At 70.1% G+C, this 52,420-nt stretch carries 30 protein-coding genes and 3 pseudogenes; 15 read left to right on the top strand and 18 right to left on the bottom strand.

Translation table 11 applies throughout. The annotated features are described in order from the left end of the window. Window positions 1-369, top strand: a 369-nt coding sequence (locus Vqi01_RS21920; RefSeq protein WP_204036709.1) for an EamA family transporter, incomplete at its 5' end; no start/stop codon positions are given. Window positions 370-2,098: 1,729 nt separating this feature from the next. Here Vqi01_RS21920 and Vqi01_RS21915 read toward each other — a convergent pair. Continuing rightward, window positions 2,099-2,272: a hypothetical protein gene (locus Vqi01_RS21915; RefSeq protein ID WP_204036714.1), complete on the bottom strand. Its 174-nt coding sequence runs from the start codon at window positions 2,270-2,272 to the stop codon at window positions 2,099-2,101. A 266-nt stretch (window positions 2,273-2,538) separates the two neighbouring features. On the opposite strand from Vqi01_RS21915, the gene Vqi01_RS21910 reads away from it, so the two are divergent. The 4 genes and pseudogenes from Vqi01_RS21910 to Vqi01_RS21895 all read left to right on the top strand — a co-directional run bounded on the left by Vqi01_RS21910 (window position 2,539) and on the right by Vqi01_RS21895 (window position 8,671). Then, window positions 2,539-4,419: a threonine--tRNA ligase gene (locus tag Vqi01_RS21910; RefSeq protein ID WP_204036708.1), complete on the top strand. Its 1,881-nt coding sequence runs from the start codon at window positions 2,539-2,541 to the stop codon at window positions 4,417-4,419. 882 nt (window positions 4,420-5,301) lie between these two features. Further along, window positions 5,302-5,702 (top strand): annotated as a pseudogene (locus tag Vqi01_RS30940) (transposase family protein); the annotation flags it as partial. Between the two features lie 654 nt (window positions 5,703-6,356). Beyond that, window positions 6,357-7,850, top strand: a complete 1,494-nt coding sequence (locus Vqi01_RS21900; protein ID WP_204036706.1) for an AfsR/SARP family transcriptional regulator — start codon at window positions 6,357-6,359, stop codon at window positions 7,848-7,850. A 47-nt stretch (window positions 7,851-7,897) separates the two neighbouring features. Further along, window positions 7,898-8,671, top strand: coding sequence for a thioesterase II family protein (locus Vqi01_RS21895; protein ID WP_275408836.1), 774 nt, complete (start codon window positions 7,898-7,900; stop codon window positions 8,669-8,671). 166 nt (window positions 8,672-8,837) lie between these two features. Here the strand turns inward: Vqi01_RS21895 and Vqi01_RS21890 are convergent, their stop codons facing one another. The 16 genes from Vqi01_RS21890 to Vqi01_RS21815 form a co-directional block, all read right to left on the bottom strand. After that, on the bottom strand, window positions 8,838-9,956 hold the full coding sequence (locus Vqi01_RS21890) for a branched-chain amino acid aminotransferase (RefSeq protein WP_204036704.1): 1,119 nt from the start codon (window positions 9,954-9,956) through the stop codon (window positions 8,838-8,840). Then, complete coding sequence (locus tag Vqi01_RS21885) at window positions 9,946-11,205, bottom strand: cytochrome P450 (protein ID WP_204036703.1); 1,260 nt, start codon at window positions 11,203-11,205, stop codon at window positions 9,946-9,948. Before Vqi01_RS21885 ends, Vqi01_RS21890 begins: the two co-directional genes overlap by 11 nt. Next, window positions 11,202-12,986 (bottom strand): non-ribosomal peptide synthetase, encoded by a 1,785-nt coding sequence (locus Vqi01_RS21880; RefSeq protein ID WP_204036702.1) that lies wholly within the window; start codon window positions 12,984-12,986, stop codon window positions 11,202-11,204. The genes Vqi01_RS21885 and Vqi01_RS21880 overlap by 4 nt, the downstream gene beginning before the upstream one ends. Further along, on the bottom strand, window positions 12,983-13,240 hold the full coding sequence (locus tag Vqi01_RS21875; protein WP_204036701.1) for an MbtH family protein: 258 nt from the start codon (window positions 13,238-13,240) through the stop codon (window positions 12,983-12,985). Before Vqi01_RS21875 ends, Vqi01_RS21880 begins: the two co-directional genes overlap by 4 nt. A gap of 43 nt (window positions 13,241-13,283) precedes the next feature. Continuing rightward, complete coding sequence (locus tag Vqi01_RS21870) at window positions 13,284-14,324, bottom strand: class I SAM-dependent methyltransferase (RefSeq protein WP_204036700.1); 1,041 nt, start codon at window positions 14,322-14,324, stop codon at window positions 13,284-13,286. Between the two features lie 5 nt (window positions 14,325-14,329). Then, a complete protein-coding gene (locus tag Vqi01_RS21865; RefSeq protein WP_204036699.1) occupies window positions 14,330-15,280 on the bottom strand; it encodes a fatty acid desaturase family protein in 951 nt (316 codons plus the stop codon). Between the two features lie 14 nt (window positions 15,281-15,294). Next, a complete protein-coding gene (locus tag Vqi01_RS21860; protein WP_204036698.1) occupies window positions 15,295-16,593 on the bottom strand; it encodes a preATP grasp domain-containing protein in 1,299 nt (432 codons plus the stop codon). Between the two features lie 33 nt (window positions 16,594-16,626). After that, window positions 16,627-18,420, bottom strand: a complete 1,794-nt coding sequence (locus Vqi01_RS21855; RefSeq protein ID WP_239098573.1) for a gamma-glutamyltransferase family protein — start codon at window positions 18,418-18,420, stop codon at window positions 16,627-16,629. A gap of 26 nt (window positions 18,421-18,446) precedes the next feature. After that, the gene (locus Vqi01_RS21850) at window positions 18,447-19,349 is read right to left on the bottom strand and encodes an LLM class flavin-dependent oxidoreductase (protein WP_204036697.1); all 903 of its coding nucleotides are present in this window, start codon (window positions 19,347-19,349) and stop codon (window positions 18,447-18,449) included. 13 nt (window positions 19,350-19,362) lie between these two features. Next, the gene (locus Vqi01_RS21845) at window positions 19,363-20,307 is read right to left on the bottom strand and encodes a 3-methyl-L-tyrosine peroxygenase-related protein (RefSeq protein ID WP_204036696.1); all 945 of its coding nucleotides are present in this window, start codon (window positions 20,305-20,307) and stop codon (window positions 19,363-19,365) included. Beyond that, window positions 20,307-20,771, bottom strand: coding sequence for a VOC family protein (locus Vqi01_RS21840; RefSeq protein ID WP_204036695.1), 465 nt, complete (start codon window positions 20,769-20,771; stop codon window positions 20,307-20,309). Before Vqi01_RS21840 ends, Vqi01_RS21845 begins: the two co-directional genes overlap by 1 nt. After that, window positions 20,768-34,282, bottom strand: coding sequence for a non-ribosomal peptide synthetase (locus Vqi01_RS21835; protein WP_204036694.1), 13,515 nt, complete (start codon window positions 34,280-34,282; stop codon window positions 20,768-20,770). Before Vqi01_RS21835 ends, Vqi01_RS21840 begins: the two co-directional genes overlap by 4 nt. Window positions 34,283-34,287: 5 nt before the next feature. Continuing rightward, window positions 34,288-35,292 (bottom strand): class I SAM-dependent methyltransferase, encoded by a 1,005-nt coding sequence (locus tag Vqi01_RS21830; RefSeq protein ID WP_239098572.1) that lies wholly within the window; start codon window positions 35,290-35,292, stop codon window positions 34,288-34,290. 61 nt (window positions 35,293-35,353) lie between these two features. Beyond that, window positions 35,354-36,649 (bottom strand): lysine N(6)-hydroxylase/L-ornithine N(5)-oxygenase family protein, encoded by a 1,296-nt coding sequence (locus Vqi01_RS21825; protein WP_204036693.1) that lies wholly within the window; start codon window positions 36,647-36,649, stop codon window positions 35,354-35,356. 6 nt (window positions 36,650-36,655) lie between these two features. Beyond that, window positions 36,656-37,657 (bottom strand): OsmC family protein, encoded by a 1,002-nt coding sequence (locus Vqi01_RS21820; RefSeq protein WP_204036692.1) that lies wholly within the window; start codon window positions 37,655-37,657, stop codon window positions 36,656-36,658. A gap of 5 nt (window positions 37,658-37,662) precedes the next feature. Beyond that, complete coding sequence (locus tag Vqi01_RS21815; RefSeq protein ID WP_204036691.1) at window positions 37,663-38,961, bottom strand: trans-sulfuration enzyme family protein; 1,299 nt, start codon at window positions 38,959-38,961, stop codon at window positions 37,663-37,665. 203 nt (window positions 38,962-39,164) lie between these two features. On the opposite strand from Vqi01_RS21815, the gene Vqi01_RS21810 reads away from it, so the two are divergent. The 10 genes and pseudogenes from Vqi01_RS21810 (at window position 39,165) to Vqi01_RS21765 (ending at window position 51,678) form a co-directional block, all read left to right on the top strand. Continuing rightward, on the top strand, window positions 39,165-39,593 hold the full coding sequence (locus Vqi01_RS21810) for a GFA family protein (RefSeq protein WP_204036690.1): 429 nt from the start codon (window positions 39,165-39,167) through the stop codon (window positions 39,591-39,593). Between the two features lie 16 nt (window positions 39,594-39,609). Further along, window positions 39,610-40,524 carry a phytanoyl-CoA dioxygenase family protein gene (locus Vqi01_RS21805; protein WP_204036689.1) on the top strand — a complete coding sequence of 305 codons (915 nt, stop codon included), beginning with the start codon at window positions 39,610-39,612 and terminating at the stop codon, window positions 40,522-40,524. A 46-nt stretch (window positions 40,525-40,570) separates the two neighbouring features. Then, complete coding sequence (locus Vqi01_RS21800) at window positions 40,571-41,473, top strand: 2OG-Fe dioxygenase family protein (protein WP_239098571.1); 903 nt, start codon at window positions 40,571-40,573, stop codon at window positions 41,471-41,473. A gap of 6 nt (window positions 41,474-41,479) precedes the next feature. Beyond that, window positions 41,480-42,607 (top strand): annotated as a pseudogene (locus tag Vqi01_RS31675) (MalY/PatB family protein); the annotation flags it as partial. 90 nt (window positions 42,608-42,697) lie between these two features. After that, entirely contained in the window at window positions 42,698-44,395 is a 1,698-nt protein-coding gene (locus Vqi01_RS31670) for an aminoacyl--tRNA ligase-related protein (RefSeq protein ID WP_372444399.1), read from the top strand. 77 nt (window positions 44,396-44,472) lie between these two features. Then, on the top strand, window positions 44,473-45,780 hold the full coding sequence (locus Vqi01_RS21785) for an aminotransferase class V-fold PLP-dependent enzyme (RefSeq protein WP_204036688.1): 1,308 nt from the start codon (window positions 44,473-44,475) through the stop codon (window positions 45,778-45,780). Between the two features lie 160 nt (window positions 45,781-45,940). Continuing rightward, window positions 45,941-46,684, top strand: a complete 744-nt coding sequence (locus Vqi01_RS21780) for a thioesterase II family protein (protein ID WP_204036687.1) — start codon at window positions 45,941-45,943, stop codon at window positions 46,682-46,684. An 829-nt stretch (window positions 46,685-47,513) separates the two neighbouring features. Further along, on the top strand, window positions 47,514-49,571 hold the full coding sequence (gene thrS / locus Vqi01_RS21775; protein ID WP_204036686.1) for a threonine--tRNA ligase: 2,058 nt from the start codon (window positions 47,514-47,516) through the stop codon (window positions 49,569-49,571). Between the two features lie 72 nt (window positions 49,572-49,643). Further along, the gene (locus Vqi01_RS21770; RefSeq protein ID WP_204036685.1) at window positions 49,644-50,015 is read left to right on the top strand and encodes a hypothetical protein; all 372 of its coding nucleotides are present in this window, start codon (window positions 49,644-49,646) and stop codon (window positions 50,013-50,015) included. 160 nt (window positions 50,016-50,175) lie between these two features. Continuing rightward, a complete protein-coding gene (locus tag Vqi01_RS21765; protein WP_239098569.1) occupies window positions 50,176-51,678 on the top strand; it encodes an MFS transporter in 1,503 nt (500 codons plus the stop codon). A gap of 85 nt (window positions 51,679-51,763) precedes the next feature. Here Vqi01_RS21765 and Vqi01_RS31665 read toward each other — a convergent pair. Then, window positions 51,764-51,949, bottom strand: a pseudogene (locus Vqi01_RS31665) (His/Gly/Thr/Pro-type tRNA ligase C-terminal domain-containing protein); the annotation flags it as partial. Window positions 51,950-52,420 lie beyond the last annotated feature (471 nt).

Genomic DNA, 52,420 nt, shown 5'->3' with positions numbered 1-52,420 from the left:
GTCACGCTTGCTGGCTTCGCCGTGGCGACACGCACGCCGGTCGCCGTACCGCCAGCGTTGCTGCCCCGGCTAGTGGTGCTCGCGGCCGTACCGGGCCTCCTCGCCCTGCTGCTGTACTACCACGCCCTGCAAAACACCCCCGCCTCCCGCGCGACCCTGGCCGAGCTCGCCTTCCCGCTGTCAGCCGCGCTCGTCGGACTCACCCTGCTCAACGGCCGGCTCGTCCCCAGTCAATGGGTTGGCCTCGTCCTGGTCCTGGGCTCGGTCGTCCTGCTCTCGCTACACGAACACCGCAGCACCCGTCCCGCCGTGACACTGCCGCAACCAGGCTCCGAGCAGCGAACACCCAGCACGGCGTCACAGCGGTGACGCCACCGACACCGGCGCGGCCGCACGCCCGCCACGGGCACATCCTCGCCCCGTCCCCGGCCTGCCCACCGTACGCCGGGCCGACCGGGCCTGTCCTGCCGATCATGAGGGCCAGATGGCGGCGGCGATGAGGACGAGTGGCTCGATAGAGGGAGGCGCACTTGGCGTAGGTGCGCCGCAGGCCCGACCATCGCCTGGGCACCAGCTGCAGTGCATCCATTGATGTCGGCTGGTGGACTTGAGGTTGCCATCGTCCCTCCGACACGAACTCCCACGAGCCGGCCGGAGTCACGCGCTACTCGATTTAGGGTGACGGCAGGGAAGTGATGGTGGCGGGGGAGTGGCACGCCGACTCCTTTACTCGGCCGGTTTATGCTTCAGGCGACCTGGGCAAACGTGCGTGAGCATGTCGCTGGGCCACCGGACTACTGGGGGTCAAGGGGTCGTCGGTTCAAATCCGGCCGTCCCGACCAGAAGTTGCAGGTCAGAGCCGGTTTCCTGGAGATCAGGGGACCGGCTCTTGATCGTTTGCTGCTCATTTGTTGCTCGTCCTGAGCCTCAGTTGCTGACACGTACCGGCACGGCGGATGCCCAGGCGGATCAACCGATCTGGGTTGATCGGGCGTGCTGCGGCCGGTTGTGTTCAAACGGGTGTGGCGCGAGACGCGCCACGAAGCCGGGTGGTCCTGGTGCCTGGCCGGCAGCGGTCGGGCGCTGCGTGTGCTGCGGCCGTGCCAGATCACCGCGCAAGGAGCAGGTTGGCCTCCCCGCGAGAAGGCACCGGTGCCCGAAGCCGGTTCGTCACGTACACCAAGCGGGCTTCCGGCGAAGAGACGCCGAGATCGAGAGCTCTGGCCAGAGCTGCAACACCCTTGAGACCCGGAGCCGACGCAGGTTTGCCTGCTGAGTGGTCATGGCGTCCCTGGTAGGGGCGATGAGGACTGGCGGGCACCGAGACGTGGGGCGGCTACAGCACGTTGCGATCCCTGGTCGGGGCGATGAGGACGCGACACAGTACCCATTGCTCGGGTACGGGCGAGCGCGCGCCACGTGCGCGAACGTCCGGTCGGACAAGAATTGTCCCAGGTGCTACGCAGCAACAGGGAGCGTCGACCCGATCGCGTAGGTGATGTCCGGTTCCTCGAGCGTGAATACAGCTCACCGCGGGTGTGCGCGGGTGGGCTGGCCCGCTGATCTGACCCCCTGATTGACCGTTGGGCGCCGGGAATCTATTGTCCGACGCATGAACACCTGTTTCCGGCAGGTGTGCAGGGTGCGTGTGGCCGAATCCCCCTCGGACACCAGTTTGCAGCATCCATGCTGTGTATCGCGTACTGGTGGTCAAGCGCGCTTGACCACGCAAATCTCAGCGCAGCGACGCTCTTGATCGGCCCTGTTTCGATCGGGGGCGATAGTCGTGGTTGATCGTTCTGTAGCTCCGGTCGTTCCGCCGGTGATGTTGGCGGATCAGGAGAAGGGCCACCGTCGGCAGCCCGGGGGAGCACGTCGCCGCCCGCCGTTGCCGCTGCCGGTCCTGCCGACGCCGCCTGCACATCCGCGAGAGCTCCGGACTGATCGTGATCCGGGTGGATCGGCAGGGTGTCTCCACCGTGATCGGTCAAGGTCGTCTGCATCTGCCGGTGGCGGTGCGGCAGTTCGGGTTCTGCTTGGTCGCTGAACCAGATACCGGAGACCTCGCTACGTCTCGAACACCGACACGCGAAGATCCTCAAGCCGGCAGCTCAAGCCCTGCCACCGACTTCGACACAGGCCTTAGTAGTTGGTAGACGATGAGCAGGGCGTGGATCCCCTGGTCGATGCCGTCGGGGGTGTGGGCGCGTAGGACCCGGCCGCTGAGGATGGTGGATTTGAGTTCAAGGTAGGCGGTTTCGATCTCCGCCATTAACCCATCCCATCAGTACAACGAGGCGGCGTTGCAACCATCGGTTGACTCCGAGCCGGAGACCCGCACTCTAATGATCACCGACACACCGCACCCGACTGCGAGCCACTGCCGAGGCTGGATAGGATCGGTGTTCGGCGCGGCCGGGAACGGCGGCGAGAGGGATCTGAAACAACCTGTTGCTGGTTATAGCTTTGCGTGCCTGTCTGGTGCGTCGCGCGGCCATGCGGTCGACACTTAGAATTCAGGGGGCTTCCTTGCGGTTGATGTTGATTCACGCCGACCGGTTTTCCTTCCAGGTTACCGACAGGACGAACGTCGCGGGGTTTGTCGGTGACCTCGCGCCGGGCGAGGAGCGCGCCAGCCTCGAGGACGTGCTCGTGGCGTTCGTGTCGGTCGAGAAGGCCGACGAGTCTGGCCCGCACGACGTAGCCGAACAGGCCGCCATGCAGATCCGTGCCACCGCCGACAAGCTCGGTGCCACCCGCGTAATGGTTTACCCGTACGCTCACCTGTCCAGCGACCTCGCTAAGCCGCGGATTGCAATCGGCGTGCTCGGCCAAGTCGCTGACCTGATCTGCGACGAGAGCGGCCTCGAAGTCCATCGGGCACCGTTTGGCTACTACAAGTCATACGACATCGCGTGCAAGGGACACCCGCTATCCGAGCTGGCAATGACGGTCCTACCAGGAGTGAGCTCCGATCGGGCCGAGGGGCAGGCGACGCGGCCGGCCGTCGAGTCGAAGGCGATCGCAGCGGAAAAGACGCTGCGGTCAGAGTGGCGCATCTACCAGCCAGACGGCGCGTACGTGCTCGCCGACGACTTCGACTTCACGTCGCACCCAGGGCTGAAGGATCTGTTCACCTACGAGCGGTCGGGCACCCGAGTCGCCGAGGAGGCGCCGCCACACATCAAGCTCATGCGCGAGCACGAGCTGGTCGACTACGAACCGGCCTCCGACACCGGCAACCTGCGCTGGTACCCGCAGGGTCTGCAGATCAAGCGCCTGCTGGAGCAACGGGTGACCGGCATGGTCGTCGACTACGGCGCCATGGAGGTTGAGACGCCGATCATGTATGACTACGGGCATCCGGCGCTGTCGAAGTACCTGCACCGTTTTCCGGCTCGCCAGTACGTCGTGCGCAGCGAAAACAAGGAGTTCTTTCTTCGCTTCGCGGCCTGCTTCGGGCAATACATGATCATGAACGACATGGTCGCTTCGCACCGCGACCTGCCGGTGCGCCTCTACGAGTTGACCCACTTCTCGTTCCGTCGGGAACAGGGTGGCGAGGTCGCGGGCCTGCGGCGGCTGCGCTCGTTCACGATGCCCGACATGCACAGCCTCGTTCGCGACATGGAGATGGCAAAGCAGGAGTTTCTCGACCAGGTCAGCCTGTGCCTCGACTGGCTGGACGACACCGGACTGAACTGTGTGCCCGCGATCCGATTCGTACGCTCGTTCCTTGACGAGCACCCGGATTTCATCGAGCAACTCATGCGTCGACTCCGCCAGCCGGCGCTCATCGAGGTGTGGGATGAGCGGTTCTTTTATTTCGTAGCTAAGTTCGAGATGAACTTCATCGACAGCGGCAAGAAGGCCGCATGCTTGTCGACGGTCCAGATCGACGTCGAGAACGCCGAGCGTTTCGACATCACGTACATGGCCGAGGACGGCACCAAGCAGCGCCCGCTACTCTTGCACACTTCGGTCTCCGGGTCGCTCGACCGCAACGTCTACGCGATCCTCGAGACCCAGGCTATGCGCATGGCGCGAGGCGAGAAGGCGCAATGGCCAGTGTGGTTGGCCCCGATTCAGGCTCGGTTGGTCCCTGTGACCGGCGCCCACGTTGAGGGCGCGATGCGGTTGGCCGAGCGGTTACCGTACCGGGTCGACGTCGATGACCGCGACATCAAGCTCGGCAAGAAAATCCGCGAGGCCGAGAAGGAGTGGATTCCGTACGTGCTGGTCGTCGGCGAGCGTGAGTTGGCCGGTGGAGACCTCACCATCCGGACGCGGCAGGGCAGCCAACTTGAGATGTCATTCGACGCGTTTCTGGAGCAGTTAGCGACGGAGACCGCCGGCAAACCGCAGCGCCCTGCCAACACGCCACGGGCGGTGTCGAAGCGGCCCATCTTCGTCGGCTGATTTCTATCGGGATCGGCGCCCCCTCCGAGCAGCCGATCTGATTGACCAGCTGGCGTTGCGTGGGCTATGGCGGACCCACGGTTGGAGAAGCGTCCCCCCCCCCCGACCTCTTCGGGTCCTACCAAGTGATGCCCTCGCACCGATCACCGGGTTGCAGCCTGCCCGGTTCCGCAAGCCGGTTGGGTAGTCCGGGTGGTTGACCGGGTCTTGGCCGGGCGGGTTTCGGTGCGCGGCCGCGGGGTTGCCGGATGCTGTCGCGCGGCTTTCGATCTTCAGCTGCAAGAGCTGCTGCGATTCGGCCACGTCGTCACCGCGAAGGCATCAAGGCCCTGTTCGTGCAGGTCCTGGCGCTATGCGCCCAGCGTGGGCTGGTGGATCTGGCCGCGGTGGCGGTGGACGGCGACGGTCGCCGCCCGCTCCACCAACCGCAGCCTCACGCCCTAGCGACCATGATCGCCGATGGCGAAGCCGAGATTGACCAGTTGACGGGTGACATGAGCGACCCAGCAGCCGCCGCAGGCAGCACCCGGCACAGCGCCGCCGGCAGTTGCCTGCGGCGGCTGTCCGGGCTCGGCGACCGCTTGGCGCGCGCCCGGATGGTCCGGGACAAGCTGCATGAACGCGCGCTGCCCTCAGCCGGCGAAATCCGGATCAAGGTCGAGGCCGCGGAGCGAATGATGGCCAGGGCCGCCCAGCGGCTGGCCGAGGTCACCGCCGCCCAGCAGCAATGGCTGGCCGACTACGCCCGCCGGAGCCTGCTCTCGCCAGGACGATCCGCCCGTCCGGGGCCCGCGGTAGCGGCACCGCCGCCACCGCGGTCCGCAGCCGCTCGATGTCGATCCCGGCTGCGCGTCGGCCAGTTTGAACAAGGCGTCCCGGCGAGCAGTCAGCAAGAACTACCGGTACTCGACCGACCTGCAGGTCGCCATCGACGCCATCACCCACCCGGTCATCGCCGTCGACGACCCGCCGCCCGGCAACCGCAACGGCACCATCGTCTACCGCAGGTCTGGCATCCGGCAGGAGGCTGGACGGGGCGGCCGGTGATGGCCGACGGCGGCTACCGCGGCGATCCTTCCGTACGGCGAGCCCACCGACGGGAGCGACCTGCCCAACGGGAAGGACGCCCTCAACGCCGAGCACCGCACCGTTCGAGCCGGGTCGAACACACCTTGGTCAGGCGCTTCAAGATCCTGCGCAACTTACGCCGCGCTGCCCACACATTGGCTCATCGCCGCCTCCGGACTTCCCAACCTCGGGTTGTCAAGAGTTTAAGGCATTGATCGCATCTTCACTTCTTGCTACGGTCTCCTCACTCGCGGAGCCAGCATACGGGGGCAGCTTGCGAACACTCTCTGTTATCCCGTCCGCCTACAGGCGGGAGCACGAAAGTTCATCGGCCGGCCATGACAAGTTCGTCGAAGCAATGCCAGGGCCACCTATCCTGACGAGTCGCTTCGCTCTTGCGGTTTTGCGCCAATGTCCGACGACCGGGAACCATCATTTCGAGTCGTCAGCGGTTATTGCGCGAACCAAGCCCTGCCTGAAAAACACAGTCGCAACGGCAGACATCGCATCTACTGGTAGCCATCTCTCTGATGAGTCGATGACGAAGGCGGGAAGCCGCTCCTGCGCCATCTGCGGAAGGGGGGTGAAATAGGGGCTCCCGTTGTTTATGGCCGCCGTATTCGAGGTCCGGTCGGCACCCGCCCCTAACCGACAAGGAGCCGCAGCATGCGCTTGTCCGCGGAAGTATGCGAGCCCTCTCCGGTAACTCGGCGCTCGCCTCGGTCAAGCGAATGGCGCACGACATAATAGGAGATCAAAGACGCATGACACAAAAACGGGTAGGCCTGTTACGCCCGTACCCCGGCCCGACCATGGCAGCGACAACCCCAGCGGCGACGGCTTCCACAGCAACAGGCGACGCTGGCTCAGTGCATCTGCGGTTCTCCCTACTGGGCCTGGTGCGCGCCTGGGCAGGCGGCAGGGAGATCGACCTCGGCCCCCCGCTGCAACGGGCACTGCTGGCGGTACTCTTGTTCCAACTGAACAGACCGGTCAGCAATGAGCACGTGGTCCGGGCGCTCTGGGGAAACGCCGCACCCCGGTCCGCGTACGGCGCGGTCCGCACCTACATTTACCGGCTCCGTCGCAAGATGACCGAGGTCGTTGATTCGCAGCATTTCGCCCTTCACTCGCACTGTGGTGGTTACCTGCTGACGGCGGACGGCGCAACGATCGACACCGAGGTGTTCCAGCACCGGCTGGCCAGCGCCCGGCAAGCAAAGGAACAGGGCGACCTCGGCCGGTCCATCGCCCAATTCCGCGCCGCACTGGCGCTGTGGCAGGGCGTGCCCATCGCTGGAATGGACACCGCCTTCTTCAACACGGAGCGGGAACGGTTGGAGCGGCTGCGCGGGGCGGCGGTCGAGGAACTGACCACTGCGGAGATCAGGATCGGTGACCATGCGAGCGCCCTGACCACAGTGCAGGAGGCGCTAGCCAGTCAGCCGCTGCGGGAACGGCTGTGGGAGCTGCTGATGGAGGCGCTGTTTGGGCTGGGAAGACGGGCCGACGCGCTGGCCGCATACCAGGATGCTCGGCGCGTCCTACAGGCCGAATTGGGTTTGGAACCCAGCACTCGGCTACGCGAGCTGCACTGCCGGATCCTCACCCCGGAACCGGCCGGCTACGAGCCGGCGGTGGAGCCGATCATCCCGCTGGCCACCACTGCCGCGCTGGACATCCTCACCCCCACAGCCGACGGCTTCGTCGGGCGCACCACCGAGCTGTCCGAGCTCATCAGCCGGGTAGTCGGCTCTCCACAACCGGTCCTCGTCGGTCTGACCGGAGCGCCTCGTGTGGGTAAGAGCGCCCTCGCGATCCGTGCCGCGCACTTCCTCCAGCCGCACTTTCCCGACGGGCACTTCTTCGCCCGGCCGGACGGCCACGACGGCGAGCCGAGACCCGACGGGGTGCTGGTGAGGTTCCTGCGCCAGTGTGACGTGCCGCTGGCCCAGATTCCATGCACACTGCCGGAGTTGACCGCGCTCTGGCGCGCGACCGTGAACGGCAAGCGGGTCGTTGTCATCCTCGACGACGTGCAGGAGGCGAGCTGGGTGCTGCCTCTGCTGCCGAATTCCGCAGGATCGGCGGTGCTCATCACCTGTCGGCAGCCGCTGACCGGCCTGCCGGCCCTGCACACGATCACCCTGGGCGGCCTCAGCCTGCCTGACGCCCTGCAACTGCTCGGGTCGAGCATCGGGCCAAACCGGCTCCACGAGGACGTCGAGGCGGCCGCCCGGTTGGTCGCGGCCTGCGGCTACCAGCCGCACCTAGTCCGCGCCGCCGCCCGCCGGCTGCTGGAGGTCCCGAGCCGGAGCATGACCGATGTGGAGCGCGAACTGGCCGCCCACGCCAAACTCTGAACAACGCCCACCACCGCTGCTCATCCGACTTGCGAAGGACTGCGACCATGCCAGTTCCACCCCGCCGTCGCTCCGCCAAGCCACCCTGGCTGACCAGGAAACCAGATCACACTGCTGAGGCACGACTTTTCTGCTTCCCGTACTCCGGATGCGGCGCCTCGATGTATGGCCAGTGGCCGCAGCGAATAGGAGAAATCGAGGTGTGCTTCATTCAGCCGCCGGCCCGCCAGAACCGTCTCCACGAACCGCACTACGAGACCTACGCGGCACTGGCCCACTCGCTGATCGAACCGATGCTGCCGTACTTGGACAAGCCGTTCGGCTTCTTTGGGCACTGCGGCGGCGCGCTGCCCGGCGTGGAATTGACCCGCCAGTTGGCCTCCGGTGGACATCCGGTGCCCCGGCGGGTCTTTGTGTCCTCGCAGGTCGCCCCGCACGACGGTCCGTACGGTCGGTTCCTCGAATTGAACAACAACGAGCTGGTCAACGAGTTGCAGACGATGATCGTCCGGCTCGGCGGGCGGCCGACACCCGAGCTGATGGAGATGAGCCTGCAGCTGCTCTTGCAGGACTTGGAGGCGAACAAGCGCTACCTTGAGCCGGACGTCTTCGAACTGCCTTGCGGCATCACGGCGATCGGCTGGTCGGAGGATCCGGAGATCCCGATGGAACTTATGGGCGGATGGAAGGATATGTCCAAGGACTGTCGATCCGTCCTCCTTCACGGCGGTCACTTCGAATTCCTCGGGGCACCGCGAACGCTGCTGGCGGAATTCGAGCGGGACCTGTTGGACGTGAGTGCACACCGGACCGCCTCCTGACCGGCCCCTGAACCGGGTAGCGGGATCCGTCGGGCCAGTGACCGACCGGGCCTCGGCGGCGCTGCCGGTGACGGCGACAACCGCAGGGCTGGTTCTGGTAGCGCCGGTCAGGACGCGGTACTCGCCGGGATTCACTCCGGCCGTCCGCCGTCGGCCGGAGTGAACCTCAAACCAGTCGGTACATCCAGCCATACGGGTCGCCGCTGATCCCGTGGTGAATCTCCGTCAATGCGTTTCGGAGTGCCACCGTGACCGGTCCTGTCCGACTGTCGCCGACGGCGAAGCCGCCGGTGGCATGACGGACCGTGCCCACCGGCGTGATAACTGCGGCGGTGCCACAGGCGAACACCTCGGCCAGCTCGCCGGTGAGGGCGGCCTTCTGCCATTCCTCGACGGACACGCGCCGCTCCTCCACGGGGTGGCCGAGGTCGTGGGCGAGCCGCAGGATCGAGTCCCGGGTCACTCCCGGCAGGAGGGATCCGCTCAGCTGCGGGGTCACCAGACGGGCACCCGGACCCGTGCCGAACACGAAGAACAGGTTCATCGCACCCATCTCCTCGACCCAGCGGCGTTCCACCGCGTCGAGCCAGACGACCTGGTCGCACCCCTGCTCCGCGGCCCGGGCCTGGGCCGCCATGGTGCCGGCGTAGTTGCCGGCGCACTTGGCCGCGCCCGTGCCGCCGGGTGCGGCGCGGATGTGCTCCTCGGACAGCCACACCGTGACCGGCGCCGCACCGCCCGTGAAGTAGGCGCCGGAGGGCAGCGCGACGAGCACGTAGAGGTAATCGCGCGCCGCCCCCACCACCAGGTCGGTAGACGTGGCAATCATGAGGGGCCGCAGGTACAGCGAGCGGCCCCTCCCCTCCGGCACCCATCCTTCGTCGTACCCCGCCAACTCGCGCAGCGAGGCCAGGAAGAGGTCTTCGGGCAGCTCCGGCATGGCCAGCCGGCGGGCAGAGTCGCGGAACCGCCGGGCGTTGGCCTCGGGACGGAAGCAGGCGATCGTCCCGTCCGGCTGCCGGTACGCCTTCAACCCCTCGAAGATCGCCTGTCCGTAGTGCAGCGCCTTTGTGCAAGGGGACAACGACAACGGCTCGTGCGGCCGGACCCACGCGTCGTGCCAGCCCCGCTCGGGCGTGTAGTCGATGGTCACCATGTGGTCGGTGGCGTACCTGCCGAACCCCGGGTCGGCGAGGATCTCGGCGACCCGCTGCGGCGGCGCCGGAGCCGGACTCCGTCGTCGCCGGAAGGCCGAGGTCACCGGCGGGTCGACATCAGCCGTCATGGCGGGGCTTCGCGCGGCGGGTGGCGACGAGCGGCAGGTGCTTGAGCCCGGCGATGAAGTTGGAGTGCAGGTGTTCCTGCTCGCCCGCCGACTCGAAGCCCTCGAACTGCTCGAAGAGCTCCTCGAAGAACTCCTGAAGGGTGATCCGGGCCACCGCGTGACCGACGCAGTAGTGCGGGCCGACACCGAAGGCCAGGTGCCGAGTCGGGTTGCGCCGCACGTCGAACTTGTACGGGTCGGGGAAGACGCTGCTGTCCCGGTTCGCCGAGCCCAGCCACGCCACGACCGGGTCGCCCTTCCGAATCGTCACCCCGCTGAGCTGTACGTCGCATTTGGCGTACCGCATGAAGTGGCTCGCCGGGGAACTCCAGCGCAGCGCCTCGTTGATGCCGCTGAGCAACAGCTCCGGCTTGCTCGCCCAGTCGGCGTACCTACCGTCCTCCATCAGTTCGATGATCGCGGCGTTGGGGACGTGCGGCGTGGTGACGTTGGCGCCGAGCAGCAGGCTGTAACAGTTGGAGACGATCTCACCCGGACGCAGCTTGCGGCCGTCCTCGAAGTCCATGGTGCGCAGCACGTCGATGAGGTCGCCGGTCCCGTCGGATCGACGCCGGGCCACCGAGTCCTCAAAGGTGGCGAAGAGCTCCCGGTGGGCCCGTTGCAGGGTGTGCCGGCCGCCCTCGGGCATCACGTACTCGGGGTCGTCGGGGGCGATCGCCTGGCTGGTCAGGTAGGTCAACTGCGGCCAGTCGGCCCGGTCCAGGCCCATCAGCGTCCCGGTGACCGCCATCGGGAGCCTGCCGGTCATCGTGGCGAAGTCGAACGGCTCGCCGTCAACGATCTCGGAGAAGAGCAGCCGCACCTCCTCCCGGATCAGCTTTCGGTGGCGTTCGAGGATCCGTCCGTTGAGTGCCCGTTGCACCGGCGAGCGCATCTGGGTGTGCCGGGGCGGGTCGGTGGCCGGGAGTTGCTGCCCACTGGCCGGGTCCTTCTTGCCGAGCAGGTTGAGCAGGGTGCCGTGCTCAGAGGTGAAGACGGTGTGATCGCGCAGCACCCGGGCCACGTCCTCGTAGCGGCTGGTGGACCAGTAGCCGTGCTTCTCGTTCACCTGCTGCCAGTGCACCGGCTCGCGCTCACGCATGGCGTGCCACACGGCGTGCGGGTCACCCTCGCCGTGCATGACGGGGTCGACGAGGTCGACCTGCTTCAAATCGATCGGCTCGGTGCCGGTCGGTCGCGTCAACCTCATGCCTTGTCCCCTTCCTGGGCCCGGTCGACCGTTTCGGCGAGACCCGCGACCGTGGCGTCACGGAAGAACAGCTGGGCGGCGGGCATCTGCACGTCGAGGGTGTCCCGGATCCGGACCAGCAAGTCGGCGGCGAGCAGCGAGTTGCCCCCGATGTCGAAGAAGTTGTCGTAGAGGCCGACCTTCTCGACCGCGAGTGCGTCGGCCCACATGCCGGCCAGCAGCGCCTGGACCGGCGTTTGCGGCGGCTCGTACTCGACGTCGGTGTCGCGCGGCGACCGCCGCGGCGCGGGCAGCACAGCCCGGTCGATCTTGCCGTTGCGGGTGAGCGGAAGCTGGTCCATCAGCACGATGGCCGCCGGGCTCATGTGCTGCGGCAACCGCTTGTGCAGGAGGAGCCGCAGCTCGGGGAAGAGACTTTCCTCGCCGGCGTCGGCCACCACGTAGGCGACCAGGACCTTCTCGCCGGGAATACGGTCCGCGCGGGCCACCACGATGGCCTCGCGTACCGCCGGATGCTCGGCGAGCACGGCCACGATCTCGCCCAGCTCGATCCGGTACCCTCCGATTTTGACCTGGTCGTCGGTACGGCCCCGGAACTCCAGGGTGCCGTCGGCGCCGCGCCGCACCACGTCGCCCACGCTGTACATCCGCTCGCCGGGGCGGAACGGGTCGGCCACGAACCGCTCCGCGGTGAGCGCCGGGCGGCCGAGGTAGCCGCGGGCGAGCCCGGTGCCGCTGGTGTAGAGCAGCCCCCACTCGCCGTCGGGCACCGGCGCGAGCTTCTCGTCCAGGACGTACACGTCGGTGGCAGTGACCGCGCGGCCGATCGGCACGGTCGCCCCGACCAGCTCGGTCACCTCGTGGCAGGTGGTGAAGCAGCTGTTCTCCGTCGGGCCGTACCCGTTGATCAGCCGCAGCTGCGGGTGGGCCTGCCGGACGCTGTTGATGTGCGCGGGGGAGAGCACGTCGCCGCCGGCGAGGAGCTGGCGCAGCCCGCCGAGGCCGTCGAGGTGGGCGTCCACCATGCGGTGGAAGAGGCCGGTGGTCAGCCACAGGGTGGTGACCTTGTCCCGGTCCAGGCTCTCGGCCACCTCGGACAGGGCCAGCGTGCCGGGCGGGTGGATCACCAGCCGGCCGCCGTTGGCCAGCGCGCCCCAGATCTCGAACGCTGCCGGGTCGAAGGTCAGCGCGCAGAGCTGGAGGAACGTCTCGTCGGGGTCAAGGTCGGCGTAGTCCCCGCGGATCAGCCGGACGACGCCGCGGTGTGGCACGCTCACGCCCTTGGGCTGACCGGTCGAGCCGGAGGTATAGCAGACGTAGATCAGGTTGTCCGGCGTCGTGTCGGACCGGAGCGTCGCCGCGACCGGCTCCGGCTGCACCGCGCCGTCGAGGCTCACCACGGTCGCCTCGACCTCGGGAAGCTGATCCACGAGCTGCTCATGGGTGAGCAGGACCCGGGCCCCCGCCTGGTCGAGCATGTAGCGGAAGCGTTCCGCCGGTTCGCCCGGGTGCAGCGGCAGGTACGCGCCGCCGGCCTTGAGGGTAGCGACCAGCGCGACGATCATCTCGAAGGACCGTTCGACGCAGACGCCGACGATGCTTTCCGGGCCGACCCCGAGGGAGCGGAGCCGGTGCGCCCACCGGTTCGCGCGCTCGTTCAGCTCCGCGTACGTCAGGTCCTCGCCGCGGAAGCGCAGCGCGACCGCGTCGGGCCGGGTGCGGACCTGCTCGTCGAAGAGCTGGGTGATCGTGGCGTCGCGCCAGTCCACCTCGCGGCTCATTGCTCGCCTTCCTGCTGCGCGACGCCGGCGCCCACCGGGGGCCGGGCCTGATCCATCTGCGCGACCAGCGACGCGGGCCGCATGTCCACCCAGTGGGTCTCGACGTACTCGATGCACTCCTGCCGCGGCGCGGGACCGAAGACGGCGGTCCAGCCGGCCGGCACGTCGATGAGGTCGGGCCACAGGGAGTGCTGGTTCTCGTCGTTCACCAGCACCCGGTACGTCCCGTCCAGGTCCTCGAACGGATTGCTCACAGTGATCTCCTTCTGGTCGTCGGGAGCGGGCGCGGACCCGGCGTCACCGGTTCGGGGTGAGGTCGTAGAAGCAGAGCCGCGGACCGGCTTCGGGGCGGCAGTAGATGCGCCGGCACTCCAGGGCTGTCTGCTCGAACACCCGCAGCCACTCGGCGCGCTCGCGCGGCATGCCCTGCCCGGTCAGCACATGGATGAGGAAGAAGTCGTCGTCGTTGTCGCGCGCGTCGTACCGGATCTCCGGCTCTCCGACCAGCAGCATCTTCAGCTCGGGCAGCGCCTCGCGGTACTCGTTGAGCACCCGCACCACGGCCTGCTCGCCGTCGCGGAACAGCTCATGCAGCGCGCTGACGATGCACATGCCGTCCGCCCCCCGGGTGACCGCCGGCCAGGTGTGCGGGGCGAACGCGTCGGCGACGACGAACTCGACCCGGTCGGCGACCCCCGATCGGGCGGCCAGCCGGGTCGCCTCCGCGACCGCGTCGGCGTCGATGTCCAGCCCCACGCCGGTCAGCTCCGGGTCGCGCAGGCAGGCGTCGACCAGGAGGCTGCCGCCGCCGCACCCGACGTCGAGCAGCTGCCGGACGTCCCGGTTGCGGGTGGCCTCCATCAGCACGGGGGTGTGGAAGGCGGAGAAGAGGGTCGCGCAGTGCCGGCCGAGCGGGCCACCCCGGCGCAGCACGTCGGTGCCGTAGGTGGCCCGGCCGGTGAGCAGGTCGCTCATCCGGCTAATCACCGGTCCGTACGCCTCCAGGTAGATGCCGAGGCGGGCCAGCGGCACGTCGCCGGTGAGCAGCTCGCCCTTGCGGGTGAGGTGCCAGCCGTCGCCGCGCCGCTCGAGGACGTCCCGCATCGCCAGGTACGCCAACAGGCCCTCGCCGACGCGCTCGTCGAGGCCGGCGAGCAGGCCGTCCTCCGGCAGGCGCTTGCCGTTGCGCAGGTTGGCCAGCACGCCGCCGTTCACGAGGGCGGAGACGGCATGGCTCAGGCTCATCGCGCTGATCAGGTCCGGCATGGTGGAGAGCCGGAAGTCCTGCCAGACGCCCAGCTGCTCGCCCTCACGCAGTTCCACGAGTTCGGGCCGCATCGGTATCACCCCTGTCCGGCCGGCGTGGCCGTGTCGTCCGCCGGCACCTTGCCGTAGTCCTTGTCGCCGCGGAGAAGAGCCCGCAGCAGCCCGAGGTGGAAGCCGACGTAGGACCTCACCTGGACGGGATGGGGTTGCGGCAGCGCCTTGTGCAGGCGGTGCAGGTTCACCGAGGCGACCGCCGGGTAGCGGTGGTGCTCGGCGTGGTAGTTGCCGTTCCAGATGAAGTACCGGACGAAGCCGTTGGACCGTACGGTCCGGGTGTTGCGCATGACGTCCGGCGTGCCCCAGAGCCCGTAGTGCTCCGGCACGGCCATGATCATGGCCGCCGGCATCACCAGGAACAGCGGCAGCCAGTACGCGACCAGGAGCGCGACGGGGAAGAACACGGTCAGGGTGACCATCAGCGCCAGCCAGCCGACGACCACCCAGTTGTCGATCCGCGCGTCCCGGCGCCGCTCCGGCGTGTTCAGGTTCTCGGGGAGCTCCCCCAGGGAGGTCTTCGCGATGAACGCCGCCAGCACCGGCCAGTACGACACACCCGACATGGCATGCAGGTAGCTACCGGCGCTCTCGAAGTGCTGGGGCTTCTCGGTGTCGCCCTCCACCCCGGTGAACCGGTGGTGCACCAGGTGCTCGTGCCGGTAGATGGTGAAGTTCATCGTGATCGGGGTGCCCCAGGCGGCCCCCGCGATCCGGTTACCGAGCTTGGAGCGCAGGTGCGCCCGGTGGACGCAGTCGTGGACCGCGTTGAGGAACCCGGTCAGCACGAACGCCAGGAACACCGAACACAGCAGCGCCCACCAGCCGACGGCGGGCTGGAGGGCGAGCACGACGGTGCCCGCGTACGCGCCGAGGATGACCAGGGTGCGGACCGCCACCCGCCATCGGTCGGCCCGGGCCAGGCTGGCGATCAACGCCCGGTCCGGCTCGAGACTCTGCTCTCTCGTGGTCATCTGCGGCCTCCCGTTCACTCCACCAGCGCCGGGTCACTGACCGTGCCGGCGACCTCGCGCACCCGCTGTTCCAGCTTGCGGACCCCGGCGCGGGACGGTCCGACGAGCACGCACTCGGTCGCCTTGCCCAGCTCCGTGTCGAAGCCGAGGACAATGACGCCCTCGCCGGTCTCCCGGCTGAAGTCCAGGCCGTGCCGGCGCAGCAGGTCCACCGCGTCGGCGAGCACCATCGGGGTGATCACCCGCATGCCGGAGATGACGTGATGGTCGGCGTAGTTCTCGCCGAACACGTTCACCCCGATGTGGTGCAGCGAGGTGCAGCCGCCCCAGCGGGCGTTCATCTCGTTGAAGAGCACCTCGCCCTCGGCGGTGGTGATCCCGTCGACGTTCAGGTGCCCCCGGTAGCCGAGCCGGGCGGCCAGGCCGACGAGCTGCGCCGACTGGGTGAGCGCCTGGGCCGCCGCCGATGCCCCCAGGTCCGCCGGCAGCTCCAGTCCCAGCCATACCAGGGCGGCGGCGCCCGGGTCGCCGGGCACGTCCCGGCGGATGCCGGTGTCGAGGATCCGGAAGCTGCCGTCGGCGTCGATCAGGTACTCGTAAAAGAAGATCCGCTCCGCCGTGTGGTAGCTCTCCACCACCAGGACGTGGCTGCCCGGGTCGGCCAGCTCCTCCCACAGCCGGGCGGCCACCTCCGGGATGTTCCCGTTCACGCTCACCGTCTGGCGGACCCCGGACAGCGGCCCGGCCTCCTTGGTGGTGACCGCCCGGTTGCCGTGCCCACCCAGGTCGTCGTCGCGCTTGATGATCACCGTGCCGGTTTTCGGCAGGTACCGTTCGACGGCGGCGGTCAGCTCCGGCAGCGTGGTGACGACGCAACCGTCCGGGATGGACACCCGGGCGCCGGCGGCGAGCTGGCGGAAGTGCGACTTGCGGTTGAGCAGGTCGGGGCCCCGCTGAGCGGTGAACCGCAGGCCGATGTCCAGCGGCAGCCCGAGCCGCTCGGCGAGGACGGCGACCCCCTCGGTGAACGCGGCCGGCAGCAGCTGCCAGGCCGTCGAGCCGCCGAGCAGCGGGCGGAGCTGACCGGCCAGCTCCGGCGAGGCCAGCACCTCCTCGGTCACGTCCCGGCCGATGTTCAGCACCGTGATCCGGTCCCGGTCGAAGCCCGACACCGCGCAGACGTACGCCAGGAACTCCTCGTCGACCGGGATGGCGCTGACGACGATGTCGCCCTCTTCGACCATCCACATCTGCCGGTACACGCCGATTGTGCAGTTCAGGCCGTAGTTCATGAGAAGGATCTTGTTGGGCATGTGCTCTCCGTTTCTCGTGCTGTCCGGCCGTGCTCAGCGGACGACCGCGTACGCCTGCTGTCCCCGAGGGCTGGCGGCGGCCAGCACCCCGCCGGTGCCGTCCGGGCCGGTCGCGCAGATCTGGCCGAGTGACCGCGTCGGCGCCAGGTCCACCCGGTGGCCCCGGCGCCGCAGCTCCGCCACGGTCGCCTCCACCACGTCGTCCTCGACGGTCACCGAGAGCGGCCGGAACTGCCGGGGGATGAACGAGGTCGGCACGTGGTCGGTGTGGAAGGTCAGCGCCTCCGCCGCCTGCTGCGGCGACATGCCGAAGTCGACGTGGTTGAGGAGGAAGTTCAACGTCCACTGGTCCTGCCGGTCCCCGCCCGGGGTGCCGAAGGCCAGGTGGGGCCGGCCGTCGTCGGTGCGGACGATGGTCGGGCTGAGCGTCGTGCGGGGCCGCTTGCCCGGCATCAGGCTGTTCGGGTGCCCCTCGACCAGCCACATCATCTGGCCCCGGGTGCCGAGCGCGAAGCCCAGGCCCGGCACCACCGGGGAGCCGCTCAGCCACCCGCCGCTCGGGGTGGCGACCACCATGTTGCCGTCCCGGTCGGTGGTGCTGACGGTGGTCGTGTCGCCCCGGACGACCGTCGCCTGGAGCACGGTGGGCAGCCCGTTCGCGAGCTGGTCGCGCCAGTCCGGGTCGGCAGGCGGCGCCGACAGCTCCGGCAGCTCGGGCAGCCGCGGGTCCCACCCGCCTGGGGCGCCGGGGCGCAGCTCGGCGGAGGCCGCCGGGCCGATCAGCGCCCGGCGGGCCGCCGCGTACGCCGGGTCGAGCAGCCCGGCCAGCGGCACGTCGGCCAGCGCGGGGTCGCCGTACCACGCCTCCCGGTCGGCGAAGGCGAGCTTGGCCGACTCGACGACGGTGTGGATGTGGTCGGCGCTGGCGAAACCCATCGCGCCGAGGTCGTAGCCGGAGAGCAGCCCGAGCTGCTGGAGGAAGACCGGCCCCTGGGACCACGGCCCCGGCTTGTGCACCAGGAGCCCCCGGTACGACGAGGTGGTCGGCTGCTCCACGGTCGGCCGCCACACCGCCAGGTCGCTGCCGGTCAGCAGCCCTCGGTTCGGGCGTCCGGTGGCGTCGAGCACCTCCGTGCCGGCGACAAACTTGTCGATGGCCTCCGCGACGAACCCCTCGTAGAAGGCGCGCATCGCCGCGTCGATCTGGGCGTCGCGGCCGCTGACCGACCGTGCCTCGGCGATGATTCGGCGGAACGTCGCAGCCAGCGCCGGGTTGCGGAACCGACTGCCCGCCGCGGGCGGCCGCCCCTGCGACAGGTAGACCTCACCCGAGCTGACCCAGTGGTCGCGGAAGAGCGGCGCCAGCCGCTCGATCATCGCGGCGGCCTTGGGCAGCAGCGGGAAGCCGTGTTCGGCGTACTCGATGGCGGGGGCCAGCACCTCGGCCACCCCGAGCCGGCCCTTGCGGCGCAGCAGGGTCAGCCATGCGCCGAAGACGCCCGGGACGCAGGCCGGCAGCAGCCCCGAGCCGGGGACGGCGGTCAGCCCCAGCTCACGGAACCGATCGATGGTGGCCGCCGCGGGCGTCGGGCCCTGGCCGCAAATCACCTCGACCTCGCCGGTCGCCGCGTCGTACGCCATGATCGGGACGTCGCCGCCCGGGCCGTTGAGGTGCGGCTCCACCACCTGAAGCACGAAGGCGGCGGCCACGGCCGCGTCGAACGCGTTTCCGCCACGGTCGAACGTGGCCAGTCCGGCCGACGAGGCGAGCCAGTGGGTCGACGAGACGGCACCGAAGGTGCCGTGCAGCTCTGGTCGGGCAAGCACGAGGACTCCTGTTCGCTTCGGCCGCTTCAGGCGGGGTCCGGCCGCGGGTCGGGCCGGAGCACCGCCGCGGCGATCTCCTCCAGCACCTCGACGCTGCCCTGGTAGGGGAAGTCCGGGCGGGGCCAGTGCACGACCAGGTCGGTGACGCCGATCTCGCCGTACAGCCCGCACGCGTCGAGATAGGTCTCGACGGAGTCCGTGGCCCCCTCGATCCGGGCGCCGGTCACCACCATCCGGCGTACCGTGGCCGGGTCCCGGCCGATCGCCTCGCACTCCTTGTCCAGCAGCGCGGCCTGCTCGCGGATCACCGGGACCGCCTGGTCGTACCGATACGGCTCACCGTGTCCCGGCCAGGCGATGGTGATCCAGATGTCGGCGTGCCGGGCCGCCAGCCGGATGCCGCGCGGCCCGAGCGCGGCCACCGCCAGCGGCAGCCGGGGCCGCTGCACGCAGCCGGGGTGCAGGTGCGCCTCGACGGTGGTGAAGTGCCGGCCCCGATAGGTCGTCACCGGTTGGGACAGCAGCTGGTCGGTCAGCTCGACGAACTCGGCGAACCGGTCGGCGCGGTCGCGCGGGCCCAGCGCGGCCCGGCCCAGGACCTGGTCGTCGAAGCCACCCGCCCCGGCACCGATCCCGGCGATGATCCGGCCGTCGGAGATATCGTCCAGGGTCATCATATCCTTGGCGAAGGGGACCGGGTGCCGGTTGCCGGGGCTGGCCACCAACGTGCCGATCCGCATGGTGCGGGTGGCCGTGGCCGCCGCGGCGAGGGTCGGCATCAGCGCGTACCAGGGCTTGTCCCGGAACCAGCGCCAGTTGAGGTGGTCGTACATCCACGCGTGGTCGAAGCCGAGCTGCTCCGCGCGCACCCACCGCTCGCGGGCGTCCGCCCAGCGCCGCTCGGGCAGCAGGATCACTCCGTGTCGCATCAGATCACCCTCTTCACTCCGCCGGTCCGGCCGGTACGGGTCGGACGGCCCCCGTCGCCAGCCCGGCGACCCGCAGTACGATCTCGGTCAATTCGTTCTCGCAGGCCAGCGCGGCCGGGGTGCGCAGCTCCTCCGGGACGAACCCGGTGTACCGCGCGCCGGCCGGGTAGAGGCCGTTCGTCTCCAGATCCATCGCCACCGCCTTGCAGCGACGGAGCAGCTGGGCGAGCACCTGATGCCCGGTGACCGGCTCGCGGACGGTCAGGAAGTAGCAGTCGAAGATCGACGCCCACATGCGGGGCTGATTCGCCGCCGGATTGTCGACCAGGTGCTGGAGCAGGGACCGGCCGTCGACCACCAGCTTCGACGCGACGCCCAGGTGGATCTGGTGGCTCAGCCGCACCTCGCGCAGCAGCTCCGCCGCGCCGGCGGTCACCCCGCGCGGTGCCCGTCGCCCTCGGAACAGGGCGCGCACCGCCGGGTAGTCCGCCGACCAGGTGCCGCTGAACGTGTTGTGCAGCCGGTACATGCTCGGCCGGATGGCCTCGTTGTAGATCGCCTGCGTGCTGGACCCCGTGTAGATCAGCATGGCGCTGTACGCCCGGACGTACTCCGTGACTGTGGCGGTGAGGGTCCGGTTGTCCGGATCGCCCTCGGCCAGCCGGACCAGCGCGCCGGCGAGCAGCCGCCAGAGGACGAACGAGATGTGGTGTCCGACGATCCAGCGGAACCAGAACAGTTTCTCCAGGTCGTCCGGGCCGGCCGGGGTGGTGCGCAGGTCGGTCGAGAGCAGGGCCAGATGGCAGTCCCGCAGGTCGTCGCCGATGGTGCCGTCGGAGAGCCAGGCGTTGCCGGGGTGCGGCAATGCCAACGGCTCCAGACCGTACGGGTAGTCCCCCAAGTCCCAGGGCCCGGCGTACGGCAGGGCCAGCGCGACCGCGGCGGCGCGGCCGCTCATCACACACCCTCTGGGAGGTAGGTGAATTCGTACTCCAGGCCGTTGACGTCGAGGCAGTAGAAGCTGGCCACCCCGCGGTCGTCGACGACGATCTCGGTCGGCGGGTCGGGGTCGACGTACCGGTAGCGGCCCGAGTCGAACAGCTCGGCCCAGCGCAGGCGCCAGCGCTCCAGCTCGTCGGGAGAATCCACGGCGACGCAGAGGTGCTGGAACCGGGGGGCGCCGTCGCGGGCCCCGACACCCGGGTCGGTTCGCTGAAACAGGTGCAGCCGCAGGTCCCCGACGACCACCTCGGTGAGCCGCAGAACGCCGGGCAGCCGGCGGCGGGTCAGCTCGGAGAAGGTGTCCGCCGTCCAGGTCGGGCGGCAGCCGAAGAAGTCCTGGTACCAGGCGAGCGAGTTGGCCAGGTCGGGGGTCTCGACGCCGACGTGGTGCAGGCCGGAGGTGAGTGTCGGCTGGGTCATGACGCCACGTGCCCCTCTCGTTCCAGGAAGCGCCAACAATTGATGATCATGGACTCGTCGATCTCCGGCGCCGGCAGGCCGAGGCGCCGGAGCCGGTGCATGGTCCTGTCGTTCACGAACCGGGTGTCCGCCGGCCGCCCGTCCGGGTCGTCCAGGTACCCGTGCAGGTGCGGCAGGTACGGGGCGATCGGCAGCTCCCGACCGTCCTCGGCCACCCGGCGCAGCCACTCCGCCAGCGACACCGCCTCGGACCGCGTCCCGCGCAGACCGTCCCGAACTCGCATGAACTCGCCCGGCCCGACCCGGCCGGGGTGGTGCAGGTGCCGGACCGGTCCCGGTTCCTCGCCGGCCAGCGCCAGGGCGACCAGCGCCCGGGCGACGTAGTCGACGGGGAGCAGGCTGTCCCGCAGGAACGGTTCGGTGGGATAGCAGCCCAGCGCGGCGCAACTGGTCAGTAGGCGGCAGAACATGTCGTCCTGGTCCACCACGCCGCTGCCGCTCGCCGCCCAGGCCCGGCCGAGCCGGTAGAGGCCGCCGGCCGCGCCGCGCTCGATCGCCCGCAGGACGAGACCGTCCGCCACCCACTTGCTGGCGGCGTAGCCCGCCCCCACCGGATGCCGCTGATCGGTGATCGGGGAGTCCTCGGTGACCAGCGCCGTTTCGGGGGTGAACACCCCGAGCGTCGACACGTGGTGGAAACGCTTCGGGTTGCCCTCGGCGGCCAGCCGGAGCAGTTCCGTGGTGCCGTCCACATTCGCCGGCCGCAACCGGTCGTACGGCGATAGGTGGTTCACCTGCGCGCCGCAGTGCAGCACGGCGTCCACCGCGTCGGCCAGCCGGCCCCACAGCGCGGGGTCGAGCCCCAGGCGCGGCTGCGCCAGGTCTCCCCGCACCACGTCCAGCCGTGGGTCGGCCACGTCGACGTCGAGCCCGTAGCGGCCGACGGTGTCGTGCAGCCGCTTCCGGGCGTGCGCCGCGCTGTCGCCCCGGACCAGGCAGATCACCCGGGCGTCGGTGCGGCGCAGCAGTTCCGCCAGGACGAACGCGCCGACGAAGCCGGTGGCCCCGGTCAGCAGGACCGCACGCGGCGCGTGCGCCGGGCGGGTGACCGTTGGGAAGGAGAGCTCGGCGTCCAACTCCGCCTCGCTGGCCGGCACCAGCGCCGGCCGTCCCGTCGCCCGCCCGGTCCCGGCCTGAGCGATCAGCTCGGCCACCTCGCGTACCCGGGGAGCGGCGAGGAAGTCGGCCACCGCGACGCGTACGCCGAACGCCTTCTCCACGGCGGTGAGCAGCCGGACCGCCAACAGCGAGTGGCCGCCGAGGTCGAAGAAGCCGTCGTCCACGCCCACCCGGTCCAGACCGAGCACCGCGGCGAAGAGCCCGGCGAGCCGCTCCTCCGCCCCGGTCCGGGGCGCCCGGCCGGTGGACGCCCGGGCGTAGTCCGGCGGCGGCAGGGCGCTTCGGTCCACCTTTCCGTTCGGCGTGAGCGGCACCTCGCCGACCGGTACGACCGCGGCCGGGACCATATAGTCGGGCAGCCGCTCCGCCACGTAACCGCGCAGCGTGACGGCCAGGCGGGCGACCTGGCGGGCCGCACTCGGGTCGTTGACGAGCGGCCCGTCCGCGTCCCCGGCGCCCGGCAGGAACACACCGGACAGGGGTCGCCCGGTGGCGGGCCGGTCGAGCACCACCGCGTCGAAGCGGTCGGCCTCCGCCGACCAGGTGAGGACGGCGTCCCAGCCCTGCCGGCCCAGGCTCTCGCGCAGCTCGTACGGGTCCACCGCCGCGCCGTTGTCGCTCCCGGCCGCCTCCGTGGCCAACCGGGCGTTCGGGATACCGGAGACGCGCACCGGCAGCCCGTCCGCGCGGACCGTCGCGATCAGGTCGTCGAGCCCGGTCCACCGGACGACGGGCACGTCGTGCACCGGCTCGACCGCGACCGGCGTCTTGTGCAGCACGACCTCGTAGCGGTGCCGGGTCAGCTCGTTGTGCGCCCGGCCGGTCTTGAGTCGGATGTCGACGGCGCCCACGTCGTGCCGATCGGCCCACCGGCTGAACCTCGCCGGGTCGACCACCAGCTCGTTCTCCAGTAGCACCGCCTGCTCCACCGCCGCCCGTTCGGCCGCCGGCCCGGCCGCCGGGCGCTGGGCCCGGTGGATCGCGGTACGCAGCCGGCGCAGGGTCCGGGCGTTGCGGACGTCGCCGACCACCACGCGGCCACCGGGGGCGAGCAGGTCCAGCGCCCCGGCCAGCACCAGGTCGAGGTACGCGGCGTTCGGGAAGTACTGGACGACCGAGTTGAGCACCACCGTGTCGAAGTGCCCCTCGGGCAGCCCCGACAGGTCGTGCGCGGGCTGGCAGCGCAGGCGCGCCCGGTCGGCGTACCCCGCCGCGGCCACGTCGGCGCGCAGCCGCTCGATCCCGGCCGCGGAGAAATCTGTGCCCCAGTACTCGTCCACCTCGCCGATGAGCCGGGACATCAGCAGACCGGTGCCGACACCGAGTTCCAGCACCCGCCGCGGCGACCAGGAGCGGATCCGGTCCACCGCCTCGTCGCGCCACTCGCGCATCTCCGGCAGTGGGATCGGTTCGTCGGTGTAGCTGGAGTTCCAGACGCCGAAGTCCTCGCCCCAGCCCTCGGCGCCCGCCGACGCGTACGCCTGGTCGTAGACCTCCTGCCATTCCTGGACCTGCTCGTCCGCACCGGCCTCGGAGCCGGACACGGCCGGCACCACGTACGCCACCAGGCGCTGGTCGTCGGGGCGGTCGGCGAGCGCCACGACCAGGGCCTGCCGGACGTCGGGGTGGCCGGTCAGGGCCGCCTCCACCTCGCCCGGCTCGATCCGGAACCCGCGCACCTTGATCTGGTGATCGACCCGCCCTGCGTACTCGAGCTCGCCGACGGCGTTCCACCGGGCCAGGTCACCGGTGCGGTACATCCGCTCGCCGGCCGGCCCGTACGGGTCGGCCACGAACCGTACGCCGGTCAGCGCCGGTTGGTCCAGGTAGCCGCGGGCCAACCCGGTGCCGGCGAGGTACAGCTCCCCCACCACGCCCGGCGGGACCAGGCGCAGGGCGCTGTCCAGCACGTACGCCCGGCCGTTGGCGACCGGCCGGCCGATCGGCGGAGACGCCGCGGTGCGCCCGATCGTCCAGGTGGTGGCGTAGATGGTGGCCTCCGTCGGCCCGTACCCGTTCACCGCCTGCACCGCCACGGCGCGTAGCGTGTCGGCGAGGTCGGTGGTCAGCGCCTCGCCACCGACCAGGGCGACCCGCAGGCCCCGCAGCCCGTCGAGTCCGTGCGCGGCCAGCATCCGCCACAGCGACGGGGTGCCCTGGAGGATGGTGCACCCGGCGCGCCGGGCCAGGTCGAGCAGCGCGGCAGGGTGCAGCACCGTCTCCCGCGCTGCGACCACCACCGCCGCGCCGGTCACCAGCGGCAGGAAAACCTCCAGCATGGCGATGTCGAAGGCGATGGTGGTGACCGCCAGCAGCCGGTCCCGGGCGTCCACCCGGAGGGTGTCCCTCATGGACAGCAGCAGGTTCACCATGGACTCGTGGGACACCACGACGCCCTTGGGTCGGCCTGTGGAGCCGGAGGTGTAGAGCACGTAGGCGCCGGCTGCCGGGTGGGTGGCGACCCGATCCGGGGCGTCGCACGGCCCCCCGGCCGCGCCCAGCGCCAGCGTCTCGCGGTCGAGCACCACCACCGGAGCGGCGTCCTCGATCACCTGCGCCACCCGGGCCGCCGGGTACTCCGGGTCCACCGCCACGTAGCTGCCGCCGGCCTTCAGCACCGCCAGCAGCCCCACCACCAGGTCTGTCGACCGGGGCAGCAGCACCACCACCCGTCGCTCCGGGCCCACGCCCCGTGCCCGCAGCCAGTGCGCCAGCCGGTTGGCCCGGGCGTCGACCTCCCGGTACGTCAGCCCGTCGAGCTCCCCGCCCGCGTCGCTGCTGACGGCGAGCGCGTCCGGGGTCGCCGCGACCTGCCGCTCGAACAGGTCCGCCACGGTCACCGACGGGACCGTCGCGGTCGGCCCGATGAGTTCCCGCAGCAGGCGGTGCCGCTCGTCAGGGCTCACCACCTCAACCGCCCCCACGGCGATCGTGGGGCACGCCACGACCTGCCGCAGCACCTGGACGAAGCGCACGACCAGGCGCCGCACGGTCGCCGGCTCGAACAGGTCGGTGGCGTACTCGACAACGCCCACGGCACCCGCGTCGGGAGCCTTCGCCATGTTGACGAAGAGGTCGAACTTCGCGGTGCCGGTGGTCGCCGGAAGGAACGTCACCCGCAGGCCGGAGAGGTCGAACTCGGGTATCTCGTTGTTCTGCCAGGCGAACATCACCTGGAACAGCGGTTGGTGGGCGGTCGACCGGGTCGGATTCAACAGCTCCACCAGGCGCTCGAACGGCACGTCCTGGCTGTCGTACGCGCGCAGCGCCTTGTCCCGCACCCGGTCGAGCAGCTGCTCGAACGACGGTTCGCCGGACAGGTCGACCCGCAGCACCCAGGTGTTGACGAAGAAGCCCACCAGATCGCGCAGCGCCTCGTCGGTGCGACCCGCGATCGGGGAGCCGATGGTCAGGTCGTCGCCGCCGCCGAGCTGGCGCAGCAGCACCGCCAGCGCCGCCTGGAACACCATCGCCACGGTCGTCCCACGGGCCCGGGCGAGGTCCTCGACGGCGGCGAAGAGCGCCGGGTCGACCTCGAAGTCGACGGCGTCGCCCCGGAAGCTGGCCACCGCCGGCCGGGGCCGGTCCGTCGGCAGCTGCAACGGATGCGGCACACCGGCCAGCTCGTCCCGCCAGTAGGCGAACTGCTCGGCCAGCAGGCTGTCCGGGTCGGACTCGTCACCGAGCAGCTCCCGCTGCCACAGCGTGTAGTCCAGGTACTGCACCGGCAGGGGCGCCCAGTCCGGCTCCCGCCGGGCGCGGTGCGCCTCGTACGCCACCGACACGTCCCGGGCCAGCGGCGCCATCGAGCCGCCGTCGCCGGCGATGTGGTGCACGGTGAGGGCCAGCAGGTGCTCCTGGTCGGCGCAGCGCAGCACGGCCGCCCGTATCGGGATCTCGCGGGCCAGGTCGAAGCGGTGGGTGGCCAGCTCGGCAAGCACCTCCGCCCGCCCACCGGCGGTCACGTCCACCAGCGGCACGGTCAGCTCCGTCTCGTCGACCGGGATCACCCGCTGCACCGGGGTGCCGTCGTCGATCTGGGTGAAGACGGTGCGCAGGCTCTCGTGCCGGGCCACCACGTCGCGTACCGCCCGCTGCAGCGCGGGCACGTCGAGCGCTCCGACCAGCCGCAGCACCAGCGGGACGTTGTACGTCGGCGACGGTCCCTCGAAGCGGTCGATGAACCAGAGCCGACGCTGCGCGAACGACAGCGGGGGCCGGTCGGGGCGCTCGTCCCGCCGGCGCAGGGCCGGGCGGACGCGCCGCCCGGCGTGCCGGTCCGGGGCGAGCGCGGCGACGGTGGGCGTGTCGAAGATCGCCCGGATCGGCACCTCCACGCCGAGCAGCGCCCGGATCCGGCTGGTCAGCCGGGTGGCGAGCAACGAGTGCCCGCCGAGGGCGAAGAAGTCGTCGTCGACGCCGACTTCGGGGACGCCCAGCACCTCGGCGAAGAGCTCGCAGAGCACGCGCTCACGCGGGGTACGCGGTGCTCGGCTCCCCACGCCGGTGGCGAACCTCGGTGCGGGCAGCGCTCCCCGGTCCAGCTTGCCGTTGGGTGACAGAGGCAGCTCGTCGAGGGTGAGCACGGCGACCGGCACGAGGTAGTCCGGCAGCAGCTCGGCGAGGCGTCCGCGCAGCGCGACCGGATCCACCACCGCGCCGGGCTGCGGTCGGACATAGCCGACGAGGCGCTGGTCCTCCGCGCCGAACCGGTGCACGGCGGCAGCGGCGTCCGCCACCCCGGGCTGCTCGCGCAGGACGCCCTCCAGCTCACCGAGTTCGATCCGGAAGCCGCGCAGCTTCAGCTGGTCGTCGACCCGGCCCAGGTAGACCAGGCGACCCTCGGCGTCCCACCGCACGAGATCGCCGGTGCGGTACATGCGCTCCCCGGGTGCGCCGTACGGGCACGCCACGAAGCGTTCGGCGGTGAGCCCAGGGCGGTCCAGGTAGCCGCGGGCAACTCCCCGACCGGCCAGGTACAGCTCGCCGGCCACTCCGGCGGGAACCGGCCGCAGGCCGGCGTCGAGCACGTACGCGCGGGTGTTGGACAGCGGCGTGCCGATGCTCGGGGCGGCCCCGGCCAGCACCGGGGCGCTGGTCGACCAGATGGTGGCCTCGGTCGGGCCGTACACGTTGGTCACGGAGCGGGCCTGCCGGGCCAGTTCCTCGGCCAGGTCGGCCGGGAGCGCCTCGCCGCCGACCAGGACGTCGACGCCGGAGAGCTCGTCGGCCGCCTCCGCGGTGACCGCCCGCCACAGGCTCGGGGTGGCCTGGGTGGTGGTGATCCGGTGCCGGCCCAGGAGCGCCAGCAGGTGCCGGGGTTCGCGGGCCTCCTCCTCGTCGGCGAGGACGACGGTGGCACCGCTGGTCAGCGGCAGGAACAACTCCAGGGCGGCGATGTCGAAGCCCACGGTGGTGGTGGCCAGCAGCCGGCTGTCCGGGCCGAAGGGCAGCCGCCCGCGCATGGCGTCCAGCAGGCTGCTCAGGTTGTCGTGGCTCACCACGACGCCCTTCGGGCGCCCGGTGGAGCCGGAGGTGTAGATGACGTACGCCGGCAGCGCGCCGGCCGTGGCGCCCGGCCGTTCGGCCGGGGTGAGGCCGCCCGCCGGGTACCCGCCGAGGTCGACCGGGCCGTCGAGGGTGACCCGGGGCGCGGCGTCGGCGACCAGGTACGCGATCCGCTCGGCCGGGTGCTCGGGGTCGATCGGCAGGTAGGCCGCGCCGGCCTTCCAGACCGCGAGCAGCGCGACCAGCAGGTCCACCGAGCGGGGCAGCACGACGGCCACCCGGTCCTCCGGTCCGACCCCCTGGGCGCGCAGGTGACGGGCCAGTTGGTTGGCGCGGGACGCCAGCTCACGGTAGGTGAGTGTCGCGTCGCCGCAGACGACGGCAACCACCTCGGGCGTACGCCGGGACCACTCCTCGATCAGTTCGGGGGTGTGCCGGGCCGGCTCGGTCCGGGGCGTGCTCGCGGCGGACCCGCTCCACTCGCCCAGCAGCCGGGCCCGTTCCGCCGGGCCGAGGACGTCGATCGCGTGCAGTCGCCGCTCCGGGGCGTCGACCACCGCGGCGAGCATCCGGTGCAGACGTTCGCCGATCGCGGCGATGGTGGGCCGCTCGAACAGGTCGGTGCTGTACTGCAGCTCACCCTCGACACCGAGCGGCTCGCCGGCCGGACCGAAGTTCTCCCGCAGGTTGAACGACAGGTCCACCTTGGCGATGTCGAGCGGCGCCTCCTCCGGGGTCATGTCGAGCCCGGGCAGGCCGACCGAGGTCCCCGCCAGGTTGCTGTTGAAGGGCATGAGCACCTGGAACAGCGGGTTACGGGCCAGCGACCGGGCCGGGTTGAGCGCCTCGACGACCTGTTCGAAGGGCACGTCCTGGTGGGCGAAGGCGGCCAGCGTGTTGTCCCGTACGCGGGCCAGCAGCTCGGTGAAGGTGGGATCGCCGGAGAGGTCGGTACGCAGCACCACGGTGTTGACGAAGAACCCGACCAGGTCGTGCAGCGCCTCGTCGGCGCGCCCGGCGACCGGAGCGCCGACGAGGATGTCCGTCCCGCCGGTCAGCTTGCCGAGCAGCGCCGCCACGGCCGCCTGGAACACCATGAAGCTGGTGGTGCCGGTGGCTCGGGCCAGCTCGACCAGCCGGGCGTGCGCCTCCGGGCCGACGTGGAACGGCACGACGTCGCCCCGGTAGGTCGACATCGAGGGGCGGGGCCGGTCGAAGGGGAGCGCCAGCTCGTCCGGGGCGCCGGCCAGCGCCTCCCGCCAGTACGCCAGGTGGGCGGCGCCGACGCCGGTGGGGGCGACCACCTCGCCGAGCACCTCACGCTGCCAGATCGCGTAGTCGGCGTACTGCACGGGCAGCGGCGCCCAGTCCGGCGCCCGCCCCTGACGCCGGGCCTCGTACGCTTCGCTCAGGTCGCGGATGAACGGCTGCATCGACCACCCGTCGGTGGCGATGTGGTGGACCACGAACATCAGCACGTGCTCGCGCGGGCCCAGCTCGAACAGCCAGGCCCGGAGGGGGATCTCGGTGGCCAGGTCGAACGGCTGCGCCGCTGCCGCGCGCAGCCGGGCGTCCAGCTCGCCCGGCGTGATCCGCGCGACCACCGGGGTGGTGTCGACCTGCTCCGGCGGCAGGATCCGCTGGACCGGAGCGCCGTCCACCTCGGGGAAGACGGTGCGGAGGCTCTCGTGCCGGCCGACGATGTCGGCCAGCGCGGTGGCCAGCGCGGCCCGGTCCAGGTCACCGGCGAGCCGGGACACCAGCGGGTTGTTGTAGGTCGGGCTCGGGCCCTCCAGCCGGTCCAGGAACCACAACCGCTGCTGCGCGAAGGAGAGCGGCACCCGCTCCGGCCGGGGGCGCGGCTCCAGGGGTACGACCGCCCGTTCGGCGTTCTCGGCCAGCGTCGCCAGGCCCGCCGGGGTGCGTTCGTCGAAGAGCGCCCGGATCGGCAGGTCGATCCGGAGTTTCGCGCGCAGCCGACTCATCAGCTTGGTGGCGGTCAGCGAGTGGCCGCCCAAGGCGAAGAAATCGTCGTCGATGGTGACCGACGGCACGCCGAGGATGTCGGAGTAGATGTCGCAGAGCACCTGCTCCACCCGGGTACGCGGCGACCGCCCGGCCACCGAGGCCGCCGGCGTGGGGAGCTTGACCCGGTCCAGCTTGCCGTTCGGGTTAAGCGGCAGGTGGTCGAGAGTGACGAACGCCGAAGGCACCATGTAGTCGGGCAGCCGGTCCGCGACGAACCGGTGCAGGTCCCGCGGGTCCGGGGCGGCCTCGGCGGGCACCACGTACGCGACGACCTGCCTGACCCCGGGCCGCTCTTGGACCGCGACGACGGCGACCTGCGCGAGCCGGGGGTGCTCCCGGAGCACCGCCTCGATCTCGCCCAGCTCGATCCGGAAGCCACGGACCTTCACCTGGTGGTCGGTACGCCCGACGAAGAGCATCTCCCCGTCGGCGCGCCAGCGGACCAGGTCGCCGGTGCGGTACAACCGGCTGCCCGGCTCGCCGTACGGGTTGGCCACGAACCGCGCGGCGGTCAGCCCGGGTCGGTTGAGGTAGCCCCGGGCCAGCTGCGCGCCGCCGATGTACAGCTCGCCGATGACGTTCGGCGGCACCGGCTGCATCCAGCGGTCCAGCACGTACAGCCGGGTGTTGGCGATCGGCCGACCGATGGGGGCGTCGTCCGGCCAGTCGTCCACCGAGTGCGGCATCTTGTACTCGGTGGCCATGTGCGTCTCGGTCGGGCCGTAGCCGTTCACGAGCTGGCGGTGCGGGCGACTGGCCCGGAAGAAGTCCTTGACGGCGGCGGACAGGACCAGCGTCTCGCCGCCCTGCCCGATCCGGGTCAGCGCCGGCAGCGTCGCACCGGCCGCGTTCGCCGCCTCACAGAACGCGTTGAGCACCAGGTTCGGCACGAAGGTGAAGTCGTTGACGCCGTTGTCGCCCATCCACTGCACCAGCCGGTCCATGTCCTTGCGGATGTGGTCCTCCGGCAGCACGATGGTGCCGCCGCCGACCGTGGCGATGAGCATCTCCATCACCGACACGTCGAAGCTGAACGCGGAGAACTGGGCTATCCGGGCGGGTGGCTCCACGGCGGTCCACCACACCAGCAGGTTCACCATCGCCGCGCCCGGCATCGAGACGGCCTTGGGCACCCCGGTCGAGCCGGAGGTGTAGATGACGTAGCAGGGGTGCGCGGGCAGCAGCGGTCCCCGCCGGTCCGCGTCGGTGAGGTCCGCCTCCGACTCGTCGGCGGCGTCGACCGGCTCGGTCAGCAGCACCGTGGGCCGCGCGTCGCGCAGCATGAACGAGATCCGCTCCGCCGGGTAGGTGCCGTCGATCGGCACGTACGCGCCACCGGCCTTGAGCACCGCCCAGACCGCGACGACCAGGTCCACCGAGCGGGGCATCTGGAGTGCCACCAGCGACTCGGGGCCGACACCTTGACGGACCAGGTGCCGGGCGAGCCGGTTGGCGCGGGCGTTCAGCTCGGCGTAGCTGAGGACCGTGTCGCCCATCTGCACGGCCGGGGCGTCCGGGGTACGCGCCACCTGGGCCGCCAGGAGATCGGGCAGGACGGTGTCCGCGGGCACCTCCCACGGGTTGTCGCTCCACCGGGTGAGGATGGTCGCCCGCTCCTCGGCGCCGAGGACGTCGATGTCGCCCAGCCGGGTGCCGGCGTCGGCGGCCACCGCGGCGAGCACGCGGATCAGCCGCCGAGCCGTCGTCTCGATGGTCGCCACGTCGAAGAGGTCGGTGCTGAACTCGATCTGGAGGGCCACCCCGGCGGGCCGCCGGTCGTCGGTGTACCGCTCGTCGAAGTTGACGTGCAGGTCGAAGCGGGAGACGCCGAAGACCCGGGTCTCACCAGTGGCCCGGACCCCGGGCAGGGCGAGCCGGGTGTCCGTCGGCTGGGCCGTCATGGAGACCTGGAACAGCGGGTTGCGGCCCACCGCGCGTACCGGGTTCAGCTCGCGGACCAGCTGCTCGAACGGGATCTCCTGGTGGGCCAGCGCGTCCAGGTCGCAGTCCCGCACCCTGGTCAGCAGCTCCTCGAAGGTCGGGTTGCCAGAGAGGTCCGAGCGGAGGACCACGGTGTTGACGAAGAAGCCGACCAGCTCGTCCAGCGCCTCGTCGCCGCGGCCGGCCACCGGGGTGCCGATCGGGATGTCGGTCCCGCCGGACAGCTTGCTCAGCAGCACCGCGAACGCGGCGTGGAAGACCATGAAGATCGTGGCGCCGGCCCGCCGGGAGAGCTGGATCAACCCCTCGTGCACCTCGGCGTCGACGTGCAGGTCGAGCAGGCTGCCCCGGTAGCTCGGCGTCACCGGCCGGGGCCGGTCGAACGGCAGGCCGATCTCGTCGGGCAGCCCGGCCAGCGCCTGCTTCCAGAACCGGAGTTGGGCACCCATCGCGCTGTCCGGGTCGGACGCGTCGCCGAGCACGTCACGCTGCCAGAGCGTGTAGTCCACGTACTGCACCGGCAGCGGCGGGAAGGTCGGCGCCACTGCCTGGCAGCGTGCCTCGTACGCCCGGGCGAGGTCGCCGGCGAGGGCCTCCTTGGACCACTCGTCGGCGGCGATGTGGTGCAGCAGCACGAGCAGCACGTGCTCGGTGGGCCCGGTGACGAAGAGCCAGGCCCGGACGGGGATCTCGGCCTCCAGGTCGAACGCGTAGCGCGCGGCCTCCCGTACCCGCTCCTCCGCCTCGGCGGGGGTCACCCGTTCGACGCTGAACGGCGGGCGGGCCTCGGCGGCCGGGACCACCCGCTGCACCGGCTGCCCGTCCACCTCCGGGAAGACGGTCCGCAGGCTCTCGTGCCGGCCGACCACGTCGGCCAGCGCCTCGGCGAGCGCGGGGTGCCGCAGCTCCCCGTCCAGGCGGTAGATCAGCGGCACGTTGTAGGTGGGGCTCGGCCCCTCCATCCGGTCCAGGAACCAGAGTCGTTGCTGGGCGAAGGAGAGCGGGACGAGGTCCGGCCGGTCCCGCGGAGCGAGCGTGACGCCGGCCCGCTCGGCGCAGGCGAGCCGCCGGGCCAGTTCGGCGGGCGTCCGCGCCTCGAACAGCATCCGGATCGACACCTCGACGCCCAGCAGCGCACGGATCCGGCTGACCACCTTGACGGCGATGAGCGAGTCCCCGTCGAAGTCGAAAAAGTCGTCGTCGGGCCAGATCTCCGGCTCGCCGAGGGCCGCGGCGAACACCTCGCACAGCAGCCGTTCCTCGTCGCTGCGGTAGGTCACCGGGCCGTCGCGGTCGACCAGACGCAGCTCGCCGTCCTCCGTCCAAACGGCCGGGCGGCCGGTGGGGAGCAGGGTGCGGAAGCTGTCGTCGGGCCCGCCGCGGAACAGCCGGCGACCGCGGGCGGCGTCGTCCAGGTACCGGTCGGAGACGATGTCACCGCCCAGGTGCAGCTCACCGGGCACGCCGCGCGGGACGAGCCGGCCGTGACCGTCGAGCAGGTAGGCGTAGACGTTGTGGATAGGCCTGCCGACCGTGGGCGGCGCCGATGGCGGAGCGGTGTGGCAGGCGTACGTGGCGTGCCCGCCGGCCTCCGGCGGACCGTACACGGCGTTCAACCGGGTCACGGCGGTGCCGGCGAAGACGGCGTCGACCAGTTCGGCGTCGAGCTGGTCGCCGGTGACGTGCAGGACCCGGGTGGCCGGCGGGACGGCATCCCGGTCGAGCAGGTCGGCAAGTTCGGCAGCGGTGGTGACGAGCAGCGTCGCGGCGGCGGAGGAGCCGTCCAGCATCAGGCAGCCGCCCATGGTCAGCGGGCACCACAGCTCGAAGGCGGCCCGGTCGCCGCCCGGCCCGGCGATGGCCCGTACCCGCGCCGCCTCCTCGAACGAGTAGGTCTCCCAGGCCCAGGCGAGCACCGCCACGACGGTGCGGTGCGGGACGACGGCGCCGTCGGCGGGGTCGGCCTCGGCGGGGTCGAACACCAGGTACGCGGGCGTGTCGGCGGCCACGGCGAGGTCGAGGTTTCCGGCGGGTTGCCCGGCGGCCCGCTCGTCGAGCGTGGCGAGGGAGAGCACCGGTGTGGCCGACGCGTCGGCCCGGTCCGGGGCCGTGTCGTCGTCGACCAGCATCGCCGCGAGCTGCGACTGCTTCTCGATGACGGCGAGCCGTTCCGGGTCGCCGGCGGCGGCGAGCGGGACGTACGCCAGTCCGGCCTTGGCGACGGCGAGCAGCAGCTCCGGCGTACGCGCCGACCACGGCAGCGCCACGCCCACCCGTTCGCCTGTGCCCAGCCCGCTGGCCCGCAGTGCCCGGGCGAGTCGGTTGGCCCGCTCGTTGAGCTGGCGGTAGCTGATGATCCCGCCGGCGTGCGCCACGGCGGGTGCGTCCGGGGTGACCATCACCTGGTTCTCCACCAGGGAGTGCACGGAGGCATCCCGCAGGTACGGCCACGAGATGCCGTCGGCCGCCGTGAGCAGGTCGCGCCGCTCGTCGGCGCTGAGCAGTCGCAGCTCGGCGATCGGCCGGTGCGGGTGCGCGACCGCGTCGGCGAGCAGGGTCCGGTAGTTGGCGCCCATCCGGGCGACGACCTCCGGCGGGAACAGGGAGCCGTCGTGGCGCAGGACGTAGCGCAGGCGCTCGTCCTCGTCGGTGACGGTGAGCGAGAGCCCCCAGTCGTCGGGCGTCGGCCGGTCGCCGTCCGTGTCGGTTAGCAGGTCCGTCAGGGACAGTGCATCGAAGTCTTCTCGTGGGTCGTACCGGTTCGCCAGCGCGACCAGCACGGCCTGGGCCAGCTCCTCCCGGGTGTGCCCGTCCGGCACCGCCCGGAGGTCGTCCTGCCAGCTGCACTCGTTCATCGCCATCACCGGGGCTCGAGCTCGAAGATGACCTCGTTGGCGACCATGTCGATGGCGTGCTTGTGCCGCAGCCGCCAGCCGCCCTCGGTGAAGACCGATTCCCAGTCGGCCGTTGTGGGGATGAAGGTCCCCATCAGGTCGTGAGCCACCTCGAAGCCGAGCATGAAGACCGGCATCTCCTGCTCCGCGACGCCGACCGAGCGGGTGGCGTCGCCGAGCAGGAACCGCCGCACGTTCGGGAAGAGCTCGCGCAGCCGCCGCAGGGCAGGAACGCACCGTTCCCGGGGCCACAGGTCGTGCCCGGCCATGAAGAGGGTCAGCAGCTCGACGTCCGCGAACTCCGGCCGGGCGTCCATGCGGAGCATGTCGGCCTCCACGAAGGTCATCCGATGGCCCAGACCGGCCTGGGTGGCGTCCTCCTCGGCGGCCTTCAACGCCTCGGGTGCGATGTCGACGCCGACCCCTCGGGCCTCCGGATAGCGGCACAGCACCTGCTGGAGGCGTTCCCCGCTGCCGCAGCCCAGATCGGCCACGGCCCGGACGTCGAAGTCGAGGCCCTCGACCGCCGCCCAGAACCACGGGTCGTAGCAGAAGACGCTGATCTCGCGGCACGCGCGGGCAATGGCGGCCGAGTCACGCTGGTAGAACTGCCCGTTCCGGTTGCCGTTGCGTAGCACCTCGGGCATCTGGCGGAACAACTCCGCGCTGCCCCTGACGAGCCAGTGGAACAGCGAACGGCTCTGGTAGATCTCGTCAAAGACGCCACCGGCCGAGACCCTCGTGCCGTCGCGGCGTACCACGTCCATGGCGGCCAGGGCGCGGAACATGGCGAGCGTTCCGGTGGCGTCGAGGTCATGGGCCGCGGCGAACTCGCCCGAGTCGAGGGCACCCTTTTCCCGCAGTTCGTCCAGCGCGCCCAGCTCCCACGCCGCGGCGATCGCCCAGGCGGCCACGGTGGAGTTGTAGATCCGGGCGGCCGACGTCCAGGCTCCCGCGTCGGCAGAAGTCACGAGGATCTCCTCTCGATTACCGGTCCCAGGGCTGTCAGGTGAGGTGCCGGCGGGCCCGCTGTCATACCGGGTGCACGCGCGCCGGCTCCTGCCAGTCGAGGGACAGGGTGATGTCGTCCCGTTTGAGCGAGTAGTGCTCGCGGTCGAGCAGGCTGTTGATGATCACGGCGCTGCGCCAGGCCACCAGCCCGAGGTTCGGGTCGGCGATGCCGTGGCTGTGGCGGGCGCCGTTCTGGACGTAGATGCGGTTGGTGTCCGGGCCGTCCCAGTGCACCCGGTAGTCCCGGCCCACCGCGTAGGCGTCGCCGTCGACCGGCAGCCGGTCGCGCAGCGGTGCCATGAAGTCGGGCAGCCGGGCGCCGTAGCCGGTGGCCAGCACGACGAGGTCGTTGCGGGTCTCCCGCTCCGCGCCGGTCAGCGTGTCGGTGAGTACGGCCCGGAAGCCGTCCCGCTCCGCGCTGATCCCGGTCAGTCGCGCACCGGCCAGCAGCTCGTGCCGGAACGGATTGTCCGAGAGGTAGTCCAGCTCGTACAGCCGCCGGTAGACCTGCGCCAACAGCTCACCGGTGATGCCGCAGCTGGCGGCCTGCTGCCGGTCGAGCAGCCGGGCCCGGTGCGTGGTGGACTGCTCACGGAAGTATTCGACGAAGCGTGGGTTGAACCACTCGTTGGCGAACGGTGAGGCGTCCAGCGGCGCGAAGCCACCGCTCCCGGTCACCCAGGTCAGCCGGGCGGGTAGCCCGGTGCGGCCGGAGAGCAGGTCCATCGCCACCTCCCCGGCGCTTTGTCCGCCGCCGACCAGCAGCACGCGCCGGCCGCCGACCGGGACCTCCCGGTCGAGGTGCTCGGACGCGTGCCAGACCCGGGGGCCGGTGAGGTGCCGGGCGCACTCCGGCACCGCGGGTACCTGACCGACGCCGATGACCAGGTGGTCGGCGCGTCGCGTCCCCCGGCCCGTCCGGACCACGAAGCCGCGGTCGTCGTGCTCCACGGCCTGGACCGGTTCGTGCAGGGCGACCCCGAGCAGGTCCGCCGCCCACCGGAAGTACTGGTCGAACTCCCGCCGACCAACGTGGTCCGGGCAGGCGACGAGGTGCCGGTAGAGGCGGCCGTGCTCGTGCAGGAAGTTCAGGAAGCTGAACCGGCTGCGCGGGTCCACCAGCGTGACGAGGTCCTTGACGCCGCTGACCTGGAGCCGGGAACTGGGCCAGAGCATGCCGGGATGCCATGCGGTGGACCCCCGCGACTCGACCACGGCCACCCGCAGCTCCGCGGCCGGCTCGGCGAGCGCGGCGAAGCTCAGGTTGGCCGGGCCCCCGCCGATGGCGAGAACCTCGGCGCCGTCATCGTCCCTCATCTCGCGTCACCCCTCGCGGCCGAGGACCAGCGAGACTCCCCCCGGGTTGGACCGGGAGACCAGATCGCGGACCTCGGACTGGGCGAGCGCGGCCGTCAGGATCTTCTCCACGCCCGTCTCGGCGCGGAGCGTCTCGGGCACCACCACGCGGCACGTGACGCCTTGGAGGAAGACCACGTCGCGCTCCTTGAGCAGCAGCCCTCGCATGTCCTCGCAGGCGCTCGTGCTCACCTCCCACAGGTGCCGCTCCCCGGTGAGCCGGTACGCGACCCGGCCGAGCTGGTCGGCGACGTCCGCAGCGAGGCCCATCAGCAGGTACTCCTGCGGGTTCGGTCCCCAGTCCACACCGGTGAGCTGTTTGGGCTGGTCGACCCGGAGCATCCGCCGGCCGTTCGGGTACGACACCAGCTGGGTGCCGCTGACCCAGCGGACCCGGCAGGCAGCCGGCCGCCGGTCCGTGATCGGCTCGGCCTCCACGGTGAGCTGCCGGCGGGTCGACTCGTCGGTGCCGACCAGGCAGTCGAAGGAGATCGGCACCGGCCGGATCATCGTCGCCATGTTTGGGCTGTACGTCTGCATCTGCTCGACGAGCTCGTTCATCAGCGGCTCGTCGGTCACCCCGTCGACGCTGAGCCGGCAGCGCACCGCCTGCCCAGGCTCACCGTCCGGCGCGCCGTACTCGATGAGCATCTCGATGCCGTCGAAGATCAGCTCGCGGGCGCTGCCGCCGCCCAGCAGGGTGGTCACCCCGCACGAGGCGATGCCGGTGAGCGCCAGGTCCATCGGGGACGGGCCGTCCGGGTCGCCGCCGGTGCTGTCGGCGAGTTGTACGCCGAGAGCGCGTACCGACTTGACAGTGCCGAAGAGCGCCGGCCCGATCGCTGCGGAGAGCCCGCGGTGGGGCGAGTTGCACGCCGTGGTGGTGTAGATGTAGGACGCCTCCCGGGGGTCCTGCTTCACCTCGTGCATGACCTCGCTGAACCCGGCGGTGTAGAAGCTGTTGCGCATCGCGGTCACTCCCCGTTCAGGGCGTCGTTCAGGTCGTCGATCAGGTCCCGGACGTTCTCGATGCCGACGGAGAAGCGCACCAGGCCGGGCCGAATGCCGATGCTCGCGCGCTGCCCGGAGGTCAGTGAGCTGTGCGAGGTGTTGCTCGGCATGCTGACCAGGGACTCCACGCCGCCGAGGCTGGTGGCCACGTAGGGGATCTTGAGCCGGCCCATGAACGCGAGGGCCGCGTCGTCGCCGCCGCGCACCTCGAAACTGACCACTCCGCCGAAGCCGCGATAGTCGTCGCGAGCGAGATCCGCGTAGTGCGGGCCGCCGACCTCCGGGTGGTGAACGGCGGCGACCCGGTCGTGGGTGGCCAGGAAGCGGGCGATCTCGGTGGCGTTCGCGTTCTGCCGCTCGACCCGCAGCGCGAGCGTCTTCATGCCCCGTTCGAGCAGGAAGCAGGAGAGCGGTTCGAGGGTGCCGCCGAAGCGCAACGTCTGCGCCCAGATCCGGTCGAGGAACTTGCGGCGGCCGACGACCGCGCCGGCGGTCAGGTCGCTGTGGCCGGCGAGGTACTTGGTGGCACTGTGCACCACGATGTCGGCGCCGTGGGCGATCGGTCGCATATTGACCGGGGTGAGGAAGGTGTTGTCCACCACGAGCAGGGCATTGGCCTCCCGGGCGATCTCGGCCAGGGCGCCGATGGGCGGGGCCTTCAGCAGCGGGTTGGTCAGCGTCTCGAAGAAGAGCAGCTGCGTCTCCGGCCGTACGGCAGCGCGCACGGCGGCCAGGTCGTTCGGGTCGACGAAGCTGACCTCGCGCCCGGTGGAGGGCATGTCCTCGCGCAGCAGGTTGTACGTTCCGCCGTACACGTCGTAGGCGGAGATGATGTGGCTGCCGGCGTTGGTCAGCGCGAAGATGGTGCTCGCGGTGGCGCTCATGCCCGACGAGGTGACGATGGCGCTGCGGCTGCCCTCCAGTGCGGCCAGCTTCTCCTGCACCGCCCACTGGGACGGGTTGCCGTACCGGGTGTAGATCGGCACGTCCCGCATGGCGCCGTCGGCGAAGGCCGAGTAGCTGGCGTCGTCGAGCAGGAACGTGCTGGTCTGGAAGACCGGGGTGCCGACACATCCGGTGACCGGGTCCTCGTACGTGCCCGCGTGCACCGCCAGCGTCTCGGGCGAGAGTTCCCGCGGGAGCAGCCGGTGATGGGCCGAGACCGGCCCGGCGAAGCGTACCCGGGTGAGATCGTCGAACCACTTGGCGCTGCTGCTGCGACCCTCTTCGAAGCCGATCGCGGTACGACCGTTCAACTCCACCTGTACCTCGATTCTGGCGCGTCGACATGGTGGACAAGTCGTTTTCAGGATGTGCCGGGCGAGCGTATCAGTGGGTCGTCGGCAAGTTGTCTACTCGACATATACGCATCGTCAACGTCGAGATCCCGCGCGATTTCTTGACACCCTCATCCCGCTCACTCATGCTCAGATTCACTTGTGTTCCATCCAGTGGGAGGACGCTGGTGTCTGGCGAGGAAACCACGACGAGTGACCCGATCGAGCGCGTCTGGTACCACGGCGAATGTCATTGCGGAGGAGTGCGGTTCTCGGCCGCCGCCAGCCGCAATCTCACCATTTCACTGTGCAACTGCGGGATCTGCTACAAGTCGGGGCATCAGGAGCTGATGGTTCCCGAGGAACGGTTCAAGCTGCACCAGGGGCAGCAGTACCTGAAGCCCTACCGGTTCGGCAACTGCATCGCCGACCACACGTTCTGCGCGGTATGCGGGATCATGCCCTTCTATCGGCCCCGCTCGCATCCCACCGGCTACTTCAGTGTTAACGCGCGATGTCTGGATCTCTCGCCCGCGAAAAACATCGAGTACGTCGAGTTCGATGGCCAGAACTGGGAGGAAAGCATTGCTGCCGGACAGCACGTGCTGACCGAGTGACGAAGGGAAACGGTCCGTGACAAAGCTCGAGCAGGCCGCTCTCGATTACCGTACGAACGGCTACGCCATCATCAGGGACGTCGTCTCCATCGATCTGCTCGAGGAGATCCGGCGGCATGTCGAATGGCTCATCGCGAAGTACCCGGAACTGCGGCCGGAGCACCTGCACCACCCCCTCATCCGCAACGACGCGTTCTGGGTACGGATGATCCTGGAGCCGGCCCTCGTCGACATCGCCGAGGCCATCCTCGGTCCCGACCTGGCCTGTTTCACCGCGCACTACGTCTGCAAGCCCCCGTACGACGGGCACGCGGTCCTCTGGCACCAGGACGGCGCCTACTGGCGGCTGGACCCGCTGGAGGCGTTGACTGTCTGGCTGGCGGTGGACGAGAGCACCACCGAGAACGGCTGCCTCCAGATCATCCCCGGCACGCACCACGTCCCGATCCACCCGCCGTCGCTCCGCGACGACGTGCCGAACCTCCTCTTCTCCGAGTGCGACGAGGGGGTCGTCCGGGAGCTGATCGAGGAGCACGGCGTGGTGGACATCGAGTTGAACCCGGGGGACGTGTCCATCCACCACCCCAACGTGCTGCACTCGTCGGCCGCGAACACCTCCGACAAGCGCCGCTGCGGCCTGGACATCGGCTACATCTCGACGTCCACCCGGATCCTCGCCGACGGTGTCTACCTCGACCCGCTGCTGGCGCGGGGCCGGCGGATGCCCGGGATCAACAACTACCGGCCGATGCCCGACTACCAGACCGGCGAGAGCATCCCCTTCGTCGGCGCCGACACCTGGAACGAACGGATCCGGGCGCTCAACGAGGCGAACGGGACCAGCGCGAAGGACCGCCGTGGTGACGCCACCCCGGTCGAGGCGGCGATGAACATGGTCTCCCGATTGAAGGAAGGCACCGTCACCCGGTAGCCGGACACAGTTCTTTCCCCAGCCGCACGAGCGCGAAAGGATCGCGATGACAGACATGGACCTGGACGAGGCGTTGGCCGAAATCGCTCAGATCAAGGAGCGGTACGTCCGCGACCGGGCGGCCTTCGTCCGAGGTGAGCACCTGATCCGCATCCTCTCGGCGTTCGGTTCCACACCGGAGAGCGTGGCGGCGTTCCAGCGGGTGACCGAGGGCCTGCCACCGGACCCGACGCTGGCCTTCCGCAAGGCACGCAACGGCCGCTTCTGCCTCGACGTGGCCGCCGGGCGGGCGTACCGCACGGAGTTCCAGCCGTTCGTGCTCACCGCGGACGAGGACTTCGTGCGGCACGACTCGGGCAAGGTGCGCCACTTCGCCGAAATCAACGACGAGACGCAGCAGAACCCGACCTTCCAGGCGCTGCTGATCTTCAAGATGCTGGTCGTCAACGACGTCGAGATCGTCCACCGTCCCGGCCTCGACTACGACGCGGACCGGTGGATCTGCACCGCGTTCCACACCCGGACGATCACCACCCAGGAGCTCACCGGGGAGCCGGCGCTCGAGGGCGTGCACAGCGACGGCGTGGACCACACCATGACGATCCTGCTGGGCAGCGAGAACATGTCCGAGGAGAGCGCGGTCACCCAGATCCACGACATGCGGGAGAAGAACGCGACCCGCTGGTCGGACGTGAACCCGGAGCTGGCGATCGGTCGCTGGCAGCATCGTCACTTCCTGGACAGCATCCTGATCGTCGACCACGAGCGGAAGCACAGCGTCTCGACGATCGAGCAGCGGGATGTGTCTGTCCCGGCGCGCCGGGACATGCTCGTGCTCTTCACCCGCCGGGCGGCGGTCGAGGGCCACGTCTCCTACGCGTACGACTCGATCGCCCCGCACGAGACCCTCCCGATGGAGGTCAAACTGCTGGTCCCAACACACGGCTGACGGGGGATGGCCCCGCACGACGCCGTCGCGGTCGAGCCGTTCGGCTTCGAGGACCCCACGATCGCCTCGCTCCGCGCCGCTGGCTCCTACAAGTGGACCGAGTTCGGCCCCCACCTGCTGGGCGCCGGCGCGGCGGAGATGGACTTCGGCACCGCGCCGGCGGTGACGGCCGCGCTCCGCGACGCCGTCGACCGGCAGGTCCTTGGGTATCTCACCCCGTCGCTGGAGGCTGAGGCCCGCCTCGCCTGCGCGCAGTGGCAGCACGAGGAGTACGGGTGGGCGGTGGCCCCGGCCGACGTGCGGCTGGTGGCCGACGTGGTACGGGCCCTGCACATCGGCGTGGCGCACTTCGCCCCGCCCGAGTGGCCGGTGATCGTGCCGACCCCGGCCTGGTCGCCGTTCCTGCTGGTGCCGAAGCTGCTCGGCCGGCAGGTGGTCGAGGTGGAGCTGAGCCGCACCGCCGGCCGCTACCACCTCGACCCCGACCGGTTGGCGCGGGCCTTCGGCGCCGCCGGCGGAGGGCTGCTGCTGCTCTGCAATCCGCACAACCCGACGGGCCGGGTCTTTGACGCCGACGAACTGACCGCGATCAGCGCGGTGGTCGAGCGGCACGGCGGACGGGTCTTCGCCGACGAGGTCCACGCCCCACTCGTCCTACCCGGTCGCCGGCACGTCCCGTACGCGACCGTGACGCCCGCCGCGGCCCGGCACACGCTGACCGCCACCTCGGCGTCGAAGGCCTGGAACATGCCGGGCCTGAAGTGCGCGCAGGTGCTGCTCAGCAACGACGCCGATCGGGAGCGCTGGTCCCGGCTCGACCGACTCGCGCTCGACGGCACCGCCACCCTCGGCGCGGTCGCCGCCGTCGCCGCGTACCGGAACGGCCGGCCCTGGCTGGCGGCGCTGCGCAGCTACCTCGACCGCAGCCGGTGGCGCCTGGGGGAGCTCCTGCGCGAGCACGCCCCAGCGGTGGGCTACACGCCGCCGGAGGCGACCTACCTGGCGTGGCTGGACTGCCGGGCGCTGCGCCTCGGCGGGACCAGCCCGGCCCGCCACCTCGCGGAGCACGGTGGGGTGGGCACGCTCGACGGTGCCGAGTGCGGCACTGGTGGCGCCGGCTTCGTGCGACTCAACTTCGGCACCCCCCTGCCGGTCCTCACCACCATCGTGGCCCAGCTCGGCGCCGGCGCCGGCACGCCACCCGACACGACAAGAAGGGCGCCCGTGTCCGCACCGCTGTCCGATCAGTCCGCCCGCCCCGCGCGGGTGGTGGTTCCCGCGCACCACCCGGTGGCCGGTGCCGTTGCCGAGGCCGAGTTGCCCACCGAGGGACCTGAGGCCGCCGTCGTCGTGCGGGACGCGCAGGGCGTGCTGCGCGACCTGGCCTGGGCGCCCGACGTGGCGGCCGAGGTCGAACCGGTCGTGGCACACACCGACGACGGACGGGCGGTGCTGCGGCACTCGGCCGCGCACGTCCTCGCCCTGCCCCACCCGCCGACCGAGGACGACCTCGCCCTGCTGGAAAAGCAGATGCGGCAGATCGACGGGGCCGGTCAGACCTTCGCCCGCCGTACCCTCGACTCCGTCGACGCAGCCCGCCAGGAGCTCGCCGGGGAGCCGTACAAGCTGCGCCTTCTCGACCTGCGGGCGGCCGGGCGGCGCGACCACCGCCGGCTCGGACCGGAGCTGGATCTGTTCAGCTTCCCGGACGAGGTCGGCGCTGGCCTCGCGGTGTTCCACCCCAGGGGTGGGGTGGTGCGGCGAGAGATCGAGGCCCACGCCCGCCGCCGGCACCAGCAGGCCGGCTACGACTTCGTGTACATGCCGCACCTCACCCGCGCGGAGCTCATCCAGATCTGCGGTCCGCTGGAGTGGTACCGCGACTACATGTACCCGGTCATGCGCTTCGACCTGAATGTGGACGAGCACGGCACCGCGGCCCCGGGCGATTTCTACCTCAAGCCGATGAACTGCCCGCTGCACAACGTGATCTACCGGTCCCGGTCCCGCTCTCACCAGGAGCTGCCGCTGCGGATGTTCGAGATCCGCACCATCTACCGGTACGAGCCCGGCCCGATGCACGGGCTGACCGCCACCGGGGGCATGACGAACGACGACAGCCACGTGTTCTGCACCCCGGAGCAGCTCCGGGACGAGCTGGCCGGCCTGCTCGCGTTCGTCCTCAGCATGCTGCGCGACTACGGCCTGACCGACCTGCACCTCGAAATGACCACCCGCAACGACGCCCAGTACCTCGGCACCGACGAACAGTGGGCGACCGCCACGGACGCGCTGCGGGCCGCTGCGGCCAGCACGCCTCTGCCGCTGGTGCTCAACCCCGGCCGTGCCGAGTTCTACGGCCCGCGGATCGCCGTGTGGGCCACCGACTCGCGGAGTCGGCCGTGGAAGCTCTCCACCCTCCAGGTCGACTTCAACCTGCCGGAACGCTTCGCGCTGGCGTACACCGCCCCCGACGGCAGCCGGCAGCGCCCACAGATGATCCACTGCGCTCTGTTCGGGTCGGTGGAACGGTTTTTCGGCATCCTCACCGAGCACTACGCCGGCGCGTTCCCCGCCTGGCTGGCGCCCGTGCAGGTGGCCTGCATACCCACCGCCGCCGGGGCCGTCGGCCACGTACGGCAGGTGGCGGACGCGCTGCGGGCCGCTGAGGTCCGGGTGGACCTGGACCTGTCCGACGGCGACCCGGCGGCGCGGGTCGACGCGCACTTCGCCCAGCTCGTCCCGTTCCTGGTGCTCGCCGGCGACGGCGAGCAGGCCGCCGGCACGGTGTCGGTGCGGTTCCGCGACGGCGGACAGCTCGACGGCGTGCCCGCGGCGGCGGCGGTCGAGGCGATTGGCTCGTGGATCGCCCGACGCGACAACGCCGAACCGACCGCCGCCGCCTTTTCGGTCGCGGCCTGAGCGCAAGGCCCCGGGTGGCCCCCGCCCGCCCGGCCGTCCCACCGGTCCCCAGCCTGATCTCGTGATGGAGTCCATTGATGAACAACACCATGAATCTCCCGGTCGACGAACACACCGCCAACGACGAGTGGGCCCGGAAGGTACGGGCCGAGTTCCCGTTCTTCCAGCAGCCCGACGTGGAGCCGATCGTCTACATCGACAACGGGGCCACCACCCAGATGCCGCGCAGCGTCATCGACGCGATGGCGAACTACTACGCCACGTCCAACAGCAACGGCGGCCGTGGCATGTACCGGCTCAGCCTGACCAGCACCGAGCTGCACCATCGGGCGCGCGAGCGGACCGCTGGGTTTATCGGCGCCGACGTCGACGAGATCGTCTTTACCAAGAACGCGACGGAGAGCGTCAACCTGGTGGCGCGGACCTTCGGGAAGAGCGTCGTCGGAGCCGGTGACGAGGTCCTGATCACCGGGATGGAGCACCACTCCAACATGCTGCCATGGCGTCAGCTTTGCGAGCGCGTCGGCGCCCGGCTGGTCGTCGTACCGGCCGCCGACGGGGTGCCGGTGTCGCCGGAGGAGTTCGAGTGTCACCTGTCGCCCCGGACGAAGATGGCAGCCATCACCCACATCTCAAACGTCCTGGGCACCGTCAACCCGGTGGCCGAGCTGGTGGAGGTCGCCCACCGGCACGGCGTACCGGTGCTCATCGACGGCGCGCAGGCGATCTCCCGCCGGCCGGTCGACGTCCGCGCGATCGGCGCGGACTTCTACGCCTTCTCTGCCCACAAGATGTACGGTCCGGCCGGCGTCGGGATCCTCTACGCCAAGCGAAAGCACCTGACCCAGATGCCGATGCATCACCTCGGTGGCGGCAGCGTCCTGGACGCCTCGTACGATCGGGATCTGCTGCTGATGCCGGCCCCGTACCGCTTCGAGCCCGGCACGCCGAACATCGCCGGTGCGGTCGGCCTGGCCGCGGCGATCGACTTCCTTGACTCGCTCGGCTGGGACTCGATCGTGGAGCACGACGCGGCCCTCGCCGTCGCCGCCGCGATCGGCCTGTCGGCGGTCGACGGCGTCCGGGTGCTCGGCGACCCGGTGCGCAACAAGGGCGGCATCGTCTCCTTCGTGGTGGAGGGGATGCACCCGTACGACGTCGGCAACCACCTCAACGAGCACAACGTGGCGGTCCGTACCGGGGTGCACTGTGCCATCCCGCTGGTGGACAGCCTCGACGTGGTCGGCACCGTGCGGGCGTCCTTCGGCGTCTACAACACGATGGCGGACGTGGAGAGCCTGATCAGCGCGATCCGCACGGCCAGCCCCGGCATGTGGACCACCGACTACCCCAACGAGCGGCTGCTGCCCGAGCACAAGGCCTGACCGGGCTGGCACCAGGCGGGGCGCGGAATCGGCTGCAGGAGGGCGCAGATGGGTGGTTACGGCGGCGAACGCCGATGCCATCGGTTGATCTCGCCGGCGATTCTGGAGGATCCCGGCCCGGTTTCCAGGCGCGATGGCTACGACAGGGAAGCGAGGAACCATGGCCAACGAGCCAAACAGGTGGATTCGCCGTTACCGGGCCGCACCCGACGCGGCGGTGCAGCTGGTGTGCCTCCCACACGCCGGTGGAACCGCGAGCTACTACCAGCCGATGGCGAAGTCGCTGTTCCCGGAGGTCGAGGTGCTGGCGGTGCAGTATCCCGGCAGGCAGGACCGCTTCAACGAGCCGTGCATCCGCGACTTCGCGGCGCTGACCGAGGGCGCGTTCGCCGCAGTGCACTCCGCGCTGGACGACCGACCGGTGGCGCTGTTTGGGCACAGCATGGGCGCGCTGCTGGCGTTCGGGCTGGCCAAGCGACTGGAGGCCAACGGGATCGAGCCGATCACCCTGTTCCCCTCGGCCATGCGGCCGGCCGGCCGGCCGCATGACCTCCCGCACCTGGCGAGCGACGACGATCTCATCGCGGAGATCGCTACGCTGGACGGCACCGAGGAGCGGCTGCTGGACAACGAGGACATGCGCACGGTTTTCCTGCCGGCCCTGCGCGCGGACTATACGGCGTTGTCGACCTACCGGCTCGACGACATCGGAGTGGCGTGCCCGGTCGTATCCCTGGCCGGGGACAAGGACGACCATGTCCCGGCCGAGGACGTGGCCACGTGGGCGAAACACACCACGGGCCCGTTCGACCTGCACGTTTTCCCCGGCGGGCACTTCTATCTGAATAGACAGTGGAACGACGTCGCGGCGATGCTCAAACAGCAGGTCGCGGGGCTGTCATGATGTGATCCCCCGAGGCAGCGGTCGAGGCTTGGCGGGAACCACGAAGCGTGACGCCCGTAGCTCATGCTGTCGGCAACTGTTGGTGTGTCTGATGGCGCTTTCGGCATATCTCGTGGCAGAACAGGAACGAGCAGGTGACAGGCCCCGCGGAAACAGATAGGGCATCGTCCTAGGGAAGCGAGAGCTGCGGACCTTGGGGTGCTTGTGTGGGGAGAAGTTGTCGCAGATCAGAGGCACGATAGGCAATCACGTGGGGTCCGACCTGGTAGATCAGATTCCGTCGCAAGAACCTGCCTACCGAGGCCCCACGTCCTGTCTCAGATCCTTGTCGAGATCACCTCAATGCTTTGTCAACACATTGTCAACGGCCCCGACGTGCCTGTTTCTTGACATCGGCTCCACAGTCCGACAATGCTGAATGCCATCTCACCTGCCACTGGCTGGAGAACGACATGACCAATGAAGAGAGCAACAGAAATGAGCCTGTCGAACGTATCTGGCATCACGGAGAACGCCACTTGCGGCGGCGTCCGCTTCTCGGTCCCGCGAGCCACAACCAGGCCATTCCACTACTCAACTGCATGTAACCGCATTGCCGATCATATATTCTACGCGGCGGCGGAATTATACGGTCCTACCGCCCAGTCTCACATCCCACTGGATTTTTCAGGTGAACGCAGTGGTGCCTCGACTCGGGGCCGCCGAGCATATCGAGTTAGTGGAATTCGACGGCCAGAATTAGGAAGAGCATCGCGGCGGGAAATCGCGCGACGGGCCCGCGCCACGTGACTCCGATGAACCGCAGACCGTCCGCAAAGGAGGACAAATCATGTATGTCCCAAGCCTGTCAGCGCCTGCCGAACAGGTGATGGTACCGGCGGGGACCGCAGCGGGGGCTGCGGTCCGGGCGGCCGGTCTGCCGACTGAGGGTCCGCACGCGATCGTCATCGTGCGGGACCCGAACAGCGGACTCCACGACCTGGAGTGGGCGCCGGAGGTCGACGCCCAGGTCCAGGCGGTGCCGGCGAGTAGCCCCGACGGACTCGTTGTGGTCCGGCACTCCGCGGCACTCGTGCTCGCACAGGCCGTGCAGCAGCTGTTCCCGGACGCCAAGCTCGGGTTGGGCGCACCAACTGTCGATGGCTTCTACTACGACTTCGAGCTGCAGCGTCCCTTCAGCGCCGAGGATCTCGCGGTAATCGAGAAGCAGATGAAACAGATCATCGCCGCCGGGCAGCGCTTCACTCGGCGGGTGATCGACTCGGTCGACGAGGCCCGGCAGGTACTCGTGAGCGAGCCGTACAAGCAGGAGCTGCTGGACCTGCGGGAGACCGGCAACCCCCGCGTCGGGTCCGGCATCAGTGCCGTCGACGTCGCCGGTGTCATGGCCACCGAAGGTGACCTCGCAATCTATATCACCATCGCTCCGAACTCCGGCGAGCAGGTGTGGTGCGACCTAAGCCGTGGCCCGCACGTGCCCACCACATCCGCGATCCCGGCCGTCACGCTGCTCCGATCAGAGCAGGTGTGCTGGGAAGGAACGGAAAGGAGGCAGCTGCAACGTATCCACGGCACCGCGTGCGAGTCGCCCGAGGTGCTGGCCGACCACCTTTGCCTGCTCGACGCGGTGCGGGCACGCGACCATCGCGAGCTTGGCCGGAAACTAGACCTGTTCACCTTTCCCGACGAGGTCGGGGCCGGGCTCCCCGTGTTTCACCCCAAAGGTGGCGTGCTGCGCCGCCAGGTGGAGGAAAACTCGCGCCGTCGCCACTTCGAGGACGGATTCGAGTTCGTCTACACTCCGCACCTGTCCCACGCGTCATTGATCGGCGGAACCCGGCCGTTAGAGCTGTACCGCGACAAGATCTTCCCGACGATGCATTTCGATGCGGAGTCCGACGAGGGTGGAACGGTGCTCGGTAAAGGCCGGGACTATCTGCTGAAGCCGATGAACTGCCCGTTCCACAACCTGATATACACCTCGCGGGAGCGGTCGCACAACGATCTGCCGTTGCGAATGTTCGAGATGGCCACTATCCACCGCTACGAGCCGGTGCCCGTCCGCGGATTGCTCGACAGCCGCGCGACGACGATGGACGATACCCACATCTTCTGCACGCCCGAGCAGCTGCGGGACGAGCTTCGCTCACTGCTCGCCTCGGTCGTCGAGGTGCTGAGCGAATACGGTTTCGCGGACCTGCACCTGGTGCTGGACACCCGTAACGACGAGTACTTCGTCGGCACGGACGAGCAGTGGGCACACGCCACAGAGGCGTTGGCGGCCGCTGGCAATGCGGCGGGGGTCCGCGTCACCGAGGCCCCCGCCGCCGCGCAGTTCTACGGCCCACAGTTGAACGTGCACGTGGTCGACAGCCTCGGCCGGTCGTGGAAGCTGTCCACCTTGCTCGTGGACTTCAACCTGCCGAAGCTTGACGGCTTGACGTACACCAGCGCCGACGGTGCTTCCCGGCAGCCGATGATGATCCATCGATCGCTGTTCGGCTCGATCGAGCGCTTCGTCGGCCTCCTGACCGAGCACTACGCAGGTGCCTTCCCCGCCTGGCTCGCTCCGGTTCAGGTGGCGGTCCTAGCGAGAGGCAGCGAGCAGGCGGCACATCTTCAAGAGGTGACGAAGGCGCTGCGGAGCAAGGATATCCGCATCGAGGTCGACCTCTCGGACGCCTCGGTACCGGACAAGCTGGCCAAGCACTCCGCCCAACTGGTCCCGTTCGTGCTGCTGGCAGGAGACGGCGACGCAACGGTGTCCGTCGTGTTCCGCAACGGACACCGGGCCGACGGCGTGCCGGTGGCCACGGCGGTCGACGCCATCGACTCGTGGATCAGCAAGCGAGTGAATGCGCAACCGACCGCCGAGACTGTGCTGTGATGCGCTGTCCCGTCAGCCGACGAAGATCGGGCGGCGGGACAGCAATCGCGGCTGTTCGCCGGGCGCGCCGGCTTGCCGGCCGTCTCGGCGGAAATCCGCTCGATGAATTCCGGCCGATGGATCGGCCTGCCAGTGCGCTGGGCCGCGCTGCTGACCATCGTCGGCTACGTCGCTGGGCTCTTCGCACCGATGTTGTTCATGGCCTCCGCGGTCGCGGCCGTGCAGTTGGGATTGCTGGTGGCCGCTCTGGCGGCGGCCGGCGCCGCGGGTCGGTCCACGATGCTGGCCGGCCGCGCGATGCGCTTTCTCGGCGACACTCCGTTCGCGTTCTATCTGGTGCACGACCTCGTACTGATCATGTTGTTGGTTGGGCTCGGTGCCGACGTCGGCCAAGCCTGTGGCAGAGCACCCTGCTGGTGCTGGCCGGCTTCGTTGTCAGCCTGATTCTCGCGACGGCGTTGCACCGCCTCATCGAGCTGCCCGCGATGCGCCGGTGGGGCCGTTTCCGGCCGGCCGGTGCGAAGCCCCAAACGACTACCGGCCCAGTGCCGGACGCCGGAGCGACATTCTTCAGGAGCGTGTAGTGACTAGTCCGACTGAGTCAGTGGATCGCCGCCGATGGTTCATCATGGCCGTCCTGTGCCTGTCCCTGGTCATGGTGGTCATCGACAATACGGTGCTCACCGTCGCCGTGCCATCGGTGATGACAGATCTGCCGGCGACCGTGGCACAGGCTCAGTGGGCGGTCAGTGCGTACCTTCTGGCGCTCTCGAGTTTTGTCCTGGTCGGCGGGGCGGCAGCCGACCGCTGGGGACCGAAGCAAACCCTGATGGCCGGGCTGATGCTGTTCGGGGTGGCCTCTCTGGCCGCAGCATTCTCGTCGGCGCCCTGGCAGCTGATCGCCGCACGATCGGTGATGGGACTGGGCGCGGCCTTGATGATGCCGAGCACCCTGGCCGTGGCGATGCGTACGTTCAGCGAGGAAGAACGGCCAAAGGCGATCGGAATCTGGATGGCCGTGGCGGCAGCTGGCACTGCCGGAGGACCGGTACTCGGCGGTTTCCTGATCGCAACCTGGTGGTGGGGCACGGTATTCCTCATCAACGTCCCGATCAGCGTCGTCTGCATGGTCGCGGTGACGGTGACGGTCCCGGATACCGGCGGTACAAAGGGTGAGCGGCTGGACTGGATTGGCGCTTGCCTGTCAGTGGTGGCGATGGTCGGCCTGGTGTGGGCGATCACCACTGTGCCGACCCATGGCTGGACTTCCACCGCCGTGCAGATGCTCGCCGCTGTGGGCGTCCTGGCCCTGGTGGCCTTCATCCTCTGGGAACTGCAGCAGAAAGCGCCGATGCTCGATCTCGCGCTTTTCCGCAACACTCGGTTCAGCGCCGCGGTGCTGGGCGGCCTACTGGCCAGCTTCGGCATGGCCGGCTCGCTGTTCGTCCTCACCCAGCACTTCCAAATGCTGCTCAATTACAGCCCGGTTGCGGCCGGTACCCGCATGCTGCCACTAGCGATCAGCATGCTTTTCAGCAGTGCGCTGCTCAGCGCTCTGCTTCTGAAAATGCTGAAGGCGCCGGGCGCGCTGCTGGCCGGCATGTCGGTGGTGGCGGCCGGCCTACTGGTGATCAGCCTTATCCCGGTCGAACGGTACGTCGGCAGTTTCCTCGGCCTCATCCTGGTCGGACTCGGCATGGGCGTCGCCGGGCCGGTGGCCACCAACGCCCTGATGAGCGCGCTTCCGGTCGCCAAAGCAGGCACCGGATCGGGCGTCGGCAGCACGATCCAGGAGTTCGGCAACGGCCTGGGCGTCGCCGTCCTCGGTGCCGTCCTCACCGGCTTCTTCGTCGCCCGGATCCCGGCATCGCTGCAGGAAGCAGGAAAGCAATCCTTCACCGACGCCATGCAGCAGGCGGCATCGAGTCCGAACGCCGACGCGCTGTCGGCCCAGGTGCGCGACGCCTTCGGTCAAGGGCTGGCAGCCAGCCAGTCCGTGGGCGCTCTGGCCGTGCTCGTGGGCGGTATCGCGGCGACGATCCTGCTCTGGCGGGCCGAGTCGAGAGCCGCCGCACCGAGTACATCGCAGACGTCTTCGGGTCGTTGAACCGGTCGTCGGATCCGGCGATCGCCGCCTGCACGCGCGCGACACCACCTGGTCCAGCAGCACCTGGGTGGTCACGCCGGTCCGCCAGTTCCACGATACCGGCGGCCAGGCCTCGCTTGCCCACCGTCGATCGCCGCGGGATACCAATCAGCCCGGCATCCTGGAAGTTCACGCCAGCCCGCTCGTACCGATCATCGATGATCATGTCGACGCTGGCCGCGCCGAGCGCGTCGTAGAGCTGTTCGCTGTCGGCGTACGGGAGAGTGCCCAGATAGGTACGGTTGGTCGTACCGGACTGGCCACATCAACTCGTACGCCGACACCTGCAGCGCCATCGGCGGACTCCAACTCGCCAACGCTGCTCTCGGTCAGCAGCCGTGCCGCTGTCCACCCACTGCGGTGGGGGTCGAAGCACGAAACGCCTCAACGTCGATGCGGCCCGCCACGGGCGCACACCCTACCGGCTACTGGCCGGAGGGAAAGCGGGCGGCGTCGAGCTTGGCCAGGAACGTCGGCCGGCGGCTGTGTTGCACCCGCAACTCCTGCAGGTACGCGTCGAATCGGGTGAACGGTGGCCGCGTACGCCTCGCGCAGGTGGCGCAGCAGCGTGATCGCCTTGTCGTAGCGGCGTTTGTCGTAGGAATCCAGCAGTTGGGCGTCGGTGGGGCTGCGGCGGTAACGGGCCTCGATCTCCCCAGGGGACCGACCTAGCCGCCGCAAATGACAACCGTTATCGTCTTAC

The sequence above is a fragment of the Micromonospora qiuiae genome, from assembly GCF_016863555.1.
Lineage (GTDB): Bacteria > Actinomycetota > Actinomycetes > Mycobacteriales > Micromonosporaceae > Micromonospora > Micromonospora qiuiae.
The sequence above is the reverse complement of the archived record's forward strand: the minus strand, read 5'-3'. Positions and strand labels throughout refer to the sequence as shown.

Bases quoted from the DNA above. Each gene is read 5' to 3' on its own strand.
- Vqi01_RS21835 (WP_204036694.1), bottom strand. From the start codon at position 34,282: ATGAACGAGTGCAGCTGGCAGGACGACCTCCGGGCGGTGCCGGACGGG.
- Vqi01_RS21845 (WP_204036696.1), bottom strand. From the start codon at position 20,307: ATGAGCGGCCGCGCCGCCGCGGTCGCGCTGGCCCTGCCGTACGCCGGG.
- Vqi01_RS21860 (WP_204036698.1), bottom strand. From the start codon at position 16,593: ATGCCCAACAAGATCCTTCTCATGAACTACGGCCTGAACTGCACAATC.
- Vqi01_RS21885 (WP_204036703.1), bottom strand. From the start codon at position 11,205: ATGAGGTTGACGCGACCGACCGGCACCGAGCCGATCGATTTGAAGCAG.
- Vqi01_RS21870 (WP_204036700.1), bottom strand. From the start codon at position 14,324: ATGCGGCCCGAACTCGTGGAACTGCGTGAGGGCGAGCAGCTGGGCGTC.
- Vqi01_RS21785 (WP_204036688.1), top strand. From the start codon at position 44,473: ATGAACAACACCATGAATCTCCCGGTCGACGAACACACCGCCAACGAC.
- Vqi01_RS21800 (WP_239098571.1), top strand. From the start codon at position 40,571: ATGACAGACATGGACCTGGACGAGGCGTTGGCCGAAATCGCTCAGATC.
- Vqi01_RS21895 (WP_275408836.1), top strand. From the start codon at position 7,898: ATGCCAGTTCCACCCCGCCGTCGCTCCGCCAAGCCACCCTGGCTGACC.
- Vqi01_RS21825 (WP_204036693.1), bottom strand. From the start codon at position 36,649: ATGAGGGACGATGACGGCGCCGAGGTTCTCGCCATCGGCGGGGGCCCG.
- Vqi01_RS21910 (WP_204036708.1), top strand. From the start codon at position 2,539: ATGTTGATTCACGCCGACCGGTTTTCCTTCCAGGTTACCGACAGGACG.
- Vqi01_RS21880 (WP_204036702.1), bottom strand. From the start codon at position 12,986: ATGAGCCGCGAGGTGGACTGGCGCGACGCCACGATCACCCAGCTCTTC.
- Vqi01_RS21865 (WP_204036699.1), bottom strand. From the start codon at position 15,280: ATGACCACGAGAGAGCAGAGTCTCGAGCCGGACCGGGCGTTGATCGCC.
- Vqi01_RS21915 (WP_204036714.1), bottom strand. From the start codon at position 2,272: ATGGCGGAGATCGAAACCGCCTACCTTGAACTCAAATCCACCATCCTC.
- thrS (WP_204036686.1), top strand. From the start codon at position 47,514: ATGTATGTCCCAAGCCTGTCAGCGCCTGCCGAACAGGTGATGGTACCG.
- Vqi01_RS21820 (WP_204036692.1), bottom strand. From the start codon at position 37,657: ATGCGCAACAGCTTCTACACCGCCGGGTTCAGCGAGGTCATGCACGAG.
- Vqi01_RS21840 (WP_204036695.1), bottom strand. From the start codon at position 20,771: ATGACCCAGCCGACACTCACCTCCGGCCTGCACCACGTCGGCGTCGAG.
- Vqi01_RS21850 (WP_204036697.1), bottom strand. From the start codon at position 19,349: ATGCGACACGGAGTGATCCTGCTGCCCGAGCGGCGCTGGGCGGACGCC.
- Vqi01_RS21890 (WP_204036704.1), bottom strand. From the start codon at position 9,956: ATGACGGCTGATGTCGACCCGCCGGTGACCTCGGCCTTCCGGCGACGA.
- Vqi01_RS21780 (WP_204036687.1), top strand. From the start codon at position 45,941: ATGGCCAACGAGCCAAACAGGTGGATTCGCCGTTACCGGGCCGCACCC.